The sequence below is a fragment of the Oceanihabitans sediminis genome (genome assembly GCF_003337215.1).
Lineage (GTDB): Bacteria > Bacteroidota > Bacteroidia > Flavobacteriales > Flavobacteriaceae > Oceanihabitans > Oceanihabitans sediminis.
In genome coordinates, this window is record NZ_QPIG01000003.1 from 57,672 (window position 1) to 115,342 (window position 57,671).

Genomic DNA, 57,671 nt, shown 5'->3' on the forward strand with positions numbered 1-57,671 from the left:
CTTAGAAGTTGATATTAAAAACGTACCGCAAAACAATAGTTACAGATATGCAATTTCTGGACTACCAAGTACCGGTTACGAAGCAGGAAACCGTTCTCCAAGTGCTGTTACTAAAGTATTAGGCGCTATTTTTAATCCGGCAGACTTTTTATATAGAATGTTTGGAAGACAACCTAACGAAATGCGTAAGCTGAAGAAAATGAAGCAAGACGATGAAATTAGAAACTTGCTAGCATCACGTTTTGACAGAGAAATGCTAACCGTATTATTACAGGTAGACCGTGTAGACTTAGACGAAATTATTAGTCAGTGTAACTACTCTAAAGAATTCATACGTTCTGCAAACGATTTGCAGATATTAGATGCAATTAGCGAATGTTACGAAGAATATAAAGTCTTAAGCCGAAACAAATCTGCTAAGTTTTAAATAACAACAACATATAATACAAAAAGCGCAATCCTTTATCGGATTGCGCTTTTTTTTGTTCCATAGAATATAGAAAACCCTAAATTAATGTTCTTGATAAAAGCGCTCTACAATTTGATCATAGCTTTTAATAGATTTCTTCATCCAATCTAATCGCTTAGCTCTTTGCTCCTCTTCGCTTAGCTGCCAAGATAAATCACTTTGTCTTAATCTAGATGTTACATCTTGCAAAACAATAGCAGCACTTACAGATATGTTTAAGCTTTCTGTAAAACCAACCATAGGTATTTTTAAATAACAATCGGCTGCATCTAAAACCTCCTGCGATAACCCTTCGGTTTCTCTACCAAAGAAAAAACAAGACTTCTTAGTAATATCAAAATCCTGAAGCAAGCAATCGTTAGTATGCGGTGTAGTTGCTACAATTTGGTATCCTTTTTCTTTAACAGATGCGATACAATCCTTCACAGAGTGAAACCTATCTAAATCTACCCATTTCTGTGCACCCATAGCAATTTCTCTATCAATACTCTTACTATTTACCTCTTCTACAATATGCAATTCTTGAATGCCAAAAACATCACAACTACGCATAACAGCGCTGGTATTATGTAACTGATACACATCTTCTGTTGCCACCGTAAAATGCTTCGTTCGTTGTTTTATAACCTTATGAAATCTATTTCTACGGTTTTCGGTTAGATGATTTTCTAAATATTCAAGTAGTTTTATATCCGTCATGTTCTTCTTTTAAAATCAAATTTAAATAAAAAAGAACGGATTCTCACTTTCGTGGGAAAGACAAATAGGTTAATTTTATAAAAGAAACTAAATAGCTCTTTAATGGAAGCAAACAGAAGTATTTTTGTCTAATTGCTATATTTAAATAAAAACAAAAAATGAAACATATTGTCGTATTAACGGGAGCAGGTATAAGTGCCGAAAGCGGAATAAAAACCTTTAGAGATGCTGATGGCTTATGGGAAGGGCACGATGTTATGGAAGTTGCTTCTCCAGAAGGATTCCGAGATAACCCTGATTTAGTTTTAGATTTTTATAATAAACGTAGAAGACAACTTTTAGAAGTTCAACCTAACAAAGCACATTTCGATTTAGCAGAATTAGAAAAAGACTATAAGGTTACTATCATCACTCAAAATGTGGATGATTTACATGAAAGAGCTGGAAGCACTAAAGTGATACATTTACACGGAGAATTATTAAAAGTACGAAGCACCAAAAACGAAGCAGATATTCAAGAATGGAAAAAAGACTTGGTACTTGGAAATGTGGATGCTAATGGAAACCAATTACGACCACATATTGTTTGGTTTGGCGAAGATGTTCCAATGATAGAAAAAGCTGTTTCTGTTTGTGAAACTGCAGATATATTAATCATTATTGGTACTAGCATGCAAGTATATCCTGCTGCTGGCTTGATGCATTATGTTCCTGAAAATACCCAAACCTATTTTATAGACCCTAATCCTGCTGTATCAAGTAATCAGAACCTAACAGTCATTTCCAAAGCTGCTACCATTGGAGTAAAGGAAGCAATAAATCTTCTAGATTAAACACTTTTTTATATGCATAAACAAAGGAAGAAAATTAAAAAACCTTGGCCTACCAAAGCCGCGATGAAACAAGTCTATGCCATGAAGCTTTGGGGTGGTAATCATGCGGATTTTTATTCTGGAGAAGGATCGCATCTCCCGGAAATAGTAAATCCGTATATAGAAGCCATAAGTTCTTTTTTAACTTCTTTTGAAACCCCACTAACAGTGTGTGATTTAGGTTGTGGCGACTTTAATATTGGCAGTAAATTAGTAGATCACACACAAAAATATATTGCTGTAGATATTGTTAGTGATCTTATTGAGCGCAATAAAGAAAAGTTTAAAAATGAGCGTTTAGAATTTCATTGTTTAGATATAGCTGTAGATGATTTACCTGCTGCAGACAGTGTAATAATAAGACAGGTTTTACAACACCTTTCTAATGCTGAAATACAACAAATCATAAAAAAGCTAACTGCTTACAAATACATCCTCTTAACAGAACATCTTCCTGAAGGAGATTTTATACCGAATAAAGATATCATCTCTGGGCAAGGAATAAGGCTAAAACAAAAAAGCGGACTAAACTTATTAGCGGCGCCCTTTCATTTTAAAGTAGCCGAATCAAAAGAATTACTTTCCATTAAACTAAAAAACAACAAAGGAATTATCTTGACAACCTTATACAAAGTATTCTAATTATTTATTCTTCTCCTCAATCCATTTACTCATAAACTTAGTACTCTGTAAAGTATGATGCTGAAGCATTTGCCCCATAAAATTATTTTGTCGGTGAAAAGTTAAATCATCCATCAGAGCTGCAACTGTAGTTATAAATTCTTTTTGTATTTCTGTTTTATTAAAACGCTTATTTAGAATCTGAAAGCCATTCTCCTGCTTTTCATTCCAAAGTATTGCATCTTGATAAAGCGATACAGTATGATCTGCAAACTCTTGAGGATCATCTGCTACAAACCCATTTACAGCTAATTCGCCATACATACCCTCTGCTCCAACTGTGGTGCTTACACAAGGTGTTCCGTTTTGCATAGCTTCAACAAGTTTTCCTTTTAAACCTGCACCAAATTGTATTGCAGCTAAACAAACTTTAGACTGTTGCATCACTAGATTAGCATCTTCCGCAAAACCTTTCACTATAAAACCTTCCTTTTTATTGTGTAATTGAGTGACTTTTTGAGAAGCATAAGCTCCGTAAATATGTATTTCGGCTTTTGGTAACTGCTTTTTAATTAAAGGCCAAATAGTTTCCTTTAAGTATAAAACTGAATTATAATTAGGGGCATGTAAAAAGTTCCCTATAGTTATAAAGTGATTTCTTTCTTCAAACTTTGGAAGTGATTGTATAGCTTCCGTTGAAACCGCATCAAGCATAAATGGTACATAACACAAAAGGGATGCATCTACTTTAAATCGGTTTTGTAAAATTTGCATTTCAGCTTCAGAAATAATCAAAGTAAGATCACATCTGTAAATGCTAGCAATTTCTCGTTTTGCTACTTCGTTAAACAAATAAGCATCGGTAAAAGGCTTATTATCTTTAAAAGCTTGATGCCTGCCTTTCCTTAAAAAATGTAAATCTTCGGTATCAAGAATTCGTAAAGCATTCGGACAAACCTCAGCAACACGCCAACCAAATTGTTCTTCCATCATAAACCTATCAAACAAAACAACATCTGGTTGAAGTGCTTGGATAAAAGCATCAAAACTAGCATTATTAAGTTCTATAGAAACCTGCTCTACTCCTATGGAGTTTAGGTCAAAGGCTTTTTCGCTTGTAGCACTGGGACTAGCAAAAGTGATTTCGTAATTTTGATTTTTAAAAACCGAAATTAATTGCATCATCCTACTTCCTGCTGCAGAACTTTTAGGTTCTGGCCATACGTAACCTATTATTAGTAATTTTTTATTCATAGCTAAAAACACATCTTCTCACAGAATCACTTCCTATAAAATCTGCAGAAGAACAAATACTATATAATTATTTTTATAGTATCTATTTTTATTAAATTTAGACTTTAAAAGTAAGAAAAGCATTTGACTACAACACAACTCTACCAAGAATTAAAAAACGTAAATCACTCCCGAGAAAAGCGATTATATTACGCTAACTTACTGATTAAAAACCCGAATCTGATACCGAAAACACTAGAAATTCTTTTTATGGTAGACGATAAAATTTCCCCTCGTGCTGCTTGGGTTTTTGAGTTTATGTGTAAAGAAAACCTAGAAGCATCTTTGACCTACCTAGATTATTTTACAGAAAACATGCATAAAGTACACCAAGATTCTGCTGTTCGCCCGGTTGCAAAGGTTTGTGAATATTTAATTACTGCCTATTATGCAAAAACAGCAAACAGAGTACAATCGGAATTACTTCCGAAGCATCGTGAAAAAATCATAGAACTTTGTTTTGATTATATGATTAATGATGAAAAAATCGCACCCAAAGCATACTCCATGAACTGCTTATATTTACTAGGGAAAGACTATGAATGGATTCACCCTGAATTACTACTTATTTTAGAAAGAGATTTCCAAATGCAAAGCTCCGGATTTAAAGCAAGAGCTAGACATATTATTAAAAAGATAAATTCGAAAAAATCGTAATTCTAAATTCGTAAATAGTGTAGCAAAAAGCTATCTTTGTTTTTTTAGCAAAAACAACACACACTATGCCATTAAACACACTAAATGCCATCTCTCCTATTGATGGAAGATACAGGAATAAAGTAGACGAGTTAGGTAATTATTTTTCGGAAGAAGCACTTATTAAATATCGTGTTTTAGTAGAAATAGAATATTTTATTGCTCTTTGCGAAATTCCATTACCTCAGTTAGAATCTGTAAACAAATCCGTTTTTGAAGATTTAAGAAACATCTACAAAAACTTTTCAACAGAAGATGCTTTAGCCATTAAAGACATTGAAAAAGTAACCAATCATGACGTAAAAGCGGTTGAATACTTTATAAAAGAAAAATTCGACAAGCTTGGTCTTAATGATTATAAAGAGTTTATCCACTTCGGATTAACTTCTCAAGATATAAACAATACAGCTATTCCTTTAAGTATCAAGGAAGCTATGAACGATGTTTATGTACCAGAATACTTAGTACTTCTTAATAGATTAAAAGAATTAGTAAAAGATTGGTCGCATGTTTCTATGCTTGCAAGAACTCACGGGCAACCAGCTTCTCCTACTCGATTAGGAAAAGAAATCGAAGTTTTTGTAGTTCGTTTACAAGAGCAATTTAATTTATTAAACGATGTACCAAGCGCTGCGAAATTTGGTGGAGCAACAGGAAACTTTAATGCACACAAAGTAGCTTACCCAAATGTAGATTGGAAAGCTTTTGGAAGCTCTTTTGTTCAAGAAAAGTTAGGCTTACACCACTCGTTCCCAACTACACAAATTGAGCACTATGACCACATGGCTGCTTTATTTGATGCTTTAAAAAGAATAAATACCATTATCATAGATTTAGACAGAGATATCTGGACCTATGTGTCTATGGATTATTTCAAGCAAAAAATTAAAGCTGGAGAAGTTGGAAGTAGCGCAATGCCACATAAAGTAAACCCTATTGATTTTGAAAACTCTGAAGGGAACTTAGGTATTGCAAATGCCATTTTTGAACATTTATCTGCAAAATTACCAATTTCTAGATTGCAACGTGACTTAACAGATAGTACGGTTTTACGTAATGTAGGTGTTCCTTTTGGGCACACTTTAATAGCTTTTAAAAGCACTTTAAAAGGCTTAAATAAGTTATTATTGAATGAAGATAAGTTTGCCGAAGATTTAGAAAACAACTGGGCTGTTGTAGCAGAGGCAATTCAAACGATATTGCGTAGAGAAGCATATCCAAATCCGTATGAAGCCTTAAAAGGTTTAACAAGAACAAACGAAAAGATTACTGAGAAATCTATTTCTAGTTTTATTGATACTTTAGAAGTTTCAAATGAAATTAAAGAAGAATTAAAAGCTATTTCTCCTAGCAACTATACAGGAATTTAAAAACATTAAAAATGCTTACAGATAAACAGTCCTTATTACTTTGCGGAGCCATTTTTTCTGCATTTGTTATTTTTGGAATACTAGATGTTTTAAGCAACTATTTTCTGTCTAGCCTTCTTATTATAGGTTTTTTATTAGTTATAGTAAATTTAATTATAACAAAAAAAACTCCGGAAGAGGAAGATATAGAAGAATCGTTTTCTTCTAAAGATGTATAAAATAAAAAAAGGCTTACTAAATTTAGTAAGCCTTTTTTTATACAAACAATATATATTATTTAAAAAAGTTAGTTATTGCCTGTAACTGTTTGGTATCTACTTTACCTTTATTCATAGATTCTGCAAACTTAACTAGTTTTGCCGGACTCATTTTATCTCCTAAAACGCGTAATACGCCAAAACCATATTCTTTAGAACTTCCAAAGATTATAAATTCATCTGCAACATCATCCTCTCCAACATATTTCAGTTCTAGTTTAGATCCAAACATATTAAAATCCCCAAGGTCAATATATTTTTCGTCTTTTAAAATAGAAGCAACTTTTGCCTTTTCTGTTTCGTAGGTTTTTGTATTCGTTTCATCTAATTTAAAACCTATAAAATTTAACTTCTTAATAGTATTATAAGCTTCTTTTTCTTCTTCGGTTAAATTAGCATTTTCAAAACTTACAACACTAGTTGGAATATCTACTGTTGTAAAATTTGCAACTTCTTGTTTATCTACAAAATAAGTTTGTAGGGTTTCTTTATTGCTGCAACTTACTAGCATGCTTATTGCTAGCAAGCTGAACAATACTTTTTTGATGGATGCGTACATATTATTTCTTTTTGTCTTTTAAATGTTCTCCTCCTGGAATATTCATTTTCTTGGTAAGCTTTGAAATCTGATTCAAGTTGATATCTCCGGTTAAAGAAACAACTACTGTTTCGAATTTGCGTTTTTCACCATTTATAGAAACATTTGAACCTTTCATCTGGTTACTTATTCCATTTACAAAAATTAAAAGTTCTTGAACGTGATCTGTATCTTTTCCTTCTTTCACATAGAATTTAATTACAGAACCATCATCTTTAACTTCCATTAACTCTTCTAAACTACTCGCTTTGGAAGTCACCCATGCAGCAATATCTGAAGAGATTCCTCCTTTTTCAGTAATTATAGTTTTTAAACTAGTTATACTGTTTACCATTTCAAGATACTCTTGGGCTTCTGGATCATCAGAATCGATATCTATTTTAGCCAACATTTGAAACATTTTTGGTTTAATGTTTACATAAGTTACATCTGGGTTGTCGCTATATTTTGCAAATATATCTTGTGCCGTAGATGTTAAAGGCATCATTAATAAAGCAATTAAGACTAAAATCACATTCTTTTTCATATTGTTTGGTTTTATATTTATTAGTGTTTTCATGTTTTCTATTTTTTAAAAATTAGACTTGTTGTATTTTCTACTTCGTTTAAATAATTAATGCTTGAAGCTCCTTGATTAAAGTGTGTAGAAATCAGTTCTAATGATTTTTTTACTTCTAGAAAAGCTAATTCCGGATCTTCATGCGTACCTAAATCTCCTTGTGCTGTTAAGGGAGATTGTAAATAAAGACCTAGCATTAATACCGCTACTGCTGCCATAGAAATCCATGCAAAAAAATGATTCTTACTAGAATTTAAAGAAACCTCTTTAGTAAAAGTTTCTTTTTGACTAGCGGCAAAGTATACAAACATTGGTTTATACATCTCTAAATGCAGAGCTACAGTTTCTTGTTTAAAATATTCTTTTAACTGCTGCTCTTCCTTTAGTGAAGTTTCCCCGTTGTTATACTTTTCTATTAATTGTTCTATATTATTTAATACCATAATTGTGTGTATTTGTTAATTCTTGCCTTATCGTTTTTCTTGCTCTAGACAAGGTAACTCGTACTGCTGTTTCATTCATATCAAGCATCTTGCCAATCTCTTCAAACGTATACTGCTCAATATCTCGCAGCTGAATAACTAGCTTTTGTTTTTCGGGTAAATCTTCTATAATTTTAGCAACCCAACCTACACTATCCTCTAGTTCTAACTGTTTCTGTAAAGACACATTATTGTCTTTATAATTACTATGTATCAGTTTTAAATTCTGAGCGTGTTTCGATTTTAATTTATCAAAACAAAAATTCTTGGTCATAGTCATTGAAAATGCTTCTACATTTCTATACTCCTGCATTTTCTTTTTGTTTTTCCATAATTTCAACAAAACCTCTTGAGTTGCATCTTCTGCTTCTTCTTTAGACACCAATAATCTTTTTGCTAAGCGAAAAACCTTGTCTTTAAAAGGCATTACGGTTTGTAAAAACTCTAATTGTGTCATTTTTTGGTTTTTGATTTTAAAAGCCACTTGGTAAAGGCGGTTTCTATTAAGACGATGAAGTCTATATTTTGTTACAATTTATTTTTAGTTGAAGATATAATAAGTATTTTTATTCCAAAGAAATAGAAATATTAATCAATATGAACAACCTAAAAACCTTCGTCCTACTGCTTTTAACTACAACTTTATTTACTTCTTGTTTTGAAGATTTAGACGATAATCAAGCATCTAATATAAGTATTAATGATTTTGTATATAGAGGAATGAATATACATTATTTATACAGAGATAGTGTTCCTGATTTGGCTGTGGATAGATTTTCTAATGATGGAGAGTTTAGAAATTATTTAGAATCCTATGCTGCCCCGGAAGATTTATTTGAAAGCCTAATATACAATAGACAAACTGTTGACAGATTCAGTTGGATTACCGATGATTATATAGCTTTAGAACAGGCTTTTTCTGGGGTTACTAAAAGAACAGGTTTAGAATTTGATTTTTATTACCAACCAGGAAGTTCTTCAAATGTTTTTGGAATTATAAGATTGGTTTTAGAAAATACTCCGGCAGCTACTAATAATTTACAGCGCGGACAAATATTTAATATGGTAAATGGAACTCCTTTAACCGCCAGTAATTATAGAGATTTATTAAGTGACGATAGCTATACATTACATTTTGCTACGTATAACGATAACGGAACGCCAAACGATATCAGCGATGATAGCATAGAATCAACCACCGAAACTTCTACACTAACAAAAGTACCTTATACTGAAAATCCGGTATATAAAACCGAAATCCTACAAGTGAATAACCAAAACATTGGCTACCTGATGTATAATGGTTTTACTGCAGATTTCAACACACACTTAAATAATGCTTTTGCTGAATTTCGAACAAGTAACATTCAAAATCTAGTCTTAGATTTACGTTATAATCCGGGAGGTTCTGTAAATACAGCAACTCTTTTAGGAAGTATGATCACGGGGCAGTTTAATGGAGAAATCTTTGCGAAACTAAAATACAATAGCTTCTTAGAAAACAACAATTCTGAATATAGATTTGTAAGTTCTTTTAACGGAAACAATATAAACAGCCTGAATTTACAAAAAGTATATATTCTAACTACTGGTACTTCGGCTTCTGCGAGTGAAATGGTTATTAATAGTTTAAATGCATATGCTCCACAAATAGAAGTAGTACATATAGGACAAAAAACTACTGGAAAATCTCAAGCATCTATTACTATTTATGACTCCCCTGATTTTGGTCGTAGCGGAGCGTATCCGTATCACACCTACGCGATGCAACCTTTAGTTGCTAAAACTGTAAATAAGTTAGATGTAAGCGTGCCTTCTAGTGGCTTGACTCCAACAATATCTTTAAAAGAAAACCCTGCTAACTATGGTGTTTTAGGAGATGTAAACGAGCCATTGCTTGCTGCTGCCCTTCAGCATATTACCGAAAACGGTAGAGTTGCTTTTCCAGAGCCAAATAATTTCCAAAGATTAAAAAGAGATATGAATCATAATGCTTTTGAAAAAGGAATGTATTTAGACTAACGTTTCATCGTATAAAAAAAGGGCAATCTTTCATTTAAGATTGCCCTTTTTTATTTCCTTTAAAAGGTAGTTCACCTTATAAGAAAAAGTCATTATTAATTAAAGTAAATTTTTGAGGCGCCAATTCCAGCACTAAAAGAATGTGTTTCTGTTGCTGAAGGTAAATCGTAAACTACTACTTCACTTTGAGAAGAAAAACTAGCATCTGCTACAAATAATCTATCTCCCTTTACTGCCATACCATAAGTATAAGCGGTAGTTAAATCTATCGTAGAAGTAGTTGGTAAAGCAGTATCGGTATCTGCCATAGTATAAATTTTATTTTCAGAAGTTTGGAAGTATAGTGTACCGTTAGCATAGTCCATTAAGTTAGGATGAACACCCATTTCAAATTCGAAATTAGAAATAACAGTATTGTTATTAACATCAATTTTAGCAATAGCTCCTAAGGTTTCTGTACCTGTCCATGCTTCTTTACCAGAAGACAACACCACTAACTCACCTGCATTATTAATGATCATTTCATCAGGATTATCATTTACTGTAATTGTATCAACTATATTAGAATTAGCATCAATTATAGATACAATATTATTTGTACCCCATCCCCCTTTATGAGAAACAAAAACTTTATCTCCATTAGCTAAAACTTGCTCAGGTCCTTCACCTACTGGAATAGTATTTTCTACTGTATTTGATGATAGATCAAGTACTGCAACAAAATCATCTGTTCCGTCTGCTGAATCTCCCCAGTTAGACACATAAGCCTTTCCGTTTAAGAATGAAATATAACGCGGTGTTTGAAGTCCTGTAGTGATAGTTCCTACTTTTTCAAAAGTATTTCTGTTTACAATAGTAATAGTATGGTTAGTATCTGTAATAATATAAGCTAAATCATTATGGAAGCCTACAGACTGTAAATAAACTCCTAAATCTTCATTGTTAACATTAAAATAAATATTGTTTTCGCTAGATGATAAATCTTCAGAAATAAAAGAAATAGAAGATGGTCCTCCTTCAGAACTTACTATAATTCCATTTTCATAAGCTCCTTTAGGAATTACAACTTCTTCGTAAAAAGTATCATCATCGCTAGAACATGAAAATGTTAAAATTAAAAGTGCCAATAATGGTAAAAAAATGTTTTTCATTGTGATTTGTTTTAAAATTTATAGTGTATTTGAATATTAAAATTTCTATTTGGCATAGGTCTAAAAGCTACGTTTTGGTATGCTTTATCAAACAAGTTATTTACTTTTGCTGCTATGCTTAATTGTTGCTGGGGCTTTTCTAAAATGCGATACTCTAAACCAATATTTGAAACATCATATGATGGTAAAGAAGAAAAGCGATCTTTAATATTGTCTTCCGTAGTAAATACATCTCCGTTAAAGGCATACTGAAAAAACATGGACATCTTTTTAAAAGAATATGCTAAAGAAACATTTGCCTTATGAAAAGGAACATACATAAGTTGCTTTTTAGTAGTGCTATTTTCTGAAACGGTATACGAATAATGCCCATTAAGTTTAAAGTAATGCGAGTTAAACTGATACTCAGATTGCAACTCTACCTCAGCACCATAACTCTCTGAAGCAGCTATATTCCTAGGCGTCCAAACCCCTTTATTAGGAGTCCAAACAATTAAATCTTCTGTTGTTATATAGTAAGCGTTTAATTTTAATTGAACGAAACCAAAGTCCGCCTTTTGCCCTAAATCTATTTGGTAAGAAGACTCCGGAATAAGGTCTAAGTTACCTCCTGGCTGCCAATATAAATCGTTAAAAGTTGGAACACGATAATTTCTAGATCCGTTTAACTGAATACTATAATGTTTAGAAACTTCATATTCTGTATCTACTGAAATAACTAAAGGACTTTCAAAGGAAGATGTGAAATCTTTTCGCAAATTCACACCATAACTAAATGCTTTAGTCAGTCTATGATTTAATAATGCTGTAGCGGAAACATTTGATCTACTTGGGGAACCAAAACTAGTACCCTCGGCGGTATACTTAGTATAATCAACACTTGTTTTTAACTGTATAGATTCGGTAAAACGAAAATTAAATGTAGGTTTTACAATCAATGTATTTACTTTTCCATAGGAATAGTTTTCTGTTGTTTGCGTTCCGAAATATTTAAAATTCTCCTGCAAATGCGCTACTTTCACTTGGTAGTTAAAGTTTTTTGCTAAATGCGACCACTCTAATAAACTGCGGTGATTTCTATCTTTATAATGACTTTGAGATGGTGTAGAGATGGTTCCTGATAAGTTTCTATCCCCAACAAAACTTTGGTGGTATAATTTTATAACGTCATTATCTGTAACGAAATAACCAAGATTTAAATTGACATCTACATTATTATAGGCGCCGTTTACATTCTTTTTAGAAGTTCCTAAATACGGATAATCATTTTCTGAATCTACATAAGCAATTCCTAGAATAACAGACCACCTATCACCTCCATAAGAACTAGAGATGCTTCCGTTTTTAGTATCATAGCTACCATAACCTACACGAACGTTAGTATCAAAATGCGAAGTAAACTGTAGATTGTTATTTAAGTGAATACTTCCTCCAATAGCTCCACTTCCGTATTGTACACTTCCGCCACCACTTCTAATTGCAATATCGCTGTAGTTGCTTGTGCTTATTGTATTAAAATCGGCTTGACCGTTTAACTGAGAGTTTATAGGTATTCCATTCCAAATTACTGCAGTTTGCGAAGCGTTAGTCCCTCTAAATGAAGGAGAGGAAACCATTCCGTAACCGTTTTCCTTAAAATAAATATTAGAATTAAAAGCAAGTAAGCTAGTTAGTGAGCGTCCGTTGGTTTTTAAAACAGAGTCTTTTAAAACTTCAATTTTATACCCTGGTGCGTATTGTTTTAGCTTCACATCACTTAATACAACCTCATCCAATTTTTGGATAGAATCTATTGGTGTTTGCGCATTACCGCTAACACATACACTCAATAATAAGAATAGAAAAAATATCTGCTTCATAAATCCTTAAAACTTTTCTCCCGAAAGTCATTTTAGATGCTGAAAATGGCAGGTCTCCTGGCTTTCGTCTTACTATTTGTCTTCCCAGAAAAAATTTCCAGTGACTTGAAGTGTAATAGCAAGCATTCACAAAAGTGAACTAAGATTACAGTTGCGGGAGCAGCTTCCGATTATAACGGAATTCCCTTTTAATCGTTACAGACAAACCAAAACTCTTTTGATATTGTTCTATAGCGAACCAAAATTCGCTGCAAAAGTAATCATTTTAGTTTATGTTATAACAAAAGATTAATTAATATTACTTTTGAAATCTAAAATCTAAAGCATTGAAAAAAATATTATTCTTCCTATTGGCATGTATTGCCTTTGGATCTTGCAAAAACGAAACTAAAAACAATCCTTCCCTATCGGTTTCAGAAAGCACCGTTATTGCAAACTCGCATGCAAAAGGTTTCAGCATTACACACTACGATAACTATAAGGTTCTTACAATAAATAACCCGTGGCCAAATAGTACCCAAAACTATACATACGCTTTGGTTTCTAAAGAAATGGCTCCTAAAATCACTTTAAACAAAGAGGAGTTTGATGGCATCGTTACCATTCCTATAGAAAAGGTTGTTGTAACTTCTACTACGCACATTCCGTCGTTAGAACTTTTAAATGTTGAAGAAACCCTAGTAGGGTTCCCAGGAACAAATTATATTTCTTCCGAAAAAACTAGAGCTAGAATAAGCAATGGGGAAGTTAGAGAATTAGGTAAAAATGAAGGAATAAACACCGAAGTTTTACTTGACACAAAACCAGAATTAGTGGTAGGCTTTGGTATTGATGGGAATAATAAAACTTTTGAAACCATTAAAAAAGCTGGAATTCCAGTAATTTACAACGGAGATTGGATTGAAGAGTCTCCTTTAGCAAAAGCCGAATGGATTAAATTTTTCGGAGTTCTTTTTAATAAAGAAAACGAAGCAAATACAATATTTAATACAATAGAGAAAGATTATTTAGAAGCTAAAAAAATAGCCTCGGAAGTAAAAACTCAACCTAGTGTTTTAAGTGGTGCTATGCATAAAGATGTTTGGTATTTACCTAACGGAACAAGTCCAGAAGCACAATTATTAAAAGACGCTAATGTAAATTATTTATGGAGTGAAACTACCGGAAGCGGAAGTTTAGCTTTAAGCTTCGAATCGGTTTTTGAAAAAGCAAAAACAGCCGATTTATGGTTAAGCCCTTCTTATTATAGTAGTTTAGAAGCCCTTGAAAAAGCAAATAGTCATTACACAAAATTTGATGCCTTTAAAAACAAAAAAGTTTACTCTTTTGCAAAAACAACAGGAGATACCGGCGGTGTAATATATTACGAATTAGGAACTACAAGACCAGATCTAGTATTAAAGGATCTTATAAAAATTTGTCATCCAGAATTTTTACAAGATTATACGCCTCATTTTTTTAAAGTTTTAGAATAAGTGCCAAAGCTAACTACATATAGAAACGCTTTTATAGTATTAATACTTGTATTAATACTATGCTTCTTTGCTAATATAAGCTTAGGTTCTGTTTCTATTCCTTTTAAAACTATCTTGGAAAGTTTAATTGGTAGCACCGATAATTATATCATCCAAAACTATAGATTACCCAAAGCCTTTACGGCTATTTTAGTAGGTTCTGGTTTAGGTATTTCCGGACTTTTAATGCAAACACTTTTTAGAAATCCGCTTGCAGGGCCTTTTGTTTTAGGTATTACTTCTGGAGCTAGTTTGGGTGTGGCTTTAATTATTTTAGGTGCGGGAGTTTTTGGAGGAACACTTGCCGGTTTATTAGTTTCTAAATGGAGTATTGTAATAGCTGCAAGTTTAGGTAGTTTCTTAGTGCTTTTAGCCGTACTAATTGTTTCTTCAAGAGTGCGAGATACCATGGCTATTTTAATCATCGGGCTGATGTTTGGTAGTATTACTTCGGCTGTAGTAAGTGTCCTCTCTTATTTTTCTTCCGCAGAACAATTACAACAATATATTTTTTGGGGATTTGGAAGTTTAGGGAATTTATCCTGGAAGGAACTTGGGATCTTTTTTATAATCTACTTAATCGGATTACTACTAAGTATTATTTCTATAAAAGGATTAAATACGCTTTTACTTGGTGAAAATTATGCAAAAAGCTTAGGTTTAAACTTAAAACAAAGTCGATTTATCATCATCATTGCAACTAGTTTATTGGCAGGAACAATTACAGCTTTTGCTGGACCAATAGCTTTTATAGGTTTGGCTATACCGCATATTACCAGACAGGTTTTTAATACTGCAAATCATAAGGTTTTACTTCCAGCTGTATTTTTATTCGGAGCAATTATAATGCTTATTTGCGATAGCATTGCACAGTTACCAACAAGCGATTATACCTTGCCAATTAATGCCATTACATCCTTGATTGGAGCACCAGTTGTTATTTGGTTATTAGTAAGAAAACGTAAAATGATTTTTTAATGGAAAACAAAAACCAACATATCATTTTAGAAACTAAAAACCTTTCCGTTGGTTATAAAACCAAAAAGGAGGAAAAACTAATTGCTTCCAATATTAATATTGCCTTACAAAAAGGGCAGTTAATAGGTCTTGTTGGAGCTAACGGAATAGGGAAATCTACGCTACTAAGAAGCTTAACACAGGTACAAGCTAAATTATCCGGTGAAATTCTTTTAAACGATAAACCATTAGCATCTTATTCTAATTTAGAATTGGCAAAATCTATGAGCTTGGTTTTAACCGAAAAAGTTGCTTCTAAAAATTTATCGGTTTTCGAATTAATTGCTCTTGGAAGACAACCATATACCAACTGGGTAGGAACCCTTTCCGAAGAAGATATTGCTGTAATAAACAAAGCTATTGCACATACAAATATTGAAGAATTAAAAAACAAAAAGTGCTTTGAGCTTAGTGATGGTCAGCTTCAAAAAGTAATGATTACACGTGCTTTGGCACAAGACACCGACTTAATTATTCTAGATGAACCAACTACACATCTAGACATGTATCATAAAGCATATATTCTAAAACTGCTTCAAAAACTGGTAAAAGAAACTGGTAAGACCATTTTGTTTTCATCTCACGAAATAGATTTGGCAATTCAGCTATGCGATTCTATGATTGTTATGAATAAAAAAGAAGTTGTTTCAGACTCCCCATGTAAACTGATTTCTAAAGGAGTTTTCAATAACTTATTTCCTGAAGACTTAATTACTTTTGATGTAAATACAGGTAGTTTTAGAGTGAAAAAGTAATGTTTTTCAATATTAAACAGTATATTTATTACTGATAACAAACACTTTAAACTTGTTGCTCCTTAGCTATTTTAGCTGATTAATCACTTAACTATTTTCGACAAAAATACGTAGAAAAACTAATTCGCGGAATTTACGACGGTACAGACAGTTCTCAAATAAAGCAATTAATCGTAGATATTAAAACTTTAAAAACTAATGATTAACTTACCGCTTGTAGCTTTTAATACCGACTAAAAGATTTTATCTTTGGTGAAATTCGATATTTCATGAACGAAAATATTATTCTCTTCCTTGCTATTCTTATTGCAGCCGCTATTGGCGGATATATTGGCATGCTTATTACCAAACTTAAAAGCAAAAGTGAAAAAAGCACTTTAGAAGAGCGTAATAATAATTTACAACAACAACTTAACGACTTAAAGCAATTTACTGAAGTTGAAAATCAGAAACAGAATCAATTGTTTGAAACTAAAACTTCAGAGCTAAAAGAAACAATTTTTAAAATTGAAAAAGAACGCGAAGAAATTCGTCGTGAAAAAGATTTTTTAAACACCGAATTAACTCGTAGAAACTCCGAATTCGAAAATCTTCAAAAACTGAATCTAAAAAGAGATGAAGAATTAGAAGAACGCCAAAAACAACTCCGTACAGATTTTGAAAACCTAGCGAATAAAATTCTAGAAGCCAAATCTGAAAAATTCACTATTCAGAACAAGGAAAACTTAAATAATATCTTAAATCCTTTACAGGAAAAAATTCAACTTTTTGAAAAGAAGGTAGAAGACACCCAAAAAGAAAGCATCAGTATGCATTCTGCTTTAAAAGAACAGTTGTTAGGTTTAAAGGATTTGAACCAACAAATGACAAAAGAAGCTACTAACCTAACTAGAGCCTTAAAAGGGGACAGTAAAATGCAAGGAAATTGGGGAGAATTGGTTTTAGAAAGAGTACTTGAAAAATCTGGATTAGAAAAAGATCGTGAGTATTTTATACAACAAAACTTTACAAGAGAAGACGGTTCTAGAGTGCTTCCGGATATTGTATTGCACCTTCCGGATAACAAAAAAATGATTATAGACAGTAAAGTGTCTTTAACAGATTACGAACGTTATGTAAATGCCGAAGATGAGGAACGCGAAACACATCTTAAGGCACATATAAATTCGATAAAAAAACACGTAGATCAACTTTCAGAAAAGAAATACGAAGATTTATATGATATAGAAAGCCCGGATTTTGTTTTACTTTTTATTCCTATAGAACCTGCTTTTGCAGTTGCAATTAATGCCGATAATGCTATTTATAATAAAGCTTTTGAAAAGAATATTGTGATTGTTACTCCTTCTACCCTATTAGCTACATTAAGAACCGTAGATAGTATGTGGAATAACGAAAAACAACAACAAAACGCCATTGAAATTGCAAGACAAGCCGGAGCTTTATATGATAAATTTCATGGTTTAGTAACTGATTTAACTGGAGTTGGAAAGAAAATAGACGATGCTAAAAAAGATTATTCTGCAGCAATGAATAAACTGGTTGAAGGAAAAGGAAATCTTATTAGAAGTGTTGAAAGGATTAAAAAATTAGGTGCTAAAGCAAAAAAATCTTTACCAGAAACAATAATAAAAAGAGCTTCGTTAGAAGAATAATAAAACCATATTATGATAAAATTTTTAGTAAAAACATTAATCACAATTCTAGTAATTGCGCTTTCCTATTTTGCATTTATTTATTTTGTAAGTTATAGTGAAGGTGTAAGAGCAGGAGAATTAGTTAAATTCAGTAGAAAAGGAGTACTTTTTAAAACTTGGGAAGGCGAAATTAGTCATGGAGTTTCTGAAGCACAACGCTTTGAATTTTCCGTAGAAGATAGCGAAGAACAAGTAATTAAAGACCTAAAAAAACTTCAAGGTCGTGCAGTTAAACTGCATTACTTTGAACGATACGCTAACTTTTTCTGGTTAGGAGACACCAAGTATTTTATTACTAAAGTAGAAGAAGATAAAAAACTAAATCTTAAGTACTAAATGGATAAGAAATTCAAAACAGTAGACTCTTCAAGGATAAGCATTTCACAGCTTATGCAACCCTCACACTCTAATTTTGGAGGAAAAATTCACGGTGGCTATGTTTTAAGTTTAATGGATGAAATTGCTTTTGCTTGTGCTTCAAAACACTCTGAAACTTATTGCGTTACTGCTTCGGTTAATACCGTAGATTTTTTAAACCCTATTGAAGTTGGAGAGCTTGTAACTATGAAAGCATCGGTAAACTATGTTGGAAGAACCTCTATGGTTATTGGTATTAGAGTAGTTTCTGAAAACATAAGAACAGGAGAAACAAATCATTGTAATTCATCTTATTTTACCATGGTAGCAAAAGATGATGATGGTAACACCACCCAAGTTCCTGGTTTAATTTTAAACGATAAAATTGAAGTAAAACGCTTTTTAAAATCTTTAAAACGAATTAAGAATCATTATGCCAGACAAGAGGAGTTTGATCATGAAGATTTTTCTCTAGAAAATTATATTGAAGATTTAGAAGGGCACCGAGTAAAAATAGAATTACCTGACTGCTAATTTTAAGAATTTATCACGGATAGAAACAAAAAAAGGAGGTTTTAAAAAACCTCCTTTTTCATATAATTTACTTTCGTTTTATTTACTTAAGTACATTTTTCTTCTAGCATACAAGTTGTAGAATTCATCATCTTTTAAGCTATCAATAAATAAAATACTTTCTCCTGTACTTTTCATTTCTGGTCCTAGCTGCTTATTTACATTATGGAACTTATTAAATGAAAATACCGGTTGCTTGATAGCGTATCCTTTTAATTGCGGATTGAAATCAAAATCTGTAACCTTTTTATCTCCTAGCATAACTTTGGTTGCATAGTTTACATAAGGCTCACCGTATGCTTTAGAAATAAATGGAACCGTACGAGAAGCTCTTGGGTTTGCTTCTATGATATATACGATATCATCTTTAATAGCGAATTGGATATTTATTAATCCAACCGTGTTTAAAGCTAAGGCAATTTTCTTTGTATGATCTTTTATTTGTTGCATTACAAACTCCCCTAAGTTGAAAGGTGGTAATGTTGCATTACTATCTCCAGAGTGAATTCCGCAAGGCTCAATATGCTCCATAATTCCTATGATGTACACATTTTCACCATCACAAATGGCATCCGCTTCCGCTTCTATTGCACCATCTAAATAATGATCTAAAAGTAGTTGATTACCTGGCATTTGTCTTAATAAATCAACAACATGCTCTTCTAACTCTTCTCTATTAATTACAATCTTCATTCCTTGTCCTCCAAGTACATAAGAAGGTCTTACAAGTATAGGGAAATCTAAAACATCTGCAATTGCTGCTGCTTCATCTGCAGTGGTAGCAATATCAAATTTAGGATAAGGAATATCGTTTTCTTTTAACAGGTTAGAGAATAATCCTCTGTCTTCTGCTAAGTCTAATGATTGGTAGCTAGTACCAATAATTTTAATTCCGTATCTATCTAATTTTTCTGCAAGTTTTAAAGCTGTTTGTCCACCAAGTTGTACGATAACACCTTCTGGTTTTTCATGCTTGATGATATCATAGATATGTTCCCAAAATACTGGTTCGAAGTATAATTTATCTGCCGTATCAAAATCGGTAGAAACCGTTTCAGGGTTACAGTTAATCATGATTGTTTCGTAACCACATTCAGCAGCAGCTAAAACACCATGCACACAACAGTAATCAAACTCGATACCTTGACCAATTCTGTTTGGACCAGAACCTAGAACAATAATCTTCTTTTTATCAGATACTACACTTTCATTTTCAGCAAAACGCTTACCATCTGTCGTTTCTACATCGTTTTCAAAAGTAGAATAATAGTAAGGTGTCTTTGCTTTAAACTCGGCAGCACAAGTATCTACAAGTTTATAAACTCTTGTTACACCAAGTTCTTCACGCTTATTGTACACTTGACTTTCTAGGCAATTAAGCATATGAGCAATTTGCCTGTCTCCATATCCTTTTTGCTTCGCTTCTAGAAGTAAGTCTTTTTGAATAGTGTCTATAGTGAAAGTTGATATTTCTTTTTCAAGCATGTATAGTTCTTCGTATTGTTTCAAGAACCACATGTCTATTTTAGTGATTTCATGAATTCTACTTAATGGTATTCCCATTTGAATAGCATCATAAATCACAAAAACTCTATCCCAACTCGCGTATTTTAATTTACTTAATACTTGGTCGTAATCTGTATATCCTTTTCCGTCTGCTCCTAAACCATTACGTTTAATCTCTAAAGATTGTGTTGCTTTGTGTAATGCTTCTTGGAAAGAACGCCCAATTCCCATTACCTCTCCAACAGATTTCATTTGAAGTCCTAAAGTTCTATCACTTCCTTCAAACTTGTCGAAATTCCAACGTGGAATCTTTACAATTACATAGTCTAAACTCGGTTCAAATAAAGCAGAAGTAGATTTAGTAATTTGGTTATCTAATTCATCTAGGTTGTAACCTATAGCTAATTTTGCAGCAATTTTTGCAATTGGGTAACCTGTTGCTTTACTTGCTAATGCCGAAGATCTAGAAACACGCGGGTTAATTTCAATAGCAATAATATCTTCATTTTCATCTGGACTAACAGCAAATTGCACGTTACAACCTCCTGCAAAATCACCAATGCTTCGCATCATATGAATTGCCATATCACGCATTTTCTGGAAAGTCTTATCGCTTAAAGTCATTGCTGGAGCTACTGTTATAGAGTCTCCAGTATGAATACCCATAGGGTCCATGTTTTCAATAGAACAGATAATTACCACATTATCGTTTGCATCACGAAGTAATTCTAACTCATATTCTTTCCATCCTATAAGTGCTTTATCAATCATAACCTCATGAATTGGAGAAATTTCCAATCCGCGAGTTAGTAATTCATCAAATTCTTCTTCTTTATAAACAAAAGACGCTCCTGCTCCACCAAGTGTAAAAGAAGCTCTTATTACTAATGGAAAACCGAACTCTTGAGCTATTTCTTTTCCTTTTAGATAAGAAGTTGCAGTAGCTTGAGGTGCCATTGGAATGCCAATTTTTAACATTAGCTCTCTAAACTTCTCTCTATCTTCAGTAATATTAATAGCGTCAATATCTACACCAATAATTTCTACATTAAAGTCCTCCCAGATTCCTTTTTCATCTGCTTCTATACATAGATTTAATGCTGTTTGCCCTCCCATGGTAGGTAAAACGGCATCAATTTGTGGGTGCTCTTTTAATATTTGAACTAAAGATTTTGTAGTTAAAGGTAGCAAGTACACATGATCTGCCATAGAAGGGTCAGTCATAATGGTTGCTGGGTTAGAATTGATTAAAATGGTTTCAATTCCGTCTTCTCTTAACGAACGAAGAGCTTGGGTTCCTGAATAATCGAATTCACATGCTTGACCAATTACTATTGGTCCGGATCCGATTATTAAAATAGATTTTAGTTGCGTGTTTTTAGGCATTGTATTGAATTATATTGTGTTGCAAAAATAATATTTACTAGATATAAAAAAAGGCGTTACACCTAAGTAACGCCTTTTATATATTAACAATTGTTAATCATTATTTTTTATGTCTTGGTTCAGATGATACAGACAATTTCTTTCTTCCCTTTGCTCTTCTACGTGCAAGCACTTTTCTTCCGTTAGCAGAAGCCATTCTTTCTCTGAAACCGTGTTTATTTTTTCTTTTTCTTTTTGACGGTTGAAATGTTCTTTTACTCATTGTCTTATATCTTTAAAATCTTCTTTTTATAAACTTTTAAATCTTTTCGAGTTCTCTCAAACTGCGCGCAAATATACTAAGCTTTTTTTATTTGGCAAACCTAATTTAAAAATATTTTTTTTGAATTTGATATTTGAGGCTTTTCCATAAAATTTTAGTTTCTTTGTACACCTAAAATTTAGTCGCAAATGTACAACAAAAACTTTAAATTAATTATCGCTGCTCTTATTATTGGTGTAGCTGTTTGGCAATTTATAGAAGGGAATATAGGAAACGGAATAATGTATATTCTTTTATCCCTTATATTCATTTTCTTTTATTTTAAAAACGAATTTATTTTATTGGCATTTTTAAAATTACGTAAGCAAGATTTTGAAGGCGCTAACAAATGGCTAGATAAAATTAAAAGCCCAGAGGCTGCTTTAGTGACAAAACAACAAGGATACTATAACTACCTTAAAGGAATCATGGTTAGCCAATCTAATATGAACGAAGCTGAAAAACGCTTTAAAAAAGCTGTTTCTCTTGGTTTATCTATGGATCATGACATGGCAATGGCTAAACTAAACTTAGCTGGAATTGCTTTTTCTAAAAGAAGAAAGCAAGAAGCACAAATTTTACTAAAAGAAGCTGAAAAGCTTGACAAACGTGATATGTTGAAGGATCAAATTAAAATGATGAAAGATAATATGAAACGAGCACAAGCGCCAAACCAACACTACGGACAAGGTGGCTCGATGAGATCACAAAAAAGAAGAAGTAGATAAGAAGTTCTATGTATAAAAAAAAGCCTTGAAGAAATTTCAAGGCTTTTTTTATGCTTTAATTTGTTTGATAATATCCTTCATGCGGAATATCTATTAAATACTTCTTCCCGGAAGCATTGTTTAGTTTTGGCTCACGCAACCATGGATTATGAATTTTTAATATTTTATAATTAATACCAAATCCTTTAGCAAAACTAGCAAAATCGGTAACTGCTGTGTCTACTTCTACTTTATAGGTAGGAACATGACTGTATAAGTCTTTATCTCTAAAGTTAAATCCGTATTTATCTGGATTACTTAAAATTTCTTTTAAAGCTATTATTCTAAAAACATAACGTCCTGTTTCTTCTCCTAAAAGCAAATCGTAGTAACTAGTCACGTCTTGCTCTTTTAGTCTTCTTGACATTCCCGCCATTCCTGCATTATATCCTGCAGCTGCAAGGGTCCAAGAGCCTAAACGTTCTTTAGATTTTTTTAAATAATCGCAAGCAACTTCTGTTGCTAATTCTAAATTATAACGCTCGTCAACATTATTATTCACTTCTAATCCAAATTCTCTACCAGTTGCTTTCATGATTTGCCAAACACCACTAGCTCCAGCAGGAGACCTTGCATTTGTTAATCCGCTTTCAATTACAGCTAAATATTTAAAATCATCTGGAATACCGTGCTTCACTAAAATAGGTTCGATTATTGGAAAATATTTCTTTGCACGTTTGAACATTAGGAATCCGTTAGACTGCCAATAGGTGTTTACCAATAACTCTCTATCCATTCTTTCATAAATATCTGGATTATGTAAAGGCACTGCTTCCCCTGCAAACTCTAAACCATTAGGAACCTGCAAAGCATACACATTATATTCATTAATTAATTTTTTTTCAAAATTCTCGTCTGTAGGTGCATCCTGTAATGCAAAAATAAACATAACACATAGGCTTAAAACTCCAAAAAGCGCAAGTGTACTTTTAATCCATTTCATATTCATATCGTTTTTATATAGTTAAATAATAAGCAGCAAATTTTACGCCATAAATTATTCTAAAATCAGTTTCGGTAAATTTTTATTAAACCACTTAAATCTATTAATTATCATAACGTGTGTAGCATTTTTTATTGTGATACAGTCTTTAATATATTTATGTGGAAAAACAGCATCTTTTTCACCTTGAATGTGAATTACTCCAGGTATTGGCTTCTCTTGATTCCAACAAACAACATGCTTAATTGCCCAATCTAAATAATATGGATCTGTAACCGAAAGATATTTTTTGTATAAATCTAATCGTTTTACAGCACTTTTACCAAAAGCATATTTTGCCAATATATCTACTTTAGTTACTAAGCTAGTAGGAAGCGCCTTGTAAGCCTTAGTGTATTTAGCTATTTTCATACGTTTAGGTAACTCGTGCTTGCTTTTTACAGAAGATACAATAATAAGTTTACGTAATGAAATATGTTTACTCATTTCTTGTACTAGAATACCACCAAAAGAAACTCCTAATAATACCACATTTTCATGTTTTATAAATTCTGTCATTCGTTTCGCATAAGCGCTTAGCGATTCGTTTTTATACGGAATTTCCCATTCTAGCCAATGTATTTTAAATATATCTTCTGGTAACTGGATATTTTCAAAAATAGTTGGATTTGCTGCCATTCCTGGCATAAAATAAACATGTATAATTTCTTGACTCATTTGGGTTTAAGCTAGCAATAACTTTAATTAATGGATAAAATTTCGTAAATTGTGAAACACAAAACTATACAAAAAAGTTTTGCTTATTTAATATCTCCTGAATAATACTAAATTAATTATGATTGATGAAGCTGAATTAATTGACAACGAATTTTTACGTCAATTTGAACTGAACTATGAAGGCCAATTAGCAATAATTGAATACGCACTTCAAGAAAGAAAAATTTTTTTAACCAAACTTGCTATTCCAGAGTCTATAAAAACGGAAAAGTTTCAAAATGACTTCATTGTAATGGTGTTAAAAAATATTGAAGAAAGAGGCTTAAGCGTAATGCCTACAAGCCCTGAAGTAGTAAAATTTATTAGAAAAAACAGACAGTACAAAAACATGCTACCTGTTGGTGTAAGAATTTAATCTTGCTGTTTTCTAATCTTAAAAAAATAAATCCCGAAACAATTGTTTCGGGATTTATTTTTTATGCTAATTCTTTTTCAAATTCAAATCTTACCAATCCGTCATCATCAATAGATGTAAGCTCCACTTGGTGAAGCGTATTTACCAACTCTGGATTCCATGGTGCTTTTACTTTTACATAGTTTTCTGTAAAACCATGAATATAACCTTCTTTGTTTTCGCTTTCAAATAAAACGGTTCTACTGCTATTTAATTGTTTTTCGTAGAAAGCCCTTCTTTTCTTAACAGAAAGCCCTCGAAGCATCTTACTGCGCTTAGCACGTACTTTTTTAGGTACTACTCCATCCATTTCTGCTGCAACAGTATTATCTCTTTCAGAATAGGTAAAAACGTGTAAGTATGAAATATCTAATTCTGTCAAGAAGTTGTAAGTTTCTAGGAATAATTCATCAGTTTCGCCTGGAAACCCAACAATAACATCAACACCAATACAAGCGTGTGGCATGAGTTCTTTAATTTTATTAACGCGATCAACATATAATTCTTTCATATATCTTCTTCGCATTAATTTTAAAATCTCATTGCTTCCACTCTGTAAAGGAATATGAAAATGCGGAACAAAAGTTCTACTGTTTGCAACAAAATCTATTGTTTCATTTTTTAACAGGTTTGGTTCTATAGAAGAAATTCTTAAACGCTCAATACCCTCTACTTCATCTAATGCTTCTACTAATTCAAAAAAAGTGTGTTCGTGTTTTTTATTTCCAAACTCCCCCTTTCCGTAATCCCCAATATTAACACCTGTTAATACGATTTCTTTTATACCTTTTTCTGAAATTTCTTTAGCATTCTTTAAAACATTTTCCAATTCATCACTTCTAGAAATTCCTCTTGCTAACGGAATAGTACAATAAGTACATTTATAATCACAACCATCTTGAACCTTTAAAAAGGCACGAGTTCTGTCTCCTATAGAATAACTTCCTACATAAAAATCTGCTTCTTCTATTTCGCAAGCATGTACTTCACCAAAATCATTTTTAGATAAGTCGTTTAGGTAATCGGTGATTTTAAATTTTTCTGAAGCCCCTAATACTAAATCCACACCGTTAACATCTGCTAATTCTTGTGGTTTTAATTGAGCATAACAACCTATTGCAATTACAAAAGCTTCCGAATTGCTCTTTTGTGCTTGCTTTACAATGGTTTTAAATCGTTTGTCTGCATTTTCGGTAACAGAACAAGTATTGATTACATATATATCTGCTTTTTCGCTAAAATCCACACGCTCAAAACCTTCATCTTTAAAGTTTCTTGCAATGGTAGATGTTTCCGAAAAATTAAGTTTACAACCTAAAGTGTAAAATGCGACTTTTTTAGTTATCATATTATTCTAAAATAAAACGCTACAAAATTACATAAAAAGAGCGTTTTAACTACTTAAAACGCTCTTTTTTATAAATGAAGAAAAATATTGATTTAGCTTCTAATTACTTTTTTAGTAATGCTTCCTTGATCTGTAGTTATTTTTAACATATAAATTCCAGATTTTAGATTGGATAAATCTAAAGAAAACCAGTTATCACAAAAATAACTAACTTTAAAAATAGATTTTTTTTTATAATGTTATAATTAAGATTATTATTGATGTTTATAAGAAAGCGAATAGACAAATGAAATATTTTACAATACTAATCTTACTTTTTATTAGTTGTGGCTCTAAAAACAAACCAATGGAAAATGTTTTTAGATATAATGAACACAAAAACATAGGCTCCTTAGACCCCGCATTTGCTAAAGACAATGCCGATATTTGGGCAGTTAATCAGTTGTTTAATGGCTTGGTGCAAATGGATGAAGATTTAAACGTACAACCATCTATAGCGAAAAAATGGAACATATCTGAAGACGCCAAAACCTACACTTTTACATTACGAAATGATGTGTATTTTCATAAACATAAGCTGTTCAAAAAAAACTCTACAAGAAAAGTAAATGCTTCCGATTTTGTATATAGCTTTAACAGATTAAAGGATAAAAATATTGCATCTTCTGGAAGTTGGGTTTTAAGCAAAGTTGAAAATTACAAAGCAGTTAATGATTCTACTTTTCAAATTCAGCTAAAACAAGCTTTCCCTGCTTTTTTAGGCTTATTAACTATGAAGTATTGCTCTGTTGTACCCAAAGAAATTGTAGAGTTTTACGGAAGTGATTTTAGATCAAACCCAATTGGAACTGGCCCTTTCTACTTTAAACGTTGGGAAGAAAACATAAAATTGGTATTCAGAAAAAACAGAAATTACTTCGAAAAAGATAAAAACGGTAACTCCCTACCATATTTAGAAGCGGTAGCAATTACTTTTTTACCAGATAAACAAAGTGAGTTTTTACAGTTTGCCCAAGGAAATATAGATTTTGTTTCCGGTTTAGACGCTTCATATAAAGATGAAATATTAACTGCAACGGGAGAACTTCGTGATAAATATAAATCTGAAGTAAATATGATTCGAGGCCCGTATCTGAACACAGAGTATCTGGGCTTTTATATGGAAACAGAAACTCCCGAAATAAAATCGAAACTACTACGTCAAGCAGTAAATTACGGATTTGACAGAAAAAAAATGATGACCTACCTGAGAAACGGGATTGGAATTCCTGCTAATGGTGGATTTATCCCGAAGGGTTTACCTGGACACAACGAATCTATTGGTTTTAGCTACCAACCAAAAAAAGCAACAGAATTAGTCGCTAAATATATAGAAGAAACTGGAAATAAAAATCCGCAAATAACACTAACTACAACAAGTAATTATTTAAGTTTTTGCGAATACATTCAAAGAGAATTAAAAAAAACCGGATTGCAAATAAAAATTGATGTTGTGCCTGCATCTGCATTAAAAGAAGCTAAAGCAAACGGAAAAACAGATATGTTTAGAGCAAGTTGGATTGCAGATTACCCAGATGCCGAAAACTATCTTTCATTATATTATAGTAAAAACTTTGCTCCTAACGGACCAAATTACTCGCATTTTAAAAGCGAACTATTTGACCTTTGGTATAAACAAGCTTTCACCGAAACTAGTACTGTGAATAGAGAAAAACTTTATACTAAAATGGACTCTCTAATAATGCAAGAAGCACCTATTGTAACTATGTTTTATGATGAAGTTGTAAGGTTTACTAGAAAAGAGGTAAAAGGTTTAGGCATCAACCCTACTAATTTATTAGAATTAAAACAGGTTTCTAAAGAAAGTAGCCTTTAAATATCAAGCTCTAATAACTTATTTAAAAAAGTTATTGTCTCTTAATTATTTAATCAGCTTGAATGGGTTCACTATTAACTTGAATTTTCTCTGTTACCAAGCCTAAAATTACGAGATAATGAGAAACACTATAAAGCACCAATAAAATAATACTTTCTTCTAAAAACTTTTTACTATAAAATATTTCTAAAATTGCTAATGTTTCTGCTATAACAGAAAACAAAATTCCAAATCCTACAAGCAAATAGCTTTGGTAGTCTACTTCCGATTTTCTTAAAAAAACAAATTGAATAATGATCATTGTTAAGAAAAGGAACAATAACACAGGAATCATAAAATTGCCTAGATTTTCGTAAATCAAATTAAACAAGACAACAATATAGACAAAACAAAAGCTCAGCACAGGGAGCAATCTTGTCATTTTAAAATCGTTCTGAATAGAGAATCTAAAAATATAGAACAATTTAGATAAGGTAAAACATAATAATGAATAGGACATAAAGGCTAAATACCCTTTGTAGGCAACAAACATTTCGCCTACCAGCAAAAAGAACAAAGCGCATATCACATAAAATTTCCTATTCTTAGATTTTTCATTATTGTTAAAAACATAAAAGAAGAACAATAGAATCAACATAATAGGCTTAGTAAAAACCCTATATGAAAATTCATTGTACTTCAATTTCATAAATACATCTAATAAAAGAAATGTGAAAAATAAAATTGAAAAGAAAAGTTTATTTTTTAAAATAAACACGCGTTTACTTATTATATGATTAACATTCTAAATTTAAGTAATTATTTTTTTAAACAGATTTATATAAAAAAGATTTTTAACTACTTATACGGCAATTTGGATATAAAAACAGGCTAATTAACACGCTTTAGTAATACAGTAACAATGCCTAATAATTATTGTATTTCCAGCAAAAAGGAAAGTCTAATTAACTAGCGCGATACTTTTTAGTTTCTTCAAAAACATGATTTAAGATTGCAGCATCTTGATCTGTAAATTCAATATTTCTTCTAGACATTACCACCCCTGCAACTTCAAATGCTTTTTTTGTTAGGTAAGTTGTAAATCCAGAACTTCCACCCCAAGAAAAACTTGGAACAAAGTTTCTAGGAAAACCACTACCAAATATATTTGCACTAACTCCTACTACGGTTCCCGTATTAAACATCGTGTTAATTCCACATTTACTATGATCTCCCATCATAAGTCCACAAAACTGCAAACCGGTTCTAGCAAAACTCTCTGTTTCATAGCTCCATAATCTTACTTCAGCATAGTTATTTTTAAGGTTAGAGTTATTAGTGTCTGCTCCCAAATTACACCACTCCCCTAAAACAGAGTTTCCTAAGAAACCATCATGTCCTTTATTAGAATATCCGAAAATCACAGAATTACTCACCTCTCCTCCTACTTTACTATGCGGACCTACAGTTGTTGGTCCGTAAATTTTAGCACCTAATTTTAGAGTAGCATGATCACATAACGCTAAAGGACCGCGAACAATACTGCCTTCCATTATTTCTGCACCTGCACCAATATAAATTGGACCTGAGCTAGCATTCAACGTTGCAAACTCTAATTTTGCTCCTTCTTCTATAAAGATATTTTCTGGAGCAATAATATTATTCGAGCTAGGAATTGGTTGAGACTTTCTTCCGTGAGTTAATAATTCAAAATCCTCTTGAATAGCATCTCCATTTTTAGAAAAGATATCCCAAGTATTTTCAATTTTCAAAAGCTCTTCGTTATATTCAATAGCTTCATAAGTATTTAAATCTATATCCTCTTGAGCTTCTTTTGTAAAAAAGGCAATTACATCTTCACCACTAAAAATCGCTTGATTTTCTTCTAAACCTTTAATTCTTTCAACCAAATCATAATCAGGAAGAAAAGATGCGTTTATAAGAATATTTTCATCCATTTCTACCATCGGGTATTTTTCAGACAAGTAATCTTCGGTAATGGTTGTAGTTGTAGAGCCTAAATGCTTTTCCCATTTTTCTCTAATAGTTAAAATACCAACTCTAATGTCTGCTACAGGTCTTGTATAGGTGAATGGAAGCAACTGATTTCTTGAAGGTCCATCAAAAAGAATATAATTCATTTTTTATTGAAATTAAGTATATACCAAAAGTAGTATAAATAATAAAAACAAAAAAGCCTTTCAAATTTGAAAGGCTTTATATAATATATAATAGCTAAATTATTTTTTGAATTTAGCGTATTTGTTTTTGAACTTGTCAATACGTCCAGCAGTATCTATTAATTTAGATTTACCAGTGTAAAATGGATGAGATGTTCTAGAAATCTCCATTTTAATTAATGGATATTCAACACCTTCATGCTCTATCGTTTCAGCTGTGTTTGCTGTAGATTTAGTTATAAATATATCATCATTTGACATATCTTTAAATGCTACTAATCTATAATTTTCTGGATGTATACCTTTTTTCATCGCTAAATGCTTTATTGTCTTTACTATTTTCGAGGTGCAAATTTAACCATTTTTTACTAATGTGCAATAGTATTTGCAAAATTTATTCAATAATATTATTTATTTCTAGTAATCGTGCATCAAAAAGGATAAGATTACAGTATTTGAAAGAATTTAATGTAACGTTTTCCTATATTTGTTCACTAACTAACTATAAACAAAAATACTAAAATAAAATGGAAAACAAACCTCTATCAACTGGTAGCTATGCCAAAAACTACGGATTAGTTTTAGGGCTAATCTTAATATTAATTTCTGTTATAATGTATGTAACAGGTATGCAACTAGAAGGAGTACAATGGCCAATGTATATTTACTATGTACTATTTCCCGTAGTTATTATTTACGTTATTAGTCAGTACAAAAAAAACAACAGCAACCTTTTAAGTTTAAGCCAAGCTATTAAAATAGGTACCCTTATAGGTGTTATAAGCGCATTAGTTTTTGCTGTTTACGGTTTAGTTTTTAACTATATCATAGATCCTGGCTTTCAAGAACAAGCAATGGAAGTTGTAAAAGATAAATTACTAGAAAACCCAGACCTTTCAGAAGAAATGGTAGAACAACAAATAATAATGATGAAAAAGTTCTCTAATCCTATATTAGGATCTGCCTTATGGATTGCTTTAAGTGCATTTTTTGGTCTACTATACTCTCTTATTGGTGGGGTTGCAATGAAAAAAGAAGCATAATACATGAATATATCAGTAGTCATACCACTACTTAACGAACAAGATTCTTTAACAGAATTACATGATTGGATTGTAAAAGTTATGCAGTCCAATCATTTTTCTTATGAAATCCTATTTATAGACGACGGTAGCACCGATGATTCTTGGAAAATAATTTCAGAATTATCCATAAAAAACAACAATGTAAAAGGCATAAGATTCCTGAAAAATTTTGGAAAATCGCAAGCCCTACATGCCGGTTTTGCTAAAGCACAAGGAGACGTTATTATCACGATGGATGCCGATTTACAGGATAATCCAGATGAAATACCAGAACTATACCAAATGATTGTAAAAGATGGTTTTGATTTAGTTTCCGGATGGAAGAAGAAGCGTTACGACTCTGTTATTGCTAAAAACCTTCCCTCTAAATTATTCAATTGGGCTGCCCGAAAAACATCTGGAGTAAAACTGCATGATTTTAACTGCGGATTGAAAGCATACCATCATGATGTTGTAAAAAACATAGATGTGAACGGTGAAATGCATCGCTATATCCCGGTACTTTCTAAAAATGCAGGTTTCACTAAAATTGGAGAAAAAGTAGTACAACACCAAGCAAGAAAATATGGCGAAACAAAATTCGGCATGAATAGATTTATTCACGGTTTTCTCGACTTGATTACTATTTGGTTTATTTCTCGATTTGGAAAAAACCCTATGCATCTTTTCGGAGCCTTAGGATTTATAATGTTTGCTATAGGATTTGCATTCGCATTATACTTAGGAATAGATAAATTATATTTAAACCCAACAGGAAGATTAATAACCCAACGTCCGCAATTTTACATCTCATTGGTTACCATGATTATAGGAACTCAATTTTTTGTTGCAGGATTTTTAGGAGAAATTATTTTAAGAACAAAATCAGACAAAAATAGATACTTAGTAAAAGAAGCAATTAATTTAGATTAAAAACTTCAAGCTTACTACAAATATCACTTTGTCTAAGCGTCCAAAAATTTTCGGAAAATTAAAAGTTACCCTATTGAAATCAAGCTATTTCAATTTTTAACTTCAAATTAGATTTTAACATTTTTGTAATTCCGTATTTTTGCACATTAATTATAGTATAATATGAGATACATTGAACCAGAATTATTAGAAAGAGTAAACACATGGCTTACTCCTGCTTTTGACGAAAAAACTCAAACACATATAAAAGATCTTATTGCAAGCAACCCTACAGAATTAAAGGAATCTTTTTATAAAGATTTAGAATTTGGTACAGGTGGAATGCGCGGTGTAATGGGAATGGGAACCAACCGAATTAACAAATACACCTTAGGAAGAAACACACAAGGTATTTGCAACTATTTACATACCGTTTTCCCTGGGGTAAAACACAAAGTGGCAATCGCTTTTGATTGTAGACACAACAGTAAAACATTAGCTAAAGTAGTTGCCGATGTTTTTTCTGCAAACGGAGTGCAAGTGTTTTTATTTGAAGACTTACGCCCTACTCCAGAACTTTCTTTCGCATTAAAACATCTAAACTGTCACTGCGGAATTGTACTTACAGCATCACATAACCCGCCAGAGTACAATGGTTATAAGGTTTATTGGCAAGATGGCGGACAATTAGTGCCACCACAAGATGCAGAAATTATAAAAGAAATAAGTAATCTTGATTATGCAGAAATTAAATTTGAAGCTAATGAAGAAAACATTACATATATAGGTAAAGAAGTAGATGATGTGTTTATAGAAGCATCAATTAAAAATGGAAGCTTTGAATCTGCAACAGAAGCGAAAGAAGATTTCAATATTGTTTTCACTTCGCTACACGGAACTTCTATCACTATTTTCCCAGAAACTCTAAAACGCGCTGGATATAACAATGTTCATATTGTTGAAGATCAACGCGAACCTAACGGAGATTTCCCTACAGTAAAATCACCAAATCCAGAAGAACCTGAAGCTCTAAAAATGGCTTTAGAACTTGCAGAAAAAAAGAATGCCGATATAGTAATTGGTACAGACCCAGATGCAGATAGACTTGGTGTTGCTGTTAGAGATCTTGACGGAAAGATGATTCTTTTAAACGGAAATCAAACCATGGTTATGATGACCGATTTCCTATTAAAACAATGGAAAAAAGAAAACAAACTTAAGGGTAAAGAATTTGTAGCTACAACAATCGTTTCTACTCCAATGGTAGATATTTTAGCAAAAGCTTACAATACCGATTGCAAAATAGTTTTAACCGGTTTTAAATGGATTGCAAAATTAATCAAAGACTTCCCTAACCTAGATTATATTGGGGGTGGTGAAGAAAGCTTCGGTTATATGGTTGGCGATTTTGTTAGAGATAAAGACGCAAACACGGCCTCATTGTTAGCTATAGAAATTGCTGCCCAAGCAAAAGCCAAAGGAAGTTCTTTCTATAAAGAATTAATAAATCTATACGTAGAACACGGTTTATACAAAGAGCATTTAATTTCGTTAACTAAAAAAGGAATCGAAGGAGCACAAGAAATCAAACAAATGATGATAGATGCTAGAAACAATCCTTTAGAAGAAATTAATGGTGAAAAAGTAGTTTTAATAGAAGATTATCAATCGTCTATTGCAAAAAACCTACAATCACATGAAGAAACTACTATAGATGTTCCTAAATCTAATGTACTTATTTACTATACCGAAAACGGAACTAAAATAGCATTAAGACCTAGCGGAACAGAACCAAAAATTAAATTCTATATTAGTGTGAATACAGAACTAGAAAATGCTTCGGAATTCAAGACTAAAGAACAAGAATTGGATGCGAAAATGGAAGCAATCATTAAAGACCTGAAACTTAATTAATGGAATATTTAAAGAAGATTTCCAAATTTTTAATTCCGTATAAAAAGTACGGATATTTAAACATTTTCTTCAATGTACTTTATGCGCTATTTAGTACACTGGCCATGGTATCTTTAATGCCAATGATTAACGTGCTTTTTGGTGAAACCGAAAAACTTTACGAAAAACCAGTTTACCAAGGCATCAGAGGTATTAAAACTTACGGACAAGATTATTTAAACTATTTCGTTACCATTACAAACGAAAACGAAGGACCGCAAATCACTTTGTTATACATGATTATTCTAATCATTAGTTTGTTTTTACTCAAGAATGTTTTTAATTATCTAGCGTTATTCTTTATCACTTTCTTAAGAAATGGGGTTTTAAAAGATTTACGAAACTCTATCTATAATAAAGTTTTAACCCTCCCTATCTCCTACTATTCCGAAAAGAAAAAAGGAGATATTATTGCGCGTATTTCAGGAGATGTAAACGAAGTAAAAAACTCTTTATTAGCTGTTTTAGAACTCATTATAAAAGAACCTTTAACTATTGTATTTGCTATTGTAACTATGTTTACAATTTCAATGAAACTTACCGTATTCGTATTTATTTTCATTCCTGTTGCAGGATTTATTATTTCTAGAATAGGGAAAAGCTTAAAGAAAAAATCCGGAAGAGTACAACAAGAACAAGGGGTCTTTTTATCTACCTTAGAAGAAACCCTTAGCGGATTAAAAGTAATTAAAGGTTTTAATGCCGAAGACCAATTCAATAAAAGATTCCAAGAATCTACTAACAGATTTTACAACTATTCAAACACTTTACTTAACCGTCAAAACCTAGCATCTCCTACAAGTGAGTTTTTAGGAATCGCAACAATTGCCGCATTATTATGGTATGGTGGTAGCATGGTTTTAATAGATAAAAGTCTTTCGGGTGGTGCATTTATTACATACATGGCACTTGCCTACCAAATCTTGACGCCTGCTAAAGCTATAAGTAAAGCTAGTTACCAAGTAAAAGCTGGAAATGCAGCTGCAGATCGTGTTTTAGAAATAATTGAAACACCTTCCCCTCTAGAAGATAAACTAGACGCAAAAGTAAAAGAAGGTTTCCACTCCGAAATTGCTATAAATAATATTTCATTTAAATACCAAGATGACTTAGTTCTTAAGAACTTTTCTGTAAATGTTCCTAAAGGAAAAACAGTGGCACTTGTTGGACAATCTGGAAGCGGAAAATCTACCATTGCAAATCTTGTTACACGTTTTTATGATGTTAACGAGGGAAGCATTACTATTGATGGAGAAGATATTAGAGACCTAACCAAAAAATCTTTAAGAAGCTTAATAGGTCTGGTTACGCAAGATTCTATTCTTTTTAACGAAACAGTAAAAAATAACTTGCTTATAGGAAACCCTAATGCTACGGATGAAGAGGTCATAGATGCCTTAAAAATAGCAAACGCTTGGGAGTTTGTAAAAGACCTACCTAAAGGAATTGAAACCAATATTGGTGATTCTGGAGGAAAACTTTCTGGAGGTCAAAAGCAACGTTTGAGTATTGCTAGAGCTGTTTTAAAGAATCCACCAATCATGATTCTTGACGAAGCTACTTCTGCTTTAGATACAGAAAGTGAACGTTTAGTGCAAGTTGCATTAGAAAACATGATGAAAAACAGAACTTCTATTGTAATTGCTCACAGACTTTCAACAATTCAAAATGCAGATAAAATACTAGTGATGCAAAAAGGAGAAATTGCAGAACAAGGCACACATAAAGAACTTTTAGCTAAACAAGGTATCTATCAAAAGTTAGTAGAAATGCAAAGTTTTGAATAAATAAAAACTCCATAAACTAAAAAAGCTAGAATTTCTTCTAGCTTTTTTTGTTTCTGTTTAGACTTGGGGCGTCTAACATTAAGTAAGTATTATTATACAAATTTATATAAAATTATCCTAACCACCAAAAAAAACATGCATTTCACCTATAATAACATACACTTTATCGATGTTTTTAACCACAAAACACTCTATACCAACTGTTTGTAGTTTTAAATATTTTTCAATAAAAAATATTACCTTTATTAAACTATTTGCTTAATAATTAGTCAAATAATTAAAATGTACTTGTGTTAAACGAAACACTACTTATAAATCAGTTAAAAAGTAACCAAACAAAAGAACAAGCTTTTAAAGAGTTAGTTAGTCTTTATAAGGAACGTTTGTATTGGCACATACGTCATATTGTAAAATCACATGACGACACCGACGATGTACTTCAAAACACGTTTATAAAAGTTTTTAGAAACATAGACAATTTTAAAGGAGACAGTAAAATTTACTCCTGGATGTACAGAATTGCAACAAACGAGGCTATTTCGTTTATAAATAAAAATGCTAAACGCTTACAAACTACAAACGAAGAAGCACAAGATCTGGCAATTAACAACCTACAATCGGATGTTTATTTTGAAGGAGATGAAATCCAACTAAAACTTCAAAAAGCTATTGCCACACTACCTCAAAAGCAACAAATAGTTTTTAATATGAGGTATTTTCAGGATATAAAATATAAAGATATGGCCGAAATTCTTGAAACAAGTGAAGGAGCATTAAAGGCTTCATATCATATCGCAGTTAAAAAAATTGAAGACTATTTAACTCAAGATTAAACCTTTGCAAAAATTAAGAGTCCTACTATCGTGAAGAAGAAATTAAAGAACATACAAGAATCCGGTTTTAAAGTTCCAAAAACATATTTTGAAAACTTTGAAGCTTCTATTTTAAGCCAAGCTAACTTAAAAGAAAAAGCTTCAGACGCTGGTTTTACTGTACCTGAAGGTTATTTTGAAGAAGTTGAAAAAAGTATTCTTTCTAAAACAAACAAAAAAGAATCTACTAAGGTCATTTCATTATTAAACAAAAGAAACATTATTTACATATCTAGCATTGCCGCAGCAATTCTGTTACTTTTTAATCTTTCACTATTTAATAACACTTTTAATTTTGATACCCTAGAAACAGAAGCTGTAGATGATTTCGTTTTAAACAATTTTGAATTAAATGATTTCAACATATTATTTTCTAACACAGAATTAAGTGAATCTGCATTTATAGACTATAATTTAAGTGATGAAACCTTAGATTATTATTTAGAAACCATAGATGAAACCGATTTTATTTTAGATTAAAATATGTATTTCTGTTCTTTTTAACACATGAAACAAACAACTATGAAAACAACTTATATATTACTTTTCTCCTTACTCTTTTCGCTTAACACCTTTGCTCAAGATCACGACAAAGAAAAAGTGAGAGCGCTTAAAGTAGCACATATTACAGAGCAGTTAGAATTAACCGCAAAAGAAGCTCAGGAATTTTGGCCAATTTATAATGCAAACCTTGAAGCTTATGATAAACTTTACAACAAATCGAAAGAAGCTAGAAAGGCTATCCCAGAAAACGTAACGGAAACAGAAGCTAAGGAGCATTTAGAAATTAGGTTAAAACTTTATGAAGACAAGTACAAGCTTCAAAGAGATTATTACGCAAAACTTTCTAAAGTGCTATCTTCTAAAAAGATTTTAAAACTAATTGAAGCGGATAGATCTTTTAAACACAAAATGATTGAACAGTTCAAACAAAGACATAAAGGAGAAAAAAGAAATTAAAAATATAATTTCTATCATAAAGCCAAGAAATACATCTTGGCTTTTTTTATTCTTTAAAAGTTAGTTTACTTATTCGTCCTGCTCCTGCTGCATAAGCCGTGCTATCATTTACAAATCGAAGTGTATAAAAGCCTTCATCACTTAAATGACTCCAATTATTTCCGGCGTCTGTACTATAATCTATACCTTTAAAACCTATAGCTACTAATTGTTTTGCTTTACTATTTGGTACATATTGCACGCAACTTCTATACCCTGGTCCAACACCATCAGACACAACTTCCCATGTTTTACCTCCGTCAGCGGTTCTAATTTTATTAGCAAGATTTGCATCTGCTTTTGTATAATCGCCACCTACCGCAAAACCATGTAACTCGTCATAAAAATCTACACTATACATTCCTGTAGTTTCTAGACCTTGAATGATAGGTGTTTTATACACTTGCCAGGTAACCCCTTTATCTGGAGAAAATAATATTCGACTAGACTTCCCTCCTGTTGCTACCCATGTTTTATCTCCAACTATAGCAATATTTGAATCACTTGCAGCAAAAGCAGCTTCACCTTCCTTAGCTTTTGGTAACGCATCACAAGACAGTTTGTTCCATGTTTCACCTCCATCTCTAGTAATAATAATACTCATGCAATCGTCTGTTGGATCTCCAATCGCGATGCCTTCCTTTTCATTCCAAAAATCCATAGAATCATAAAAGGCTTTTTCATGATCTTCCTGGTAAACCATTTTCTTAATATCCTCATCAATCTTAAACATATAAGCAGGGCTACCAATACTCAAAGCAAATATACTTTTGGTTTTAGCAATAGCTCTAAAATTTAATTTTAAAGAATATGATACAGCAATAGGATATCTTATTTTTTCTGAAGCAATATCAAGGATTCCAATATCTCCTTTGGAATTTGCAAAAACAAGACCATCTGCATCTTTAAGTGTTTCAATAGCGCGAACATTTAATAAAGTGTCTTCTAAAATAGTTTCCATTTCAACCTTATTAAAAACTTTCGGCTTAAGAGTTTTTTCTATTGTATTACAAGAAAACAAAAAGCTTACACTTAAAAATATTACAAATAGCTGTTTCATAAATTAGAATTTTTCAGGAAAGATAAGTCACTTCATCTAAATATTAAAAATATTCGTGAAATCGTGGCATTTAACGTAACTTTGTAGGATTATAAAATTTAAAATGAGATTACACAGAAATTTATGTTTTGCTACAGTTGATGGTTTATTACAAATCTTTAATGAAGGAATGTATGCAGACAAAGTAGTACAACAGTTACTAAAACGCGACAAACGCTGGGGAAGCAGAGACAGAGCCTTTGTTGCAGAAACCACCTACGATATCGTACGATGGAAACGTTTATATGCTGAAATAGCAGAAGTTAAAGAGCCTTTTTCACGAGATGATGTATGGCGCTTAGTTGCTGTTTGGGCAACCCTAAAAGGAATAAAATTACCAGATTGGAAATATTTTGAAAATACGCCTTCTAGAAAAATCAAAGGTCGTTTTGATGAATTTTCATCAGTTAGAAAAATAAAAGAATCTGTTCCAGATTGGATGGATGAACTAGTTTCTAAGGAATTAGGAGAAAAACTTTGGGGTAAAGAAATCGCTGCTCTTAATGAGCAAGCTGATGTAGTTTTACGAGTGAACACCCTGAAAACTACCAAAGAAAAACTTCAAGCAGAGCTTTTTGATTTAGATATTGAAACAGATGAGATAAAAAACTATCCAAATGCTTTAAAACTAAAAGAAAGAGCTAATGTTTTTACAACAGACGCTTTTCAAAAAGGATATTTTGAAGTACAGGATGCTTCTTCTCAAAAAGTTGCAGAGTTTTTAGACGTACAACCTGGAATGAGAGTGGTAGATACTTGTGCAGGCGCAGGAGGAAAAACACTTCACCTTGCTGCTCTTATGGAAAACAAAGGGCAAATTATAGCAATGGACATTTATGAGAATAAGCTAAAAGAATTAAAGCGAAGAGCTAAACGTGCTGGCGCTCATAATATCGAAATGCGTGTTATAGATTCCACAAAACCAATCAAAAAACTTTACGATAAAGCAGACAGAGTTTTAATTGATGCTCCTTGCTCTGGTTTAGGTGTTTTACGTAGAAATCCAGATGCTAAATGGAAATTACAACCAGAGTTTATTGAAAAAATAAAGAAAACGCAAAGCGAAATACTAAACACATATTCTAGAATGGTAAAACCAGGAGGAAAATTAGTTTACGCTACCTGCTCTATCTTACCTTCTGAAAACCAAAAACAAGTTGAGGCCTTTTTAGCTTCAGAAAACGGAAAAAACTTCAATTTTATAAAAGAAAAGAAAATATTGGCAAACGAATCTGGTTTCGACGGATTCTATATGGCATTATTAGAAAAGAAAAATTAAAACATGAAACAAATATACTTTATACTAGCACTTTTACTATCCTATAGTGTTTCCGCACAAATTCCATCAGATTATTACGATACTGCAACAGGAACTGGATTCACTTTAAAAACACAGTTAAAAGACATTATTTCAAATGGTCATACAGCTAGAACGTATGACCAATTATACGATGGTGCAGGAATTTCTAATTCGCAAGGTTACGTAGACACACATTCTGATCTTGATGTAACTGGAGGTGCTAATTATGAAAATGATGGTACGGTTTTAGATTTTTATTCTGAAAACCCTAATGGACCAGACCCGTATAACTTCACACATAATCTAGATGAAGGAGGTAATCAAACTGCTGAAGGTGATTGCTATAATAGAGAACATATTATTCCACAATCTTCTTTTAACAGTAATTTTCCAATGCAAAGTGATATTCACCACGTAATCCCAACAGATTGTAGGGTTAATAACTTTAGAGGAAGTTTCCCTTTTGGTAATGTTGCATCGGATAACTGGACATCTCAAAATGGATCCAAAAGAGGAACAAGTGCTATGCAGGGTTATTCTGGTACTGTGTTTGAACCAATAGATGAGTTTAAAGGAGATATAGCAAGAGCTATCTTATACTTTGCAACTCGTTATGAGGACAACATTCACAACTATACTAGTTTTGATATGTTTAATGGAACTAATGACCAGGTATTTCACACTTGGGCAATAGATGTACTTTTAGACTGGCATTATAATGTAGATCCTGTTGACCAAAGAGAAATTGAAAGAAATAAAGCAGCATACAGATTTCAAGGAAATGCAAACCCGTTTGTAGATCATCCGGAATATGCAAATTTAATATGGAATCCAAATGCAGGTGATACTGAAGCGCCTTCAACACCACTAAACCTTGTTGCTTCAAACCCAACAGATGATTCTATTCATTTAACTTGGACCGCTTCAACAGATAACGTAGCAGTTACAGAATACAATATTTATGTAGATGGCGAAACAATAAGCTCTTTCAGTACAAGCGAAACCAATTTTACAGTAACAGGTTTAACTCCTGCTACAGAATATTGCTTCACAATTACAGCTAAAGATGCTGCTGACAATGAATCTGGTGTTAGTAACCAAGCATGTGAAACAACTACAAATAATGGTTCTACAGGTGGAGGTTCAGAAATATACTTTTCAGAATATATTGAAGGTTCTAGCTTTAATAAAGTGTTAGAAATAGCAAACTTTACAGGTGAAAATATCAACGACTTATCCGCATACACATTAAAACTAGGAACAAATGGTGGAGGAACTTGGGGAACAACTTATACTTTCCCACAAAACGCTACTATAGCAAATCAAGACGTTTATGTTATCGCCAACGGTAGCTCTACAGTTTGCCCTTCACAATACGATGATTTAAATACAGACATCACTAGCTTTAATGGAAATGACGCAATCGGCTTGTTTAAAAATGATGTTCTAATAGATCTTATTGGTGACTTAAACAGTAGTGCAAATTTTGGTAAAGATGTAACGCTTATAAGAAAACCAGAAATAACAGAACCTTCTACAACATTTGATATAAACGAATGGAATAGTTTAAGTAGAGACGACTGTTCAAACTTAGGGTCACATACACAAAACCTAAGCACTAACAACTTCTCACAAAACGAAGTAAAAATCTTACCAAATCCTGTAGAAAATATTCTAAAAATCAAATTTGATGGTTCTCAAGAAACCAAAATCGAAATATTTGATATTTTAGGAAAGAAGGTCTTTACAAAAACCTTGCTGCAATCTCAAAACATACAGCTAGACAATTTAAAGTCGGGTGTGTATATCATGAAATTAACACAAGGTAAAGCAACAATAACTAAGAAGTTAATAAAGAAATAAACTATAAAGCGACTGTAACAAGTCGCTTTTTTTATGGTTAATAACAACGGGAATAATTCTAAATTTTCAATAATTTAAATAGTAATTATTACGTTGAAAAGAAGTAAATTTGCATTTTTAAACACAACTTTAACTCAAACATAATGATTCATTTCTTCGGAAACCAAAACAGTAAAGTTTTTGCTGTTCAAGCAACAAAAGAATTATCAACAGAAACCATCGCTAAATTAGTGTGGTTATTTGGCAACCAGCCAAAAATAGAACAAGCATCCTTAGATGCTTTTTTTGTTGGCCCTAGAGCTGCAATGATTACTCCATGGAGTACCAATGCTGTAGAAATAACCCAAAATATGGGAATTGAAGGTATCATAAGAATTGAAGAATTCGAAGCCGTTTCTGAAGACTTCAAAAGCTATGACCCAATGATATCTGAAAAATTCAATAGCTTAAACCAGGAGTCTTTTACAGTAAAAATTCAACCGGAAGCTATTATCAACATTCACGATATCGCCGCTTATAACGAGCAAGAAGGTCTAGCTTTAAACGAGGAAGAAATCAATTACCTAAACGAGGTTTCAAAAAAAATCGGAAGACCATTAACCGACTCTGAAGTATTCGGGTTTTCTCAAGTAAACTCAGAACACTGTCGTCATAAAATCTTCAACGGAACTTTTATTATTGACGGAGAAGAAAAACCAACTTCCCTTTTCAAATTAATCAAAGAAACATCGAAACAACATCCTAACGATATTGTTTCCGCATATAAAGATAATGTAGCTTTTGTGAAAGGTCCGAAAGTAGAACAATTCGCACCTAAATCTGCAGACAAACCAGATTACTACCAAACAAAAGATTTCGATTCTGTTATTTCATTAAAAGCAGAAACACATAACTTCCCAACAACTGTAGAGCCTTTTAACGGTGCTGCAACAGGTTCTGGAGGGGAAATTAGAGACAGATTAGCTGGTGGAAAAGGTTCTTTACCTTTAGCTGGAACAGCTGTTTATATGACTTCCTATTCTAGACTAGAAGAAATGCGTCCTTGGGAACAAAAAATGGAAGCTCGTCCTTGGTTATACCAAACACCAATGGATATCTTGATAAAAGCAAGTAATGGTGCATCCGACTTCGGAAACAAATTCGGACAACCGCTTATCTGCGGTTCTGTTTTAACTTTTGAGCACGACGAAACCGAAAGTACTATTATTGATGGTGAAAAACGATCTAACAGAAAACTTGGTTACGACAAAGTAATCATGCAAGCCGGAGGAATTGGTTACGGTAAAGCAGATCAAGCCATAAAAGAAACACCAAAATCAGGGGATAAAATTGTAATTCTTGGTGGTGAAAACTACCGAATTGGAATGGGTGGAGCTGCAGTTTCTTCTGCAGACACTGGAGAATTTTCTTCTGGTATCGAATTAAACGCTGTACAACGCTCTAACCCAGAAATGCAAAAGCGTGCAGCAAATGCTGTCCGTGGAATGGTTGAAAGCGATGAAAATCACATTGTTTCTATTCATGACCATGGCGCTGGTGGACACTTAAATTGCTTATCAGAATTAGTAGAAGATACAGGAGGAAATATCGACTTAGATAAATTACCTGTTGGTGACCCTACCCTATCTGCTAAAGAAATCATCGGAAACGAATCTCAAGAAAGAATGGGATTAGTAATTTCTGAAGATCATATAGAAAAATTACAAAAAATTGCCGATCGTGAGCGTTCTCCAATGTACACTGTTGGGGATGTAACAGATAACGACAGATTTACTTTTGAATCTAAAACCAATGGTGATAAACCTATGGATTTAGCATTAGAAGATATGTTTGGAAGTTCTCCAAAAACCATCATGACCGATAAAACGGTGAATAGAAACTACGGAGGAATTTCTTATAATACAGATAAATTTTACGATTATCTTGATCAGTTATTACAATTAGAAGCTGTTGCTTGTAAAGATTGGCTTACCAATAAAGTAGACCGTTGTGTAGGTGGAAAAGTTGCCAAACAACAATGTGCTGGTCCTTTACAATTACCTTTAAACAACGTAGGTGTTATGGCACTTGACTATAAAGGAAAAGAAGGTGTTGCAACAACTATAGGTCACGCTCCTATATCCGGATTAATCAATCCTGCAGCGGGAAGCCGAAACGCCATTACAGAATCCTTAACCAATATGGTTTGGGCTCCTTTAAAAGATGGTTTACAAAGTGTATCCTTATCTGCAAACTGGATGTGGCCTTGTAAAAACGAAGGTGAAGATGCAAGACTATACGAAGCTGTAGAAGCTGTTTCAGATTTTGCAATAGGATTAGGAATCAATGTCCCAACAGGGAAAGATTCTCTTTCTATGAAGCAGAAATACCCTAATGAAGAGGTTATTTCTCCTGGTACAGTAATTATTTCTGCAGCAGGAAACTGTAACGATATTAATAAAGTAGTAGAACCTGTTTTTCAGAAAAACGGAGGAGAAATCTATTATATCAACATTTCTCAAGATGACTTTAAATTAGGAGGAAGTTCTTTCGCGCAAATTTTAAATAAGGTTGGAAACGAAACGCCTAATGTAAAAAGTGCAGATTACGTAAAAACAGTATTCAATACCATACAAAAACTAATTAAAGAAGATAAAATTCTTGCTGGACACGATGTTGCTTCCGGTGGATTAATCACTACTTTATTAGAAATGTGTTTTACAGATAATAATCTTGGTGCAGAACTAGATATTACCGAATTAAAACAAAAAGATTCCTTCAAAGTTTTATTTGCTGAAAACTCCGGAATTGTTTTCCAAGCAACAGATAATTCTATTGAAAAAGTTTTAGCTGAAGCGAACATTGAGTTCTTCAACATAGGAAAAGTAACAGAAAGCGACACCTTAAGTATTATAAACAGTGCAGAGGTATTCTTATTAACGGTTTCTAGGTTAAGAGATGTTTGGTACAAAACTTCCTTCTTATTAGACCAAAAGCAAACTGCAAATGGTTTAGCACAAGATCGTTTTGATAATTATAAAAACCAGCCTTTAGAATTTGTTTTCCCTAAGCATTTCACAGGAAAATTAAAAGATGTTTTAAAAACAGAAAATTCGCAAGCAAAACCAAAAGCAGCTATCATTCGTGAAAAAGGTTCAAACTCTGAACGCGAAATGGCAAATGCTATGTACTTGGCTGGATTTGACGTAAAAGATGTGCATATGACCGATTTAATTTCGGGTCGTGAAACGCTAGAAGACATTCAGTTTATTGGAGCTGTTGGTGGTTTCTCTAACTCCGATGTTTTAGGTTCTGCAAAAGGTTGGGCTGGTGCTTTCTTATATAACGAAAAAGCAAATACTGCTTTAAAGAAATTCTTTGAAAGAGAAGATACCCTTTCTGTTGGTATTTGTAACGGTGCTCAACTTTGGATGGAACTAGGTTTAGTAAATCCAGAGCATGATACACACGGAAAACTAACCTATAATAATTCTAAAAAACACGAAAGTTCTTTTACTTCTGTAGAAATTCAAAAAAACAACTCTGTAATGCTTTCTAGCTTAGAAGGCTCTAAATTAGGTGTTTGGATTTCTCATGGAGAAGGAAAATTCAACTTACCAAAAGAAGAAAGTGCATATAATATTGTAGCGAAATATGGGTACGAAGGATATCCAGCAAACCCTAATGGTTCAGACTTTAACACAGCAATGATGTGTGATAAAACAGGTAGGCACTTGGTTACCATGCCACATATCGAGCGTTCTACATTCCAATGGAACTGGGCAAACTACCCAACAGGAAGAAAAGACGAAGTTTCACCGTGGTTAGAAGCCTTTGTAAACGCTAGAAAATGGATTGAAAACAAAAAATAACACATTTTAAACACCTATAAATCAAGGAGCTTACAAGAATTAAGCTCCTTTTTTTGTACTAGCATTTGATTATCATCTAAAATTTCCTAATTTGCAAGACTTCAAACTTTAAAATAACATGGCTGAAATTACAAGACTTTTCGATTTTCCTTATTTCCAATTAGAAACTTTTAAGTTAGATAAAGCACTAACAACTAAATATAATGGAAAATGGGAGTCTATATCCACACAGGAGTATGTAGATCAAGCAAATACTATAAGTCGTGGTTTGATACGTTTAGGGGTAAAAGCAAACGAAAAAATTGCAGTTATTTCAACTACAAACAGAACCGAGTGGAATATTATGGATATTGGTATTCTTCAAGTAGGTGCACAAAACGTACCTATTTACCCTACTATTAGTAAAGAAGATTATGAATACATCCTAAATCATTCGGAAGCAACTTACTGTTTTGTTTCAGATGAAAGTATATTAGAAAAACTAAATCAGATTAAAGACAAAACCAAATTAAAAGCAGTTTATACTTTTGATGAAGTTGCCAATGAAAAGAATTGGAGGGAAGTTTTAGAGTTAGGAAAAGACACAAGCAACCAAAACGAAGTAGAAGATCGTAAAAAAGCTGTACATACAGACGATTTAGCGACACTTATTTATACATCTGGAACTACCGGAAAACCAAAAGGTGTAATGCTTTCACACAAAAACATTGTATCTAATGTATTAGACAGTAAAAAACGAGTTCCTTTCGACGAAGGTCAAGCAAAAGCTTTAAGTTTCCTTCCTGTTTGTCACGTTTTTGAGCGTATGATTCTGTATTTATACCAATATTGTGGTGTAGAAATTTATTTCGCAGAGTCTATCGAAAAAATGAGCGACAACCTAAAAGAAGTAAAACCTAATGTAATGACTGCTGTACCTCGTTTATACGAGAAAGTATTTGATAAAATTGTTGCAAAAGGTGCAGATCTTTCAGGAATTAAAAAAGCACTTTTCTTCTGGGCTGTAGAACTTGGATTAAAATACGAACCATACGGAGCAAACGGATGGTGGTACGAAACGCAACTTAAACTAGCCAGAAAACTTATTTTTAGTAAATGGAAAGAAGGTTTGGGCGGAGAATTAGACCTTATGGTTTCAGGAAGTGCTGCATTACAACCTAGACTTACTAGAGTTTTTGCTGCTGCAGAATTACCTATTATGGAAGGTTACGGACTAACAGAAACATCTCCAGTTATAGCGGTTAACGACCAACGAAATGGCGGATTTAGAGTAGGAACGGTTGGTAAAGTTATTGACAACGTTGATATTAAAATCGCTGAAGACGGAGAAATCTTAGTAAAAGGACCTAACGTAATGAAAGGATACTTTAAAGATGAAGAAAAAACAAAAGAAGTTCTAAAAGACGGATACTTCCACACAGGAGATATTGGAGAAATAGACAGCGATGGTTTCTTAAAAATCACCGACAGAAAGAAAGAAATGTTTAAAACATCTGGTGGAAAATATGTTGCTCCTGCCCTATTAGAAAACAAACTAAAACAATCTCGTTTTATCGAACAGATAATGGTAATTGGTGAAGGTGAAAAAATGCCTGCAGCATTAATTCAAGTAAACTATGAGTTTGTTGAAGAATGGGCGAAACGTAGAAAGCTAACTTTTAAATCAAAAGAAGAAATAGCTTCTAACGAAATCCTTAGAGAAAGAATCCAAGAAGAAATAAATGACGCAAACGAAAAGTTTGGTCATTGGGAACAAATTAAAAAGTTTGAAATCACACCAAACCCTTGGACTATAGAAGACGGACACCTAACTCCTACCATGAAAATGAAACGTAAGATCATTAAAGAAATTTATAAAGATCTAATCGAAAAAATATACAGACCATAAACATTAAAAAACTCCTTACATTGCTAAGGAGTTTTTTTTTGGATAAAACAAAAATATTTTAACACTTTACTATGCGTGCATAACATATTTTTGTATATTTGGTTTTATTAAAAGAATCACATGAAAGACGCGACTATAGATTATGTACTTAGAACCACCTGGTTAGCAGTTACAAAAATGTATAATGAAGAAGCTTTAAAATTTGATACTACCATGGCAACCGGTTTTGCTTTGCTTAGTATAGACCCTATTAAAGGAACCCCATCTACATCACTAGGCCCAAAAATGGGTATGGAAGCAACAAGCCTATCACGCACATTAAAGAACATGGAAACAAGAGGATTAATTGAGCGTAAACCAAACCCGGAAGACGGCCGAGGAGTGCTTATTTTTCTAACAGAATTCGGAAAAGAAAAAAGGGAATACTCTAGAGAGCGCGTACTTACCTTCAATAACAAAATACGCGAAAATATTCCTGAAGAAAAATTGAACAGCTTCTATGAAGTTGCCGAAATCATAAATAACATGATATCAAACAAAAAAATATACAATAATAAAGAACACACTTTAAAATAATATGAGCAAACGTAGGATTAAAAAAATAGCTATTATTGGTTCTGGAATTATGGGGAGCGGTATCGCTTGTCATTTTGCCAACATTGGTGTAGATGTACTATTACTAGACATTGTACCTAGAGAACTAACCGACAAAGAAAAAGCTAAAGGATTAACTTTAGAAGATAAAGTTGTAAGAAACAGATTGGTTAATGATGCATTAGCTGCTTCATTAAAATCGAAACCCTCTCCTATTTACAATCAAAAATTTGCGAGCAGAATCACTACTGGTAACCTAGAAGATGATATTGCTAAAGTTGCAGATGTAGATTGGATTATGGAAGTGGTTGTTGAAAGATTAGACATCAAACAACAAGTATTCGAAAAATTAGAAAAATACAGAACTCCTGGAACTCTAATAACCTCTAATACCTCAGGTATTCCTATTAAGTTCATGAGCGAAGGCCGTAGCGAAGATTTCCAAAAGCATTTCTGTGGAACACACTTCTTCAACCCTGCTCGTTACTTAAAATTATTTGAAATCATACCAGGACCTAAAACAGATAAAGCTGTATTAGATTTCTTAAATGAATATGGAGAAAAATTCTTAGGAAAAACTTCGGTTGTTGCTAAAGATACTCCTGCTTTTATCGGAAACAGAATCGGTATTTTCAGCATACAAAGTTTATTCCACGCAGTTAAAGATTTAGATCTAACTATCGAGGAAGTAGATAAATTATCAGGACCAGTAATTGGTCGTCCGAAATCGGCAACCTTCCGTACGGTAGATGTTGTAGGTTTAGATACTTTAGTGCATGTAGCAAACGGAATTAGAGAAAATTGTCCGAATGACGAACGCCTAGAGTTATTCTCTTTACCAGATTTCATCAGCACTATGATGGAAAACAAATGGTTAGGAAGTAAAACAGGACAAGGGTTCTACAAAAAAGTTAAAAAGGAAGACGGATCTTCAGAAATTCTATCTTTAGACTTAAACACTTTAGAATACCGTTCTTCTAAAAAAGCAAAATTTGCCACTTTAGAACTTACTAAAACAGTAGATAAAGTTGTAGATCGTTTTAAAATCTTAGTTAAAGGAAAAGATAAAGCTGGGGAGTTTTACAGAAAAAGCTTCACTGCCCTATTTGCATACGTTTCTAATCGTATTCCTGAAATTACAGATGAATTATATAAAATTGACGATGCCATGAAAGCAGGTTTCGGTTGGGAACATGGTCCTTTCCAAATCTGGGATGCAATTGGTGTTGAAAAAGGTATCGAATTAATGAAAGCAGAAGGTTTAGAGCCTGCTGCATGGGTTAATGAAATGCTAGCTGCAGGAAACACTTCTTTCTACTCAGTAAAAGACGGTGCTACTTACTTCTACGATATTCCTAGTAAAAAACAAACGAAAGTTCCTGGTCAAGATGCATTTATCATCTTAGACAATATCAGAAAAACAAACGAAGTATTTAAAAACTCAGGTGTTGTTGTAGAAGATTTAGGTGACGGAATCCTTAACGTTGAATTCCAATCTAAAATGAACACGATTGGTGGAGATGTTTTAGCGGGATTAAACAAAGCTTTAGATATAGCTGAAAAAGATTTCGACGGTTTAGTGGTAGGTAACCAAGGCCCTAACTTCTCTGTTGGAGCAAACATCGGAATGATTTTCATGATGGCTGCAGAACAAGAGTACGACGAGCTTAACATGGCTATTAAATACTTCCAAGATACAATGATGCGTATGCGTTATTCTGCAATTCCAACTATCTCTGCTCCTCACGGAATGGCTTTAGGTGGTGGATGTGAAATTTCATTACACGCAGATAAAGTAGTAGCAGCAGCAGAAACTTACATGGGACTTGTTGAGTTTGGTGTTGGTGTGATCCCTGGAGGAGGTGGTTCTAAAGAAATGGCTTTAAGAGCTCAAGATCTTTTCCAAAAAGGAGATGTGCAACTAAACATCTTACAAGAGCACTTCTTAACTATCGGTATGGCAAAAGTATCAACTTCTGCTTACGAAGCCTTCGACTTAAACCTTTTACAAAAAGGTAAAGACGTAGTAGTAGTTAATAAAGACCGCCAAATAGCAGTTGCAAAACAACATGCTAGATTAATGGCAGACTCTGGTTATACACAGCCAGTAAGACGTACAGATGTGAAAGTACTAGGAAAACAAGCATTAGGTATGTTCTTAGTAGGAACAGACTCTATGCAAGACTCTAACTATATCTCAGAACACGATATGAAAATTGCAAACAAACTAGCTTATGTAATGGCTGGTGGTGATTTATCAGAGCCTACCTTAGTATCAGAACAATACTTATTGGATTTAGAGCGTGAAGCATTCTTAAGCTTATGTACAGAACGTAAGACTTTAGAAAGAATCCAACACATGTTAACAAAAGGGAAACCACTTCGCAACTAATTGCGGATAGTAATAAGGAATTAGTACTAAGGATGAAAATATCACTAAATACTAATTACTAACAACTAAATACTAAAACAAATGAAAACAGCATATATAGTAAAAGCATACAGAACCGCAGTTGGTAAAGCGCCAAAAGGTGTGTTCCGTTTTAAAAGAACCGATGAATTAGCAGCTGAAACCATTCAGCACATGATGAAGGAACTTCCAAATTTAGATAAAAAGCGTATTGACGACGTAATCGTTGGAAACGCAATGCCAGAAGGTGCACAAGGATTAAACATGGCACGTTTTATCTCCCTAATAGGATTAGATAGCGTAGATGTTCCTGGTGTAACTGTAAACCGTTTCTGTGCTTCAGGTATTGAAACAATTGGTATAGCAACTGCAAAAATTCAAGCAGGAATGGCAGATTGTATTATTGCAGGAGGTGCAGAAAGCATGAGTGCAGTACCAATGACAGGATTTAAACCAGAATTAAACTATGACACCGTAAAAGCTGGTCATGAAGATTATTACTGGGGAATGGGAAATACTGCAGAAGCAGTTGCAAAACAGTTTAAAGTATCTCGTGAAGATCAAGACGAATTCGCTTATAACTCTCATGTTAAAGCATTAAGAGCTCAAGCTGAAAACCGTTTCCAAGACCAAATTGTTCCTATTGAAGTAGAGCAAACATATATTGATGCTAACGGAAAAAAAGCTACTAAATCCTATACAGTTACTAAAGACGAAGGTCCTCGTGCAGGAACTAGCGTAGAAGTTTTAGGAAAATTACGCCCTGTATTCGCTGCCGGTGGTAGTGTAACTGCAGGTAACTCTTCACAAATGAGTGATGGTGCTGCCTTTGTAATGATTATGAGCGAAGAAATGGTTAAAGAATTAAATCTTGAACCAATTGCTCGTTTAGTAAACTATGCAGCAGCAGGAGTAGAACCTCGTATCATGGGTATCGGACCAGTAAAAGCAATTCCTAAAGCTTTAAAACAAGCAGGTTTAAAACAATCTGACTTAGAGTTAATCGAATTGAACGAAGCATTCGCTTCACAATCTTTAGCGGTAATTAGAGAATTAAATCTTAACCCAGGTATTATTAACGTAAATGGTGGAGCTATTGCTTTAGGTCACCCATTAGGATGTACAGGAGCAAAACTATCCGTACAACTTTTTGATGAAATGCGTAAGCGTGACATGAAAGGAAAATACGGAGCAGTAACTATGTGCGTTGGTACAGGTCAAGGAGCTTGCGGTATATTCGAATTTTTAAACTAATAAAAGAACTTAATACAATATTATAAAATGGCAGATTTAGAAAAAGATATCCTACGTGGAGGTCAATTCTTAGTAAAAGAAACAAATTGTGAAGACGTTTTTACTCCTGAAGATTTTTCAGAAGAACAAACGATGATGAAGGAAGCCGTAATGGAATTCAATGATCGTGAAATCATTGCAAACAGAACAAGATTTGAAGCTAAAGATTATGCATTAACAGAAGAAGTAATGCGTAAAGCTGGGGAACTTGGGTTTTTAGGAGTTGCTGTTCCTGAAGCTTACGACGGATTAGGAATGGGTTTTGTTTCTACGGTATTAACATGTGATTATATCTCATCTGGTACAGGTTCTTTTAGTACAGCTTTTGGTGCACACACAGGTATTGGTACAATGCCAATTACCCTATACGGAACAGAAGAGCAAAAGAAAAAATACGTTCCTAAATTAGCAACAGGTGAATGGTTTGGTGCATACTGTTTAACAGAGCCAGGTGCAGGATCGGATGCAAACTCAGGAAAAACAACTGCAGAACTTTCTGCAGATGGAAAATCTTATAAAATTAACGGACAAAAAATGTGGATCTCAAATGCAGGTTTCTGTAGCTTGATGATTGTTTTTGCTCGTATTGAAGATGACAAAAATATTACTGGTTTTATTGTAGAATACGATAAAAACAACCCTAACGGAATTACTTTAGGTGAAGAAGAACACAAATTAGGTATTCGTGCATCTTCTACACGTCAAGTATTCTTTAATGATACGGTTGTTCCTGTAGAAAACATGTTGGCTGGTCGTGGAGAAGGATTTAAAATCGCCATGAACGCACTTAACGTTGGACGTATTAAATTGGCTGCTGCTTGTTTAGATTCTCAAAGAAGAATTTTAACTACTGCTGTTAACTACGCAAACGAACGTAAACAATTTAAAACACCAATCGCAGATTTCGGAGCTATTAAAGTGAAACTTGCTGAAATGGCAACAAACGCTTACGTTGGTGAATCTGCAACCTATAGAGCTTCTAAAAACATTGAAGACAGAATCGCTTTACGTGAAGCTGCTGGAAATACACATCAAGAAGCAGAGTTAAAAGGTGTAGAAGAATATGCAATTGAATGTTCTATCTTAAAAGTAGCTGTTTCTGAAGATGTACAACACTGTGCAGATGAAGGAATCCAAATTTTTGGAGGAATGGGATTCTCTGAAGAAACTCCTATGGAAGCTGCTTGGAGAGATGCTAGAATTGCTCGTATTTACGAAGGTACTAACGAAATCAACAGAATGTTATGTGTTGGAATGTTAGTGAAGAAAGCAATGAAAGGTCACGTAGATTTACTAGGTCCTGCGCAAGCAGTTCAAAATGAACTAATGGGTATTCCTTCTTTTGAAACTCCAGACTACTCAGAGTTATTCTCAGAAGAAAAAGAAATGATTAAGAAACTGAAAAAGACTTTCTTAATGGTTGCTGGTGCTGCTGTTCAAAAGTTTGGACCAGACTTAGAACAACACCAACAATTATTAATTGCTGCTTCAGATATCTTAATTGAAATCTATATGGCAGAATCTGCAATTTTAAGAACAGAAAAGAATGCAAAGCGTTTTGGTGAAGAGTCTCAGACTGTACAAATTGCAATGTCAAAACTTTACTTATACCAAGCGGTAGATATCATCGAAAAGAAAGGAAAAGAAAGTATTATTTCTTTTGCTGAAGGAGATGAGCAACGTATGATGTTAATGGGACTTAAGCGTTTTACTAAATATCAAAACTATCCAGATATCGTTGATTTACGTAACGAAATCGCAGAAAAAGTAAAAGCAGAAAATAAATATTGTTTTTAATATTAAGTTTAGTTAATTGTAAAAAGCCGTTTCGTAATTGAAACGGCTTTTTTATTTTCCTTATTTTAGAGCAAAATTAATTCCATGAAAAACGTACTATTTTTAATCACTTGTTTTATAGCATCTTCTTGCCTATCCCAAAAAAATCAGAGCTTATTTCAAGATCAAAATAAATTCACAAAACAAGATACCCTTCGTGGAAGCATCACTCCAGAACGCGAATGGTGGGATTTAACCTATTACCATTTAGATATAAAAGTACAACCAGAAGAAAAATTTATATCCGGAAAAAACACCATTCAATACACGGTTTTAAAAGAAAACAACACCTTACAAGTAGATTTACAGTCTCCGCTACAAATAACCAAAGTAACCCAAAATAATAAAGAACTAGAAGTTGAACATCAAGGTAATGCGCATTTTATAAAACTACAAGAAAAACAAAACATTGGTGAAGTAAAAACAATTGACGTGTATTATGAAGGAAAACCTAAAGAAGCCGTTAATGCTCCTTGGGATGGTGGGCTTTCTTGGAAAAAAGATAAAAACAACAATCATTTTATAGCAACTTCCTGTCAAGGATTAGGTGCAAGCGTTTGGTGGCCAAATAAAGACCATATGTATGATGAAGTGGATAGCATGCTTATAAGTGTCACAAACCCTAAAGGCTTAACAAACATTTCAAACGGAAGACTCCGAGATTTAGTAGTAAACAAAGATAATACCGTTACTTCTCATTGGTTTGTTTCTAACCCAATTAACAATTATGGCGTGAATATAAATATTGGAGATTATGTACATTTTTCTGAAGTTTATGCTGGGGAGAAAGGGGATTTAGATATGGATTATTTTGTACTTCGTGATAATTTAGAAAAAGCGAAGAAGCACTTTAAAGATGCGCCAAAAATGATAGAAGCTTTTGAACACTGGTTTGGTCCCTACCCTTTTTATGAAGACGGATTTAAACTAGTAGAAGCTCCATATTTAGGAATGGAGCACCAAAGTTCTATTACCTACGGAAACAAATACAAAAAAGGATATTTAGGAAACGATTTATCAGGTACTGGCGAAGGATTAAAATTCGATTTTATTATCATCCATGAATCAGGACATGAATGGTTTGCAAACAATATTACAAATAAAGATATTGCAGATATGTGGATTCATGAAAGCTTCACAGCCTATTCCGAAAACCTCTTTTTAGATTATCACTTTGGTAAAGAATCTTCTGCAAAATATGTAATTGGTACAAGAAGAGCTATTCTAAACGACAAACCAATAATTGGTGCGTATCATGTAAATAACGAAGGTTCTTCAGATATGTATTATAAAGGAGCAAACATGCTTCATACCTTACGCCAGTTGGTAGAAGATGATGAAAAATGGCGACAAATATTACGCGGATTAAACCAAGAGTTCTATCACCAAACAGTTAATACAGAGCAAATTGAAAATTATTTAAGTAAACATACAGGTATTGACTTAACCGCATTCTTTAATCAGTACTTACGTGATGTTAGAATTCCGACTTTAGAATATAAAATAGAAGATAGTGAATTGAAGTTTCGTTGGACAAATATTGTTATAGATTTCGATATGCCTATTCAAATAAAACTAAATGGTATAGAGCAATGGATATACCCAAACAAAGATTGGAAATCCCTAAAGCTACAGCAAAACAAAACAGATGTTGTTTTGGATGAAGATTTTTATATAAAAACGAAGCTAGTAACTTGGTAAAGCTTCAAGCATTTACAAGAACTACTCTACTCGTTTTAAACCTTCTATATTTTCAATTTTAATAAGTTTTCCTTGGGTGGTAATATATCCTTCTTTCTTTAACTGAGATAAAATACGAATAGCAGACTCTGTAGCAGTACCAACAAAATTAGCAAAATCCTCTCTTGAAAACTGAATAGCTAAAAAACCTTCCTCATCAACACCAAAAGTCTCATGTAAATAAATTAACACTTCGGCTATTCTATTTTTAACCGATTTTTGAGCCATATTCACAATCACATTATCCGAATTTCTAAGATCGGCTGCCATTTGCTCTAAAATAGAATTACTAAAATTTGGGTTTTTAGCTAAATCATTAATAATTTCAGATTTAGGAATAAAGCATATTTCCATATCATTAAGAGCTACAGCAGTAAGGTTAGCCGATTCACTACCTATTAAAGATCGTTGCCCTAACAAATCGCCTTTTACTACAAGCTTTACAATTTGCTCTCTTCCGTTAGAGCTTAATTTAGAAAGCTTACAAGCACCGCTTTTAATACAATAAACACCATTAACAGATTCCCCTTCTTCAAAGATGGTTTCTCCTTTTTTTATAAACATACTAGTCTTACAACTAGAAACACGAAGCAACTCCTCTTTTGAAAGAGTTTTTAAAGCATTAAATTGTTTTATAATACACTGTTCACACTTACTCATAGCCCTTGTTTAATAGATTTGTAAAATTAAGTAAAACATGACAAATATCATATTTAAAACCAAGAAGTTTGGTGATTTTTGTTACAGGTATAAATGGGTATAAATTATGGGCAATGTTTTATGTTTTCACTGTGGTGACGATTGTAATTCTAGTGAAATAAAATTTGATGAAAAATCATTTTGTTGTAATGGCTGTAAAACGGTTTATGAAATCTTTTCTGAAAACGATTTAACCTGTTATTACGATCTACAGTCTTCTCCTGGAGCAGTTCCTAAAGAAATTGAAGGAAAGTATGATTTTCTAGAAAAAGAAAATATCATTGAAAAACTTACAGAATTTAACGATGGAAAAACACAAATAGCCACGCTATACATTCCGCATATACATTGCAGTTCTTGTATTTGGATTTTAGAAAATTTAAATAAGCTAAATCCTGGCATTTCTTCTTCACAAGTAAACTTTGGAAAGAAAAATGTACGTGTTACATATAATTCGGAAACAACTTCGCTAAAAGAAGTAGTGTTACTCTTAAGCGGTATTGGTTACGAACCTTACATTTCCTTAGAAGATTTTAAAGGCGGAAAAGAACATATTAACAGGTCGCTAATTTACAAGGTTGGTATTGCAGGCTTTGCCTTTGGTAACGTTATGTTCCTTTCTTTTCCAGAATATTTTGAAGTTGGAGAATTCTGGTTAGAGCAATACAAACACTTTTTTAGATGGGTTATGTTTGCTTTTTCTCTTCCTGTAGTTTTTTATTCTGGAAGACATTATTTTACTTCGGCTTACAAAGGCTTAAGAGCAAATGTTTTAAATATAGATGTTCCTATTGCCCTTGGTATAGCAGTACTTTTCATACGAAGTACGGTGGAAATCATATTCGATTTAGGTTCCGGATTCTTCGATAGTTTAACTGGATTGGTTTTCTTTTTATTACTAGGGAAATTCTTTCAGCAAAAAACATACGCTTCCCTTTCCTTCGAAAGAGATTATAAATCCTATTTCCCTATTGCAGTAACAAAAATTTCAGCAGAAGAAGGAGAAACACCTATTCAAGTATATGATATTAAAAAGGGAGACCGTTTGCTTATTAGAAACGAAGAATTAATTCCGGTAGACGGAATCTTAATAAATGGAAGAGCAAAAATCGACTATAGTTTCGTAACAGGAGAATCGGAAACGGTTACGAAAGAATCTGGCGACAAGCTTTTTGCTGGAGGAAAACAAACTT

The 57,671-nt window shown here is 32.9% G+C and carries 52 protein-coding genes and 1 riboswitch (2 of these 53 cut by a window edge); of the genes, 33 read left to right on the top strand and 19 right to left on the bottom strand.

The genetic code is table 11. From position 1 onward, the window contains the following. A protein-coding gene (locus tag DU428_RS08645) for a carboxypeptidase-like regulatory domain-containing protein (protein ID WP_072352170.1) crosses the window boundary here: on the top strand, positions 1-427 show its 3' portion. Its footprint begins 356 nt before the window's first position; the window shows 427 of its 783 coding nt (coding positions 357-783); the start codon falls outside the window, past its left edge; its stop codon occupies positions 425-427. An 84-nt stretch (positions 428-511) separates the two neighbouring features. Here DU428_RS08645 and DU428_RS08650 read toward each other — a convergent pair whose 3' ends face one another. Next, positions 512-1,168, bottom strand: coding sequence for a TrmH family RNA methyltransferase (locus tag DU428_RS08650; RefSeq protein ID WP_113966544.1), 657 nt, complete (start codon positions 1,166-1,168; stop codon positions 512-514). A gap of 158 nt (positions 1,169-1,326) precedes the next feature. Here DU428_RS08650 and DU428_RS08655 point away from each other — a divergent pair, with 158 nt between their 5' ends. Together DU428_RS08655 and DU428_RS08660 are read left to right on the top strand one after the other, a co-directional pair. Beyond that, a complete protein-coding gene (locus DU428_RS08655; RefSeq protein ID WP_072352168.1) occupies positions 1,327-2,001 on the top strand; it encodes an SIR2 family NAD-dependent protein deacylase in 675 nt (224 codons plus the stop codon). A 12-nt stretch (positions 2,002-2,013) separates the two neighbouring features. Next, positions 2,014-2,682, top strand: a complete 669-nt coding sequence (locus tag DU428_RS08660) for a class I SAM-dependent methyltransferase (RefSeq protein WP_113966543.1) — start codon at positions 2,014-2,016, stop codon at positions 2,680-2,682. Here the strand turns inward: DU428_RS08660 and DU428_RS08665 are convergent, their stop codons facing one another. Then, the gene (locus DU428_RS08665; RefSeq protein WP_072352166.1) at positions 2,683-3,915 is read right to left on the bottom strand and encodes a glycosyltransferase family 4 protein; all 1,233 of its coding nucleotides are present in this window, start codon (positions 3,913-3,915) and stop codon (positions 2,683-2,685) included. It lies immediately after the preceding gene. A 123-nt stretch (positions 3,916-4,038) separates the two neighbouring features. Between DU428_RS08665 and DU428_RS08670 the strand changes: the two genes are divergently transcribed. The 3 genes from DU428_RS08670 to DU428_RS08680 all read left to right on the top strand — a co-directional run bounded on the left by DU428_RS08670 (position 4,039) and on the right by DU428_RS08680 (position 6,238). Beyond that, a complete protein-coding gene (locus tag DU428_RS08670) occupies positions 4,039-4,611 on the top strand; it encodes an adenylosuccinate lyase (RefSeq protein ID WP_072352165.1) in 573 nt (190 codons plus the stop codon). Between the two features lie 65 nt (positions 4,612-4,676). Further along, the gene (gene purB / locus DU428_RS08675; RefSeq protein WP_113966542.1) at positions 4,677-6,020 is read left to right on the top strand and encodes an adenylosuccinate lyase; all 1,344 of its coding nucleotides are present in this window, start codon (positions 4,677-4,679) and stop codon (positions 6,018-6,020) included. An 11-nt stretch (positions 6,021-6,031) separates the two neighbouring features. After that, on the top strand, positions 6,032-6,238 hold the full coding sequence (locus DU428_RS08680; protein ID WP_113966541.1) for a hypothetical protein: 207 nt from the start codon (positions 6,032-6,034) through the stop codon (positions 6,236-6,238). Between the two features lie 55 nt (positions 6,239-6,293). Here the strand turns inward: DU428_RS08680 and DU428_RS08685 are convergent, their stop codons facing one another. Genes DU428_RS08685 through DU428_RS08700 form a run of 4 tightly spaced genes read right to left on the bottom strand, consistent with a single transcriptional unit; the run spans position 6,294 to position 8,373 of the window. Further along, positions 6,294-6,836, bottom strand: coding sequence for a DUF4252 domain-containing protein (locus tag DU428_RS08685; protein ID WP_113966540.1), 543 nt, complete (start codon positions 6,834-6,836; stop codon positions 6,294-6,296). A 1-nt stretch (position 6,837) separates the two neighbouring features. After that, positions 6,838-7,434, bottom strand: a complete 597-nt coding sequence (locus tag DU428_RS08690; RefSeq protein ID WP_243633478.1) for a DUF4252 domain-containing protein — start codon at positions 7,432-7,434, stop codon at positions 6,838-6,840. Positions 7,435-7,439: 5 nt separating this feature from the next. Beyond that, entirely contained in the window at positions 7,440-7,877 is a 438-nt protein-coding gene (locus DU428_RS08695; protein WP_072352161.1) for a hypothetical protein, read from the bottom strand. Beyond that, positions 7,864-8,373, bottom strand: a complete 510-nt coding sequence (locus DU428_RS08700; RefSeq protein WP_072352160.1) for an RNA polymerase sigma factor — start codon at positions 8,371-8,373, stop codon at positions 7,864-7,866. Before DU428_RS08700 ends, DU428_RS08695 begins: the two co-directional genes overlap by 14 nt. A 140-nt stretch (positions 8,374-8,513) precedes the next feature. On the opposite strand from DU428_RS08700, the gene DU428_RS08705 reads away from it, so the two are divergent. After that, on the top strand, positions 8,514-9,938 hold the full coding sequence (locus tag DU428_RS08705; protein ID WP_072352159.1) for a S41 family peptidase: 1,425 nt from the start codon (positions 8,514-8,516) through the stop codon (positions 9,936-9,938). Between the two features lie 95 nt (positions 9,939-10,033). Here the strand turns inward: DU428_RS08705 and DU428_RS08710 are convergent, their stop codons facing one another. Together DU428_RS08710 and DU428_RS08715 are read right to left on the bottom strand one after the other, a co-directional pair. Beyond that, positions 10,034-11,089: a YncE family protein gene (locus DU428_RS08710; RefSeq protein WP_072352158.1), complete on the bottom strand. Its 1,056-nt coding sequence runs from the start codon at positions 11,087-11,089 to the stop codon at positions 10,034-10,036. An 11-nt stretch (positions 11,090-11,100) separates the two neighbouring features. Beyond that, positions 11,101-12,948, bottom strand: coding sequence for a TonB-dependent receptor plug domain-containing protein (locus DU428_RS08715; protein ID WP_113966539.1), 1,848 nt, complete (start codon positions 12,946-12,948; stop codon positions 11,101-11,103). 30 nt (positions 12,949-12,978) lie between these two features. Further along, positions 12,979-13,180, bottom strand: a riboswitch (cobalamin riboswitch). Between the two features lie 94 nt (positions 13,181-13,274). Here DU428_RS08715 and DU428_RS08720 point away from each other — a divergent pair. The 6 genes from DU428_RS08720 (at position 13,275) to DU428_RS08745 (ending at position 18,822) form a co-directional block, all read left to right on the top strand. Then, positions 13,275-14,423: an ABC transporter substrate-binding protein gene (locus tag DU428_RS08720; RefSeq protein ID WP_113966538.1), complete on the top strand. Its 1,149-nt coding sequence runs from the start codon at positions 13,275-13,277 to the stop codon at positions 14,421-14,423. Further along, a complete protein-coding gene (locus tag DU428_RS08725; RefSeq protein WP_113966537.1) occupies positions 14,424-15,440 on the top strand; it encodes a FecCD family ABC transporter permease in 1,017 nt (338 codons plus the stop codon). Next, the gene (locus DU428_RS08730) at positions 15,440-16,234 is read left to right on the top strand and encodes an ABC transporter ATP-binding protein (RefSeq protein WP_072352154.1); all 795 of its coding nucleotides are present in this window, start codon (positions 15,440-15,442) and stop codon (positions 16,232-16,234) included. The genes DU428_RS08725 and DU428_RS08730 overlap by 1 nt, the downstream gene beginning before the upstream one ends. 269 nt (positions 16,235-16,503) lie before the next feature. Further along, positions 16,504-17,889 carry a DNA recombination protein RmuC gene (gene rmuC / locus DU428_RS08735; protein ID WP_113966536.1) on the top strand — a complete coding sequence of 462 codons (1,386 nt, stop codon included), beginning with the start codon at positions 16,504-16,506 and terminating at the stop codon, positions 17,887-17,889. A 12-nt stretch (positions 17,890-17,901) separates the two neighbouring features. Next, complete coding sequence (locus tag DU428_RS08740) at positions 17,902-18,267, top strand: 6-phosphogluconate dehydrogenase (RefSeq protein ID WP_072352152.1); 366 nt, start codon at positions 17,902-17,904, stop codon at positions 18,265-18,267. Next, positions 18,268-18,822, top strand: a complete 555-nt coding sequence (locus DU428_RS08745) for an acyl-CoA thioesterase (protein ID WP_072352151.1) — start codon at positions 18,268-18,270, stop codon at positions 18,820-18,822. A 78-nt stretch (positions 18,823-18,900) separates the two neighbouring features. Here the strand turns inward: DU428_RS08745 and carB are convergent, their stop codons facing one another. Beyond that, positions 18,901-21,753: a carbamoyl-phosphate synthase large subunit gene (gene carB / locus DU428_RS08750; RefSeq protein ID WP_113966535.1), complete on the bottom strand. Its 2,853-nt coding sequence runs from the start codon at positions 21,751-21,753 to the stop codon at positions 18,901-18,903. A gap of 100 nt (positions 21,754-21,853) precedes the next feature. Next, complete coding sequence (gene rpmH / locus DU428_RS08755; RefSeq protein WP_072352149.1) at positions 21,854-22,015, bottom strand: 50S ribosomal protein L34; 162 nt, start codon at positions 22,013-22,015, stop codon at positions 21,854-21,856. A gap of 188 nt (positions 22,016-22,203) precedes the next feature. Here rpmH and DU428_RS08760 point away from each other — a divergent pair, with 188 nt between their 5' ends. Further along, on the top strand, positions 22,204-22,782 hold the full coding sequence (locus DU428_RS08760) for a tetratricopeptide repeat protein (RefSeq protein WP_072352148.1): 579 nt from the start codon (positions 22,204-22,206) through the stop codon (positions 22,780-22,782). A 55-nt stretch (positions 22,783-22,837) separates the two neighbouring features. On the opposite strand, the gene DU428_RS08765 is transcribed toward DU428_RS08760, so the two are convergent. Together DU428_RS08765 and DU428_RS08770 are read right to left on the bottom strand one after the other, a co-directional pair. Continuing rightward, a complete protein-coding gene (locus tag DU428_RS08765; protein ID WP_113966534.1) occupies positions 22,838-23,764 on the bottom strand; it encodes a lytic transglycosylase domain-containing protein in 927 nt (308 codons plus the stop codon). Positions 23,765-23,818: 54 nt separating this feature from the next. Then, the gene (locus DU428_RS08770) at positions 23,819-24,481 is read right to left on the bottom strand and encodes an alpha/beta hydrolase family protein (protein WP_113966533.1); all 663 of its coding nucleotides are present in this window, start codon (positions 24,479-24,481) and stop codon (positions 23,819-23,821) included. A gap of 118 nt (positions 24,482-24,599) precedes the next feature. On the opposite strand from DU428_RS08770, the gene DU428_RS08775 reads away from it, so the two are divergent. After that, positions 24,600-24,896 carry an N-acetyltransferase gene (locus DU428_RS08775; protein ID WP_207802368.1) on the top strand — a complete coding sequence of 99 codons (297 nt, stop codon included), beginning with the start codon at positions 24,600-24,602 and terminating at the stop codon, positions 24,894-24,896. A 61-nt stretch (positions 24,897-24,957) separates the two neighbouring features. On the opposite strand, the gene mtaB is transcribed toward DU428_RS08775, so the two are convergent. Together mtaB and DU428_RS13630 are read right to left on the bottom strand one after the other, a co-directional pair. Next, positions 24,958-26,283: a tRNA (N(6)-L-threonylcarbamoyladenosine(37)-C(2))-methylthiotransferase MtaB gene (gene mtaB, locus DU428_RS08780; protein ID WP_072352145.1), complete on the bottom strand. Its 1,326-nt coding sequence runs from the start codon at positions 26,281-26,283 to the stop codon at positions 24,958-24,960. Positions 26,284-26,375: 92 nt separating this feature from the next. Continuing rightward, entirely contained in the window at positions 26,376-26,504 is a 129-nt protein-coding gene (locus DU428_RS13630; protein ID WP_113966565.1) for a T9SS type A sorting domain-containing protein, read from the bottom strand. Between the two features lie 65 nt (positions 26,505-26,569). Here DU428_RS13630 and DU428_RS08790 point away from each other — a divergent pair, with 65 nt between their 5' ends. After that, a complete protein-coding gene (locus DU428_RS08790; RefSeq protein ID WP_113966532.1) occupies positions 26,570-28,159 on the top strand; it encodes an ABC transporter substrate-binding protein in 1,590 nt (529 codons plus the stop codon). A 49-nt stretch (positions 28,160-28,208) separates the two neighbouring features. On the opposite strand, the gene DU428_RS08795 is transcribed toward DU428_RS08790, so the two are convergent. From DU428_RS08795 to DU428_RS08805, 3 genes are all read right to left on the bottom strand, one after another. Then, a complete protein-coding gene (locus DU428_RS08795; RefSeq protein WP_113966531.1) occupies positions 28,209-28,847 on the bottom strand; it encodes a lysoplasmalogenase family protein in 639 nt (212 codons plus the stop codon). Between the two features lie 256 nt (positions 28,848-29,103). Next, positions 29,104-30,279 carry a putative sugar nucleotidyl transferase gene (locus DU428_RS08800; protein ID WP_113966530.1) on the bottom strand — a complete coding sequence of 392 codons (1,176 nt, stop codon included), beginning with the start codon at positions 30,277-30,279 and terminating at the stop codon, positions 29,104-29,106. A gap of 99 nt (positions 30,280-30,378) precedes the next feature. After that, positions 30,379-30,630, bottom strand: coding sequence for a type B 50S ribosomal protein L31 (locus tag DU428_RS08805; RefSeq protein WP_072352141.1), 252 nt, complete (start codon positions 30,628-30,630; stop codon positions 30,379-30,381). A 215-nt stretch (positions 30,631-30,845) separates the two neighbouring features. On the opposite strand from DU428_RS08805, the gene DU428_RS08810 reads away from it, so the two are divergent. From DU428_RS08810 to DU428_RS08840, 7 genes are all read left to right on the top strand, one after another. Beyond that, positions 30,846-31,361, top strand: a complete 516-nt coding sequence (locus DU428_RS08810; protein WP_113966529.1) for a DUF4199 domain-containing protein — start codon at positions 30,846-30,848, stop codon at positions 31,359-31,361. A gap of 3 nt (positions 31,362-31,364) precedes the next feature. After that, positions 31,365-32,315 carry a glycosyltransferase family 2 protein gene (locus DU428_RS08815; RefSeq protein ID WP_072352139.1) on the top strand — a complete coding sequence of 317 codons (951 nt, stop codon included), beginning with the start codon at positions 31,365-31,367 and terminating at the stop codon, positions 32,313-32,315. Between the two features lie 162 nt (positions 32,316-32,477). Further along, the gene (locus DU428_RS08820) at positions 32,478-34,208 is read left to right on the top strand and encodes a phospho-sugar mutase (protein ID WP_113966528.1); all 1,731 of its coding nucleotides are present in this window, start codon (positions 32,478-32,480) and stop codon (positions 34,206-34,208) included. Next, a complete protein-coding gene (locus tag DU428_RS08825; protein ID WP_072352137.1) occupies positions 34,208-36,034 on the top strand; it encodes an ABC transporter ATP-binding protein in 1,827 nt (608 codons plus the stop codon). Before DU428_RS08820 ends, DU428_RS08825 begins: the two co-directional genes overlap by 1 nt. Before the next feature lie 290 nt (positions 36,035-36,324). Continuing rightward, positions 36,325-36,867 (top strand): RNA polymerase sigma factor, encoded by a 543-nt coding sequence (locus DU428_RS08830; protein ID WP_072352136.1) that lies wholly within the window; start codon positions 36,325-36,327, stop codon positions 36,865-36,867. A 30-nt stretch (positions 36,868-36,897) separates the two neighbouring features. Next, a complete protein-coding gene (locus DU428_RS08835; RefSeq protein ID WP_113966527.1) occupies positions 36,898-37,386 on the top strand; it encodes a hypothetical protein in 489 nt (162 codons plus the stop codon). Positions 37,387-37,428: 42 nt separating this feature from the next. Further along, positions 37,429-37,866, top strand: a complete 438-nt coding sequence (locus DU428_RS08840; protein ID WP_114436841.1) for a hypothetical protein — start codon at positions 37,429-37,431, stop codon at positions 37,864-37,866. 46 nt (positions 37,867-37,912) lie between these two features. Here the strand turns inward: DU428_RS08840 and DU428_RS08845 are convergent, their stop codons facing one another. Next, positions 37,913-38,965, bottom strand: a complete 1,053-nt coding sequence (locus tag DU428_RS08845; RefSeq protein WP_113966526.1) for a WD40/YVTN/BNR-like repeat-containing protein — start codon at positions 38,963-38,965, stop codon at positions 37,913-37,915. A gap of 103 nt (positions 38,966-39,068) precedes the next feature. On the opposite strand from DU428_RS08845, the gene DU428_RS08850 reads away from it, so the two are divergent. The 9 genes from DU428_RS08850 to DU428_RS08890 all read left to right on the top strand — a co-directional run bounded on the left by DU428_RS08850 (position 39,069) and on the right by DU428_RS08890 (position 55,740). Next, a complete protein-coding gene (locus DU428_RS08850) occupies positions 39,069-40,283 on the top strand; it encodes an RsmB/NOP family class I SAM-dependent RNA methyltransferase (RefSeq protein ID WP_113966525.1) in 1,215 nt (404 codons plus the stop codon). Between the two features lie 3 nt (positions 40,284-40,286). Beyond that, positions 40,287-42,167 (top strand): endonuclease, encoded by a 1,881-nt coding sequence (locus tag DU428_RS08855; protein WP_113966524.1) that lies wholly within the window; start codon positions 40,287-40,289, stop codon positions 42,165-42,167. A gap of 143 nt (positions 42,168-42,310) precedes the next feature. After that, the gene (gene purL / locus DU428_RS08860; protein WP_113966523.1) at positions 42,311-46,018 is read left to right on the top strand and encodes a phosphoribosylformylglycinamidine synthase; all 3,708 of its coding nucleotides are present in this window, start codon (positions 42,311-42,313) and stop codon (positions 46,016-46,018) included. Between the two features lie 118 nt (positions 46,019-46,136). Then, positions 46,137-47,906 carry an AMP-dependent synthetase/ligase gene (locus DU428_RS08865; protein WP_072352129.1) on the top strand — a complete coding sequence of 590 codons (1,770 nt, stop codon included), beginning with the start codon at positions 46,137-46,139 and terminating at the stop codon, positions 47,904-47,906. Between the two features lie 120 nt (positions 47,907-48,026). Then, positions 48,027-48,482: a MarR family winged helix-turn-helix transcriptional regulator gene (locus DU428_RS08870; RefSeq protein ID WP_072352128.1), complete on the top strand. Its 456-nt coding sequence runs from the start codon at positions 48,027-48,029 to the stop codon at positions 48,480-48,482. Position 48,483: 1 nt separating this feature from the next. Then, positions 48,484-50,892: a 3-hydroxyacyl-CoA dehydrogenase/enoyl-CoA hydratase family protein gene (locus DU428_RS08875; RefSeq protein WP_072352127.1), complete on the top strand. Its 2,409-nt coding sequence runs from the start codon at positions 48,484-48,486 to the stop codon at positions 50,890-50,892. An 81-nt stretch (positions 50,893-50,973) separates the two neighbouring features. Further along, positions 50,974-52,164 carry an acetyl-CoA C-acyltransferase gene (locus DU428_RS08880; protein WP_072352126.1) on the top strand — a complete coding sequence of 397 codons (1,191 nt, stop codon included), beginning with the start codon at positions 50,974-50,976 and terminating at the stop codon, positions 52,162-52,164. Between the two features lie 27 nt (positions 52,165-52,191). Beyond that, positions 52,192-54,000 carry an acyl-CoA dehydrogenase family protein gene (locus DU428_RS08885; RefSeq protein WP_072352125.1) on the top strand — a complete coding sequence of 603 codons (1,809 nt, stop codon included), beginning with the start codon at positions 52,192-52,194 and terminating at the stop codon, positions 53,998-54,000. 84 nt (positions 54,001-54,084) lie between these two features. Beyond that, positions 54,085-55,740 (top strand): M1 family metallopeptidase, encoded by a 1,656-nt coding sequence (locus DU428_RS08890; protein ID WP_113966522.1) that lies wholly within the window; start codon positions 54,085-54,087, stop codon positions 55,738-55,740. Between the two features lie 21 nt (positions 55,741-55,761). Here DU428_RS08890 and DU428_RS08895 read toward each other — a convergent pair whose 3' ends face one another. Continuing rightward, entirely contained in the window at positions 55,762-56,439 is a 678-nt protein-coding gene (locus DU428_RS08895) for a Crp/Fnr family transcriptional regulator (RefSeq protein WP_113966521.1), read from the bottom strand. 106 nt (positions 56,440-56,545) lie between these two features. Here DU428_RS08895 and DU428_RS08900 point away from each other — a divergent pair, with 106 nt between their 5' ends. Next, positions 56,546-57,671, top strand: partial view of a heavy metal translocating P-type ATPase gene (locus DU428_RS08900; protein WP_113966520.1) — the 5' portion only. 1,256 nt of this gene lie beyond the right edge of the window; the window shows 1,126 of its 2,382 coding nt (coding positions 1-1,126); the start codon lies at positions 56,546-56,548; the stop codon falls past the right edge of the window.

What these genes read in the sequence shown, in the direction of transcription:
- DU428_RS08650 (WP_113966544.1), bottom strand. Translation starts at nt 1,168, where the DNA reads ATGACGGATATAAAACTACTTGAATATTTAGAAAATCATCTAACCGAA.
- DU428_RS08655 (WP_072352168.1), top strand. Translation starts at nt 1,327, where the DNA reads ATGAAACATATTGTCGTATTAACGGGAGCAGGTATAAGTGCCGAAAGC.
- DU428_RS08660 (WP_113966543.1), top strand. Translation starts at nt 2,014, where the DNA reads ATGCATAAACAAAGGAAGAAAATTAAAAAACCTTGGCCTACCAAAGCC.
- DU428_RS08665 (WP_072352166.1), bottom strand. Translation starts at nt 3,915, where the DNA reads ATGAATAAAAAATTACTAATAATAGGTTACGTATGGCCAGAACCTAAA.
- purB (WP_113966542.1), top strand. Translation starts at nt 4,677, where the DNA reads ATGCCATTAAACACACTAAATGCCATCTCTCCTATTGATGGAAGATAC.
- DU428_RS08680 (WP_113966541.1), top strand. Translation starts at nt 6,032, where the DNA reads ATGCTTACAGATAAACAGTCCTTATTACTTTGCGGAGCCATTTTTTCT.
- DU428_RS08685 (WP_113966540.1), bottom strand. Translation starts at nt 6,836, where the DNA reads ATGTACGCATCCATCAAAAAAGTATTGTTCAGCTTGCTAGCAATAAGC.
- DU428_RS08690 (WP_243633478.1), bottom strand. Translation starts at nt 7,434, where the DNA reads ATGAAAACACTAATAAATATAAAACCAAACAATATGAAAAAGAATGTG.
- DU428_RS08695 (WP_072352161.1), bottom strand. Translation starts at nt 7,877, where the DNA reads ATGGTATTAAATAATATAGAACAATTAATAGAAAAGTATAACAACGGG.
- DU428_RS08700 (WP_072352160.1), bottom strand. Translation starts at nt 8,373, where the DNA reads ATGACACAATTAGAGTTTTTACAAACCGTAATGCCTTTTAAAGACAAG.
- DU428_RS08705 (WP_072352159.1), top strand. Translation starts at nt 8,514, where the DNA reads ATGAACAACCTAAAAACCTTCGTCCTACTGCTTTTAACTACAACTTTA.
- DU428_RS08710 (WP_072352158.1), bottom strand. Translation starts at nt 11,089, where the DNA reads ATGAAAAACATTTTTTTACCATTATTGGCACTTTTAATTTTAACATTT.
- DU428_RS08715 (WP_113966539.1), bottom strand. Translation starts at nt 12,948, where the DNA reads ATGAAGCAGATATTTTTTCTATTCTTATTATTGAGTGTATGTGTTAGC.
- DU428_RS08730 (WP_072352154.1), top strand. Translation starts at nt 15,440, where the DNA reads ATGGAAAACAAAAACCAACATATCATTTTAGAAACTAAAAACCTTTCC.
- rmuC (WP_113966536.1), top strand. Translation starts at nt 16,504, where the DNA reads ATGAACGAAAATATTATTCTCTTCCTTGCTATTCTTATTGCAGCCGCT.
- DU428_RS08740 (WP_072352152.1), top strand. Translation starts at nt 17,902, where the DNA reads ATGATAAAATTTTTAGTAAAAACATTAATCACAATTCTAGTAATTGCG.
- DU428_RS08745 (WP_072352151.1), top strand. Translation starts at nt 18,268, where the DNA reads ATGGATAAGAAATTCAAAACAGTAGACTCTTCAAGGATAAGCATTTCA.
- carB (WP_113966535.1), bottom strand. Translation starts at nt 21,753, where the DNA reads ATGCCTAAAAACACGCAACTAAAATCTATTTTAATAATCGGATCCGGA.
- rpmH (WP_072352149.1), bottom strand. Translation starts at nt 22,015, where the DNA reads ATGAGTAAAAGAACATTTCAACCGTCAAAAAGAAAAAGAAAAAATAAA.
- DU428_RS08760 (WP_072352148.1), top strand. Translation starts at nt 22,204, where the DNA reads ATGTACAACAAAAACTTTAAATTAATTATCGCTGCTCTTATTATTGGT.
- DU428_RS08765 (WP_113966534.1), bottom strand. Translation starts at nt 23,764, where the DNA reads ATGAAATGGATTAAAAGTACACTTGCGCTTTTTGGAGTTTTAAGCCTA.
- DU428_RS08770 (WP_113966533.1), bottom strand. Translation starts at nt 24,481, where the DNA reads ATGAGTCAAGAAATTATACATGTTTATTTTATGCCAGGAATGGCAGCA.
- DU428_RS08775 (WP_207802368.1), top strand. Translation starts at nt 24,600, where the DNA reads ATGATTGATGAAGCTGAATTAATTGACAACGAATTTTTACGTCAATTT.
- mtaB (WP_072352145.1), bottom strand. Translation starts at nt 26,283, where the DNA reads ATGATAACTAAAAAAGTCGCATTTTACACTTTAGGTTGTAAACTTAAT.
- DU428_RS08790 (WP_113966532.1), top strand. Translation starts at nt 26,570, where the DNA reads ATGAAATATTTTACAATACTAATCTTACTTTTTATTAGTTGTGGCTCT.
- DU428_RS08795 (WP_113966531.1), bottom strand. Translation starts at nt 28,847, where the DNA reads ATGAAATTGAAGTACAATGAATTTTCATATAGGGTTTTTACTAAGCCT.
- DU428_RS08800 (WP_113966530.1), bottom strand. Translation starts at nt 30,279, where the DNA reads ATGAATTATATTCTTTTTGATGGACCTTCAAGAAATCAGTTGCTTCCA.
- DU428_RS08805 (WP_072352141.1), bottom strand. Translation starts at nt 30,630, where the DNA reads ATGAAAAAAGGTATACATCCAGAAAATTATAGATTAGTAGCATTTAAA.
- DU428_RS08810 (WP_113966529.1), top strand. Translation starts at nt 30,846, where the DNA reads ATGGAAAACAAACCTCTATCAACTGGTAGCTATGCCAAAAACTACGGA.
- DU428_RS08815 (WP_072352139.1), top strand. Translation starts at nt 31,365, where the DNA reads ATGAATATATCAGTAGTCATACCACTACTTAACGAACAAGATTCTTTA.
- DU428_RS08820 (WP_113966528.1), top strand. Translation starts at nt 32,478, where the DNA reads ATGAGATACATTGAACCAGAATTATTAGAAAGAGTAAACACATGGCTT.
- DU428_RS08825 (WP_072352137.1), top strand. Translation starts at nt 34,208, where the DNA reads ATGGAATATTTAAAGAAGATTTCCAAATTTTTAATTCCGTATAAAAAG.
- DU428_RS08840 (WP_114436841.1), top strand. Translation starts at nt 37,429, where the DNA reads ATGAAAACAACTTATATATTACTTTTCTCCTTACTCTTTTCGCTTAAC.
- DU428_RS08845 (WP_113966526.1), bottom strand. Translation starts at nt 38,965, where the DNA reads ATGAAACAGCTATTTGTAATATTTTTAAGTGTAAGCTTTTTGTTTTCT.
- DU428_RS08850 (WP_113966525.1), top strand. Translation starts at nt 39,069, where the DNA reads ATGAGATTACACAGAAATTTATGTTTTGCTACAGTTGATGGTTTATTA.
- DU428_RS08855 (WP_113966524.1), top strand. Translation starts at nt 40,287, where the DNA reads ATGAAACAAATATACTTTATACTAGCACTTTTACTATCCTATAGTGTT.
- purL (WP_113966523.1), top strand. Translation starts at nt 42,311, where the DNA reads ATGATTCATTTCTTCGGAAACCAAAACAGTAAAGTTTTTGCTGTTCAA.
- DU428_RS08865 (WP_072352129.1), top strand. Translation starts at nt 46,137, where the DNA reads ATGGCTGAAATTACAAGACTTTTCGATTTTCCTTATTTCCAATTAGAA.
- DU428_RS08870 (WP_072352128.1), top strand. Translation starts at nt 48,027, where the DNA reads ATGAAAGACGCGACTATAGATTATGTACTTAGAACCACCTGGTTAGCA.
- DU428_RS08875 (WP_072352127.1), top strand. Translation starts at nt 48,484, where the DNA reads ATGAGCAAACGTAGGATTAAAAAAATAGCTATTATTGGTTCTGGAATT.
- DU428_RS08880 (WP_072352126.1), top strand. Translation starts at nt 50,974, where the DNA reads ATGAAAACAGCATATATAGTAAAAGCATACAGAACCGCAGTTGGTAAA.
- DU428_RS08885 (WP_072352125.1), top strand. Translation starts at nt 52,192, where the DNA reads ATGGCAGATTTAGAAAAAGATATCCTACGTGGAGGTCAATTCTTAGTA.
- DU428_RS08890 (WP_113966522.1), top strand. Translation starts at nt 54,085, where the DNA reads ATGAAAAACGTACTATTTTTAATCACTTGTTTTATAGCATCTTCTTGC.
- DU428_RS08895 (WP_113966521.1), bottom strand. Translation starts at nt 56,439, where the DNA reads ATGAGTAAGTGTGAACAGTGTATTATAAAACAATTTAATGCTTTAAAA.